Annotated in this window: 58 protein-coding genes and 3 pseudogenes (2 of these 61 cut by a window edge); 30 read left to right on the top strand and 31 right to left on the bottom strand. The window is 68.3% G+C overall.

The features are described 5' to 3' along the window. From WS49_RS09325 to WS49_RS09315, 3 genes are all read left to right on the top strand, one after another. Positions 1–86: the 3' portion of a malate/lactate/ureidoglycolate dehydrogenase gene (locus WS49_RS09325; protein ID WP_059526873.1), read on the top strand. 1,024 nt of this gene lie to the left of the window's left edge; the window shows 86 of its 1,110 coding nt (coding positions 1,025–1,110); its start codon lies off the left edge, out of view; the stop codon is at positions 84–86. Beyond that, complete coding sequence (locus tag WS49_RS09320) at positions 83–490, top strand: TfoX/Sxy family protein (RefSeq protein WP_059527237.1); 408 nt, start codon at positions 83–85, stop codon at positions 488–490. Before WS49_RS09325 ends, WS49_RS09320 begins: the two co-directional genes overlap by 4 nt. Positions 491–750: 260 nt before the next feature. After that, entirely contained in the window at positions 751–1,329 is a 579-nt protein-coding gene (locus tag WS49_RS09315) for an NnrU family protein (protein ID WP_059526870.1), read from the top strand. Positions 1,330–1,486: 157 nt separating this feature from the next. On the opposite strand, the gene WS49_RS09310 is transcribed toward WS49_RS09315, so the two are convergent. Together WS49_RS09310 and WS49_RS33320 are read right to left on the bottom strand one after the other, a co-directional pair. Then, positions 1,487–2,224 (bottom strand): sulfite exporter TauE/SafE family protein, encoded by a 738-nt coding sequence (locus WS49_RS09310; protein ID WP_059526866.1) that lies wholly within the window; start codon positions 2,222–2,224, stop codon positions 1,487–1,489. Positions 2,225–2,414: 190 nt separating this feature from the next. After that, a pseudogene (locus WS49_RS33320) lies at positions 2,415–2,675 on the bottom strand (DUF488 family protein); the annotation flags it as partial. Between the two features lie 183 nt (positions 2,676–2,858). Here WS49_RS33320 and WS49_RS09305 point away from each other — a divergent pair. The 3 genes from WS49_RS09305 (at position 2,859) to WS49_RS09295 (ending at position 6,216) form a co-directional block, all read left to right on the top strand. Beyond that, the gene (locus tag WS49_RS09305; RefSeq protein WP_059526863.1) at positions 2,859–4,148 is read left to right on the top strand and encodes an NAD(P)/FAD-dependent oxidoreductase; all 1,290 of its coding nucleotides are present in this window, start codon (positions 2,859–2,861) and stop codon (positions 4,146–4,148) included. 16 nt (positions 4,149–4,164) lie between these two features. Continuing rightward, positions 4,165–4,722, top strand: coding sequence for a helix-turn-helix domain-containing protein (locus tag WS49_RS09300; protein ID WP_059526860.1), 558 nt, complete (start codon positions 4,165–4,167; stop codon positions 4,720–4,722). 147 nt (positions 4,723–4,869) lie between these two features. Next, positions 4,870–6,216 (top strand): glutamine synthetase family protein, encoded by a 1,347-nt coding sequence (locus WS49_RS09295; protein WP_059526857.1) that lies wholly within the window; start codon positions 4,870–4,872, stop codon positions 6,214–6,216. 66 nt (positions 6,217–6,282) lie between these two features. Here the strand turns inward: WS49_RS09295 and WS49_RS09290 are convergent, their stop codons facing one another. The 4 genes and pseudogenes from WS49_RS09290 to WS49_RS33315 all read right to left on the bottom strand — a co-directional run. Next, the gene (locus WS49_RS09290; protein ID WP_082725492.1) at positions 6,283–6,798 is read right to left on the bottom strand and encodes a GNAT family N-acetyltransferase; all 516 of its coding nucleotides are present in this window, start codon (positions 6,796–6,798) and stop codon (positions 6,283–6,285) included. 103 nt (positions 6,799–6,901) lie between these two features. Continuing rightward, positions 6,902–7,291 (bottom strand): annotated as a pseudogene (locus tag WS49_RS09285) (lysozyme inhibitor LprI family protein). Between the two features lie 51 nt (positions 7,292–7,342). Further along, a complete protein-coding gene (locus tag WS49_RS09280; RefSeq protein ID WP_059526852.1) occupies positions 7,343–8,104 on the bottom strand; it encodes an N-acetylmuramoyl-L-alanine amidase family protein in 762 nt (253 codons plus the stop codon). Between the two features lie 148 nt (positions 8,105–8,252). Continuing rightward, positions 8,253–8,580 (bottom strand): annotated as a pseudogene (locus WS49_RS33315) (hypothetical protein); the annotation flags it as partial. 94 nt (positions 8,581–8,674) lie between these two features. On the opposite strand from WS49_RS33315, the gene WS49_RS09275 reads away from it, so the two are divergent. Further along, the gene (locus WS49_RS09275) at positions 8,675–9,271 is read left to right on the top strand and encodes a DJ-1/PfpI family protein (protein ID WP_059526849.1); all 597 of its coding nucleotides are present in this window, start codon (positions 8,675–8,677) and stop codon (positions 9,269–9,271) included. An 18-nt stretch (positions 9,272–9,289) separates the two neighbouring features. On the opposite strand, the gene WS49_RS09270 is transcribed toward WS49_RS09275, so the two are convergent. After that, positions 9,290–9,742, bottom strand: coding sequence for a type II toxin-antitoxin system RatA family toxin (locus tag WS49_RS09270; RefSeq protein ID WP_059526845.1), 453 nt, complete (start codon positions 9,740–9,742; stop codon positions 9,290–9,292). Positions 9,743–9,927: 185 nt separating this feature from the next. Here WS49_RS09270 and WS49_RS09265 point away from each other — a divergent pair, with 185 nt between their 5' ends. After that, positions 9,928–10,968: a bifunctional nicotinamide-nucleotide adenylyltransferase/Nudix hydroxylase gene (locus tag WS49_RS09265; protein ID WP_059526842.1), complete on the top strand. Its 1,041-nt coding sequence runs from the start codon at positions 9,928–9,930 to the stop codon at positions 10,966–10,968. 74 nt (positions 10,969–11,042) lie between these two features. After that, positions 11,043–12,476, top strand: a complete 1,434-nt coding sequence (locus tag WS49_RS09260) for a nicotinate phosphoribosyltransferase (RefSeq protein ID WP_059526840.1) — start codon at positions 11,043–11,045, stop codon at positions 12,474–12,476. Between the two features lie 42 nt (positions 12,477–12,518). Here WS49_RS09260 and WS49_RS09255 read toward each other — a convergent pair whose 3' ends face one another. Further along, positions 12,519–13,976, bottom strand: a complete 1,458-nt coding sequence (locus WS49_RS09255; protein ID WP_059526837.1) for an aminotransferase-like domain-containing protein — start codon at positions 13,974–13,976, stop codon at positions 12,519–12,521. 126 nt (positions 13,977–14,102) lie between these two features. Between WS49_RS09255 and WS49_RS09250 the strand changes: the two genes are divergently transcribed. Next, a complete protein-coding gene (locus tag WS49_RS09250; RefSeq protein ID WP_059526834.1) occupies positions 14,103–14,990 on the top strand; it encodes a DMT family transporter in 888 nt (295 codons plus the stop codon). A 73-nt stretch (positions 14,991–15,063) separates the two neighbouring features. On the opposite strand, the gene WS49_RS09245 is transcribed toward WS49_RS09250, so the two are convergent. From WS49_RS09245 to WS49_RS09210, 8 genes are all read right to left on the bottom strand, one after another. Continuing rightward, positions 15,064–15,681 (bottom strand): hypothetical protein, encoded by a 618-nt coding sequence (locus tag WS49_RS09245; protein WP_059526832.1) that lies wholly within the window; start codon positions 15,679–15,681, stop codon positions 15,064–15,066. 70 nt (positions 15,682–15,751) lie between these two features. Next, on the bottom strand, positions 15,752–16,369 hold the full coding sequence (locus tag WS49_RS09240; protein ID WP_059526829.1) for a hypothetical protein: 618 nt from the start codon (positions 16,367–16,369) through the stop codon (positions 15,752–15,754). A gap of 111 nt (positions 16,370–16,480) precedes the next feature. Beyond that, positions 16,481–17,101, bottom strand: a complete 621-nt coding sequence (locus WS49_RS09235; RefSeq protein WP_059526826.1) for a hypothetical protein — start codon at positions 17,099–17,101, stop codon at positions 16,481–16,483. Then, entirely contained in the window at positions 17,098–17,640 is a 543-nt protein-coding gene (locus WS49_RS09230; RefSeq protein ID WP_059526824.1) for a hypothetical protein, read from the bottom strand. Before WS49_RS09230 ends, WS49_RS09235 begins: the two co-directional genes overlap by 4 nt. A 55-nt stretch (positions 17,641–17,695) precedes the next feature. After that, positions 17,696–18,811, bottom strand: a complete 1,116-nt coding sequence (locus tag WS49_RS09225) for an extracellular catalytic domain type 2 short-chain-length polyhydroxyalkanoate depolymerase (protein ID WP_059526820.1) — start codon at positions 18,809–18,811, stop codon at positions 17,696–17,698. A gap of 175 nt (positions 18,812–18,986) precedes the next feature. Next, positions 18,987–19,433, bottom strand: a complete 447-nt coding sequence (locus WS49_RS09220; protein ID WP_059449501.1) for a lysozyme — start codon at positions 19,431–19,433, stop codon at positions 18,987–18,989. Beyond that, entirely contained in the window at positions 19,417–20,097 is a 681-nt protein-coding gene (locus WS49_RS09215; RefSeq protein WP_257127675.1) for a DUF2589 domain-containing protein, read from the bottom strand. The genes WS49_RS09220 and WS49_RS09215 overlap by 17 nt, the downstream gene beginning before the upstream one ends. Before the next feature lie 210 nt (positions 20,098–20,307). Beyond that, entirely contained in the window at positions 20,308–21,000 is a 693-nt protein-coding gene (locus tag WS49_RS09210) for a DUF2589 domain-containing protein (protein WP_059526817.1), read from the bottom strand. Between the two features lie 283 nt (positions 21,001–21,283). Between WS49_RS09210 and WS49_RS09205 the strand changes: the two genes are divergently transcribed. Further along, positions 21,284–21,967, top strand: coding sequence for a helix-turn-helix transcriptional regulator (locus tag WS49_RS09205; RefSeq protein WP_059526814.1), 684 nt, complete (start codon positions 21,284–21,286; stop codon positions 21,965–21,967). Positions 21,968–22,044: 77 nt separating this feature from the next. Here WS49_RS09205 and WS49_RS09200 read toward each other — a convergent pair whose 3' ends face one another. The 5 genes from WS49_RS09200 to lysA all read right to left on the bottom strand — a co-directional run bounded on the left by WS49_RS09200 (position 22,045) and on the right by lysA (position 27,197). Then, entirely contained in the window at positions 22,045–23,097 is a 1,053-nt protein-coding gene (locus WS49_RS09200; RefSeq protein ID WP_156441368.1) for a hypothetical protein, read from the bottom strand. A 1-nt stretch (position 23,098) separates the two neighbouring features. Next, complete coding sequence (locus tag WS49_RS09195; RefSeq protein ID WP_059526811.1) at positions 23,099–24,211, bottom strand: hypothetical protein; 1,113 nt, start codon at positions 24,209–24,211, stop codon at positions 23,099–23,101. A gap of 59 nt (positions 24,212–24,270) precedes the next feature. Beyond that, positions 24,271–24,912: a hypothetical protein gene (locus tag WS49_RS09190; protein ID WP_059527227.1), complete on the bottom strand. Its 642-nt coding sequence runs from the start codon at positions 24,910–24,912 to the stop codon at positions 24,271–24,273. Between the two features lie 20 nt (positions 24,913–24,932). Next, entirely contained in the window at positions 24,933–25,544 is a 612-nt protein-coding gene (locus WS49_RS09185; protein WP_059526808.1) for a ribosome-inactivating family protein, read from the bottom strand. Positions 25,545–25,901: 357 nt separating this feature from the next. Then, positions 25,902–27,197, bottom strand: a complete 1,296-nt coding sequence (lysA, locus tag WS49_RS09180; RefSeq protein WP_257127680.1) for a diaminopimelate decarboxylase — start codon at positions 27,195–27,197, stop codon at positions 25,902–25,904. A gap of 52 nt (positions 27,198–27,249) precedes the next feature. Between lysA and WS49_RS09175 the strand changes: the two genes are divergently transcribed. Then, on the top strand, positions 27,250–28,164 hold the full coding sequence (locus tag WS49_RS09175; RefSeq protein WP_059526802.1) for a LysR family transcriptional regulator: 915 nt from the start codon (positions 27,250–27,252) through the stop codon (positions 28,162–28,164). Between the two features lie 61 nt (positions 28,165–28,225). Next, a complete protein-coding gene (locus tag WS49_RS09170; RefSeq protein WP_059527224.1) occupies positions 28,226–28,831 on the top strand; it encodes a GNAT family N-acetyltransferase in 606 nt (201 codons plus the stop codon). Positions 28,832–28,929: 98 nt separating this feature from the next. On the opposite strand, the gene WS49_RS09165 is transcribed toward WS49_RS09170, so the two are convergent. Both WS49_RS09165 and WS49_RS09160 read right to left on the bottom strand, forming a co-directional pair. Beyond that, positions 28,930–29,502, bottom strand: a complete 573-nt coding sequence (locus WS49_RS09165; RefSeq protein WP_059526798.1) for a DUF4142 domain-containing protein — start codon at positions 29,500–29,502, stop codon at positions 28,930–28,932. A 370-nt stretch (positions 29,503–29,872) separates the two neighbouring features. Next, positions 29,873–30,496, bottom strand: a complete 624-nt coding sequence (locus tag WS49_RS09160; RefSeq protein ID WP_059527221.1) for an HAD hydrolase-like protein — start codon at positions 30,494–30,496, stop codon at positions 29,873–29,875. 75 nt (positions 30,497–30,571) lie between these two features. On the opposite strand from WS49_RS09160, the gene WS49_RS09155 reads away from it, so the two are divergent. Continuing rightward, complete coding sequence (locus WS49_RS09155) at positions 30,572–30,757, top strand: DUF4087 domain-containing protein (RefSeq protein WP_059526795.1); 186 nt, start codon at positions 30,572–30,574, stop codon at positions 30,755–30,757. Positions 30,758–30,787: 30 nt separating this feature from the next. Here the strand turns inward: WS49_RS09155 and WS49_RS09150 are convergent, their stop codons facing one another. After that, positions 30,788–31,054, bottom strand: coding sequence for a Txe/YoeB family addiction module toxin (locus WS49_RS09150; protein ID WP_012366508.1), 267 nt, complete (start codon positions 31,052–31,054; stop codon positions 30,788–30,790). After that, positions 31,051–31,311 carry a type II toxin-antitoxin system Phd/YefM family antitoxin gene (locus WS49_RS09145; RefSeq protein ID WP_059526792.1) on the bottom strand — a complete coding sequence of 87 codons (261 nt, stop codon included), beginning with the start codon at positions 31,309–31,311 and terminating at the stop codon, positions 31,051–31,053. The genes WS49_RS09150 and WS49_RS09145 overlap by 4 nt, the downstream gene beginning before the upstream one ends. A gap of 152 nt (positions 31,312–31,463) precedes the next feature. Between WS49_RS09145 and WS49_RS09140 the strand changes: the two genes are divergently transcribed. After that, positions 31,464–31,907, top strand: coding sequence for a GNAT family N-acetyltransferase (locus WS49_RS09140; RefSeq protein ID WP_059526789.1), 444 nt, complete (start codon positions 31,464–31,466; stop codon positions 31,905–31,907). 55 nt (positions 31,908–31,962) lie between these two features. Then, entirely contained in the window at positions 31,963–32,181 is a 219-nt protein-coding gene (locus WS49_RS09135; protein ID WP_006751720.1) for a DUF1653 domain-containing protein, read from the top strand. Between the two features lie 75 nt (positions 32,182–32,256). Here the strand turns inward: WS49_RS09135 and WS49_RS09130 are convergent, their stop codons facing one another. Both WS49_RS09130 and WS49_RS09125 read right to left on the bottom strand, forming a co-directional pair. Beyond that, positions 32,257–33,468, bottom strand: a complete 1,212-nt coding sequence (locus tag WS49_RS09130) for a winged helix-turn-helix domain-containing protein (protein ID WP_059526786.1) — start codon at positions 33,466–33,468, stop codon at positions 32,257–32,259. A 348-nt stretch (positions 33,469–33,816) separates the two neighbouring features. Beyond that, positions 33,817–35,205: an MFS transporter gene (locus WS49_RS09125; RefSeq protein WP_059526783.1), complete on the bottom strand. Its 1,389-nt coding sequence runs from the start codon at positions 35,203–35,205 to the stop codon at positions 33,817–33,819. 331 nt (positions 35,206–35,536) lie between these two features. Between WS49_RS09125 and treA the strand changes: the two genes are divergently transcribed. Then, positions 35,537–37,252, top strand: a complete 1,716-nt coding sequence (treA, locus tag WS49_RS09120; protein WP_059526780.1) for an alpha,alpha-trehalase TreA — start codon at positions 35,537–35,539, stop codon at positions 37,250–37,252. Positions 37,253–37,343: 91 nt separating this feature from the next. Here treA and WS49_RS09115 read toward each other — a convergent pair whose 3' ends face one another. Next, the gene (locus WS49_RS09115; protein WP_059526777.1) at positions 37,344–38,828 is read right to left on the bottom strand and encodes a carbohydrate porin; all 1,485 of its coding nucleotides are present in this window, start codon (positions 38,826–38,828) and stop codon (positions 37,344–37,346) included. Between the two features lie 92 nt (positions 38,829–38,920). After that, on the bottom strand, positions 38,921–39,190 hold the full coding sequence (locus WS49_RS09110; protein ID WP_059527217.1) for a hypothetical protein: 270 nt from the start codon (positions 39,188–39,190) through the stop codon (positions 38,921–38,923). A gap of 1,066 nt (positions 39,191–40,256) precedes the next feature. Here WS49_RS09110 and WS49_RS35570 point away from each other — a divergent pair. Together WS49_RS35570 and WS49_RS09105 are read left to right on the top strand one after the other, a co-directional pair. Beyond that, positions 40,257–40,394 carry a hypothetical protein gene (locus tag WS49_RS35570; RefSeq protein ID WP_179949257.1) on the top strand — a complete coding sequence of 46 codons (138 nt, stop codon included), beginning with the start codon at positions 40,257–40,259 and terminating at the stop codon, positions 40,392–40,394. Between the two features lie 104 nt (positions 40,395–40,498). Further along, the gene (locus WS49_RS09105) at positions 40,499–42,145 is read left to right on the top strand and encodes an Nramp family divalent metal transporter (RefSeq protein ID WP_059526774.1); all 1,647 of its coding nucleotides are present in this window, start codon (positions 40,499–40,501) and stop codon (positions 42,143–42,145) included. Between the two features lie 85 nt (positions 42,146–42,230). Here the strand turns inward: WS49_RS09105 and WS49_RS09100 are convergent, their stop codons facing one another. Both WS49_RS09100 and WS49_RS36010 read right to left on the bottom strand, forming a co-directional pair. Then, positions 42,231–43,136, bottom strand: a complete 906-nt coding sequence (locus WS49_RS09100) for a helix-turn-helix transcriptional regulator (protein WP_059527214.1) — start codon at positions 43,134–43,136, stop codon at positions 42,231–42,233. 82 nt (positions 43,137–43,218) lie between these two features. Further along, positions 43,219–43,587 (bottom strand): hypothetical protein, encoded by a 369-nt coding sequence (locus WS49_RS36010; protein ID WP_257127681.1) that lies wholly within the window; start codon positions 43,585–43,587, stop codon positions 43,219–43,221. Here WS49_RS36010 and WS49_RS09095 point away from each other — a divergent pair. From WS49_RS09095 to sctN, 11 genes are all read left to right on the top strand, one after another. Next, entirely contained in the window at positions 43,468–44,250 is a 783-nt protein-coding gene (locus WS49_RS09095; RefSeq protein ID WP_257127679.1) for a helix-turn-helix transcriptional regulator, read from the top strand. The two genes, WS49_RS36010 and WS49_RS09095, sit on opposite strands and share 120 nt — an antisense overlap. A 238-nt stretch (positions 44,251–44,488) precedes the next feature. Further along, positions 44,489–46,702 carry a type III secretion system export apparatus subunit SctV gene (sctV, locus tag WS49_RS09090; protein ID WP_059527211.1) on the top strand — a complete coding sequence of 738 codons (2,214 nt, stop codon included), beginning with the start codon at positions 44,489–44,491 and terminating at the stop codon, positions 46,700–46,702. Further along, positions 46,699–46,977, top strand: coding sequence for a type III secretion system export apparatus subunit SctS (gene sctS, locus WS49_RS09085; RefSeq protein WP_011659215.1), 279 nt, complete (start codon positions 46,699–46,701; stop codon positions 46,975–46,977). The genes sctV and sctS overlap by 4 nt, the downstream gene beginning before the upstream one ends. After that, positions 46,977–49,016 carry a type III secretion system outer membrane ring subunit SctC gene (sctC, locus tag WS49_RS09080; RefSeq protein WP_059526768.1) on the top strand — a complete coding sequence of 680 codons (2,040 nt, stop codon included), beginning with the start codon at positions 46,977–46,979 and terminating at the stop codon, positions 49,014–49,016. The genes sctS and sctC overlap by 1 nt, the downstream gene beginning before the upstream one ends. Beyond that, complete coding sequence (sctD, locus tag WS49_RS09075) at positions 48,997–50,346, top strand: type III secretion system inner membrane ring subunit SctD (RefSeq protein WP_059526765.1); 1,350 nt, start codon at positions 48,997–48,999, stop codon at positions 50,344–50,346. The genes sctC and sctD overlap by 20 nt, the downstream gene beginning before the upstream one ends. Positions 50,347–50,491: 145 nt before the next feature. Then, positions 50,492–50,713 (top strand): hypothetical protein, encoded by a 222-nt coding sequence (locus WS49_RS09070; RefSeq protein ID WP_059527208.1) that lies wholly within the window; start codon positions 50,492–50,494, stop codon positions 50,711–50,713. Positions 50,714–50,837: 124 nt separating this feature from the next. Further along, positions 50,838–51,320 (top strand): hypothetical protein, encoded by a 483-nt coding sequence (locus WS49_RS09065; protein ID WP_059527205.1) that lies wholly within the window; start codon positions 50,838–50,840, stop codon positions 51,318–51,320. A 53-nt stretch (positions 51,321–51,373) separates the two neighbouring features. Next, complete coding sequence (gene sctJ, locus WS49_RS09060; RefSeq protein ID WP_059526762.1) at positions 51,374–52,258, top strand: type III secretion system inner membrane ring lipoprotein SctJ; 885 nt, start codon at positions 51,374–51,376, stop codon at positions 52,256–52,258. Next, complete coding sequence (locus tag WS49_RS09055; protein ID WP_059526760.1) at positions 52,255–52,995, top strand: SctK family type III secretion system sorting platform protein; 741 nt, start codon at positions 52,255–52,257, stop codon at positions 52,993–52,995. Before sctJ ends, WS49_RS09055 begins: the two co-directional genes overlap by 4 nt. After that, positions 52,977–53,606, top strand: a complete 630-nt coding sequence (gene sctL / locus WS49_RS09050) for a type III secretion system stator protein SctL (RefSeq protein ID WP_059526757.1) — start codon at positions 52,977–52,979, stop codon at positions 53,604–53,606. Before WS49_RS09055 ends, sctL begins: the two co-directional genes overlap by 19 nt. After that, positions 53,603–54,363, top strand: partial view of a type III secretion system ATPase SctN gene (gene sctN, locus WS49_RS09045; RefSeq protein WP_059526754.1) — the 5' portion only. The gene runs 625 nt beyond the window's last position; the window shows 761 of its 1,386 coding nt (coding positions 1–761); the start codon lies at positions 53,603–53,605; its stop codon lies off the right edge, out of view. The genes sctL and sctN overlap by 4 nt, the downstream gene beginning before the upstream one ends.

The raw sequence follows: 54,363 nt of genomic DNA, 5'->3' as shown, positions 1-54,363 counted from the left end.
GGCAGATCCGCGAAAGCGCGGCGGCCGTCGGTTTCGACGACGCGGAACTCGACGTTTGGACGCAGCGCTGCACGGAGCCCGCATGAGCTGGCAATCGGAGAAGGCGCACGGCGAGGAGATCGCGTATCGGCTCGCGCCGCTCGGCAACGTACAGGTCGTGCGGTTCTTCAGCGGCGCCGCGATGCGGCTCGACGGCGTGATGTTCGGCTTCATGTCGCGCGGGTCGCTGTTTTTGCGCGTCGACGACGTGAACCGTCCCGCGTTCGTCGCGGCGGGGATGGGGCCGTTCTCGTATGAGCGTCCCACGCGCACCGTTGCGCTCGAGGGCTATTACGAAACGCCGGCCGACGTGCTCGAGGACGCGGGCGCGCTGTTCGACTGGTGTCGCGGCGCGTATCGCGCGGCGCTGCTGGCGGGGGCGCCGAAGCGCAAGGCGCGGCCGAAGTCGAAGCCGGCGCCGAAACCGGAAGCGACGCGCAAGCGCACGTAGCGCCGGGCACTGGGCGTACGGCGGCGCATTTCCTTTTCCTTGCTTCCTTTCTTTCGATCCACCGCGGGTGCGCGCAAGCGCCGGGTTTGACGCACCGCATGTTCCGGCTGCTTCACAACGGCGGCCCCGGCGTTTATGATCGGCGCGATCGCGTCCGTGCCCGGCGCGACCCCGAGCCGGTCTCGCCGCCGGCCTCGCGAACGGCGCATCGAAAGCCGCGCGAATGATTCCCCACTCATCGTTCCAGACGGAGATAGCCGATGCTCGTCCTGATTCTCGGTTTAGCGATCTTCCTCGGTGTGCATTCGATTCGGATCGTCGCGGACGGCTGGCGATCCGCGACCATCGAGCGGATCGGCGAGAAACGCTGGAAGGGCCCTTACGCGCTCGCGTCGATCGTCGGCTTCGTGCTGATCATCTGGGGTTACGGCGTCGCGCGCCAGGGCGGGACGCTGCTGTGGGTGTCGCCCGTCGGCGTTCGCCATCTCACCGGCATGCTGACCGCAATCGCATTCGTGCTGATCGCCGCGGCCTACGTGCCGCGCAACCGCATCAAGACGCTCGTCGGTCATCCGATGGTGGCCGGCGTGATGGTGTGGGCGGTCGCGCACCTGCTCGCGAACGGCACGCTGCATGCGGTCGTGCTGTTCGGCGCGTTCTTCGTGTGGTCGCTGGTCGATTTCGTCGTGTGGCGCGCGCGCGATCGCCGCGACGGCGTCCGCTATCCGGCCGGCAGGCTGTCGGGCGATGCCGTGACGATCGTCGCCGGGCTCGTCGTATGGGCCGTCTTCGCGCTGTTCCTGCATGGCCCGCTGATCGGCGTGCGGCCGTTCGGTTGAAGTTGAACGCACACGCCTGCGGGCATTGAAGCGCGGGGCGCGCAAGCCGCCCCGAAACGCCCGCGACATCGAAGTGGGCGCGTTACTCCGCCGTTGCTCGCCGCACGGACGCTTGCCCGTCGATTGCGCATGCGTCGCGGCCGACGGCGCGCGTGCGTCAGATCGGCTTGGCGAACAGCCCGACGGTCAGCGCGGCGCCGATGCAGACGATCGCGATCCGCAGCACGCGCTCGTTCACGCGGTGCAGCGCCCACGCACCGAGCAGGCCGCCGACGATCGCGCCGCCGCCGAGCGCGAGGGCCTCGCGCCAGTGCAGATGCGGCGAGGTCAGGAACAGCACGACCGCCGACGCGTTCATCACGCCCGCGAGCGCATTCTTCGTCGACATCGCGTGACGCGGCGACAGGCCCGCCATCGTCAGCGCGGCCATCATCAGGAATCCGATGCCTCCGCCGAAGTAGCCGCCGTAGATCGCGATCAGGAATTGCGAGATCGCGGCGGTGACGGGGCCGATATGCTGCGTGCCGGCGCCGGGCTTGCGGAAGAAACTGCCCCATGCGAACACGACCGTCGCGAACAGCACGAGCCACGGCACGAGGTGCGAGAAGATCGACGACGGGGTTTTCAGCAGCAGCAGGCCGCCGAGCGCGCCGCCGACCACGCTGATCGCGAACAGCGCCCGAAAGGGCAGCTTGCCCGCGCCGCGCACCATGTTCCGGCTCGCCCAGCCCGTCGTGACCTGGCCGGGGAACAGCGCGACCGTCGACGTGATGTTCGCCGCGAGCGGCGACATCCCCGACACGATCAACGCGGGCAGCGTGACGAATGAGCCGCCGCCCGCGAGGGCGTTCTGCAGGCCGGCCCACAGGCCGGCGATGATGATGAGAGCGAGCATCGGTGCGGGAGCACAGAGGTGGCGGGGCGCGCGGGTACGCGCGGTGGACGCACGATGGTAATGCAGGATCGTGGCGGCGCAAAGCGGAGCGAGCGTGGCCGATCGACGTGGGCGTTGCATCGGGCATGACGCGCCATCGCGCTTTCATGCCGTCACGGCATCGCGTGCGCGCGTCGGTGTCGCGTCGCGCGTTCGGCTGCGCGCCGGCTTCGTCTGCTGGCGCCTCGCCTTCGACGTCCGGATAGACGATCGTCCCGTCGTTCCGGATCACCGCGCCGGTCGTGAGGTGCGCGGGCTCCACGCGATTCGGGCCCATGATGTGCAGCACCGTCTCGCCGCGCGCGATCAGGTAGTCGGACACGATGCGCCGATGACAGCGCCACCACACGGCTTCCGAACACATGATCGCGCCGCGCTGCCGGTGCCCTTGCGCGATCAGCCGGTCGTTGCCTACGCAACGTCGGTGCCGGCCGCGCATGGAAAAGTATGGACGACAGGCGCAAGCGCCATGCCGGCACCCGGCGAGGCTTTCATTTATCCGACGACGCGCGCCCTCATTCTCCCGCTTGCTCTCGTGAAATTGTCGTGCTAATTTTTCATGAAATTATCCGGCGAGAATTTCACGGGAGTCCGCATGTTCGTGCAGTCCGACCGTCACGTCGCAAGCTACTACGCCGGCACTTACCCGGCGCCGATTCCGCGGCGGCCCGAACTGGACGAACGCGTCGACGCCGACGTGCTGGTCGTCGGCGCGGGCTTCAGCGGGCTGCACACGGCGTTGCGCCTCGCGCTTGCGGGCAAGCGCGTGGTCGTGCTCGAGGCGAGCCGCGTCGCGTGGGCCGCATCGGGCCGCAACGGCGGGCAGGCGCTGCTCGGCTGGTCGTGCGACATGCAGCCGCTCGAGGATTCGCTCGGCCGCGACGGCGCGCGCGTGCTGTGGGACAGCATGCGCTGGGCCGCGGCCGAAGTGCGCGAACTGCCCGCGCGGCACGGCTTCGACATCGACTACCGGCCCGGCAGCCTGTGGGCCGCGGTGCGGCCGCGTCGCGTCGCGATGCTCGCGCAGGCCCGCGACGAGGCCGCGCAGCGCTGGGGCTACGACCGGCTGCGTGTGATCGGGCCGGACGAGATGCCCGAGTGGATCGGCAGCGCGCGCTATCTTGCCGCGCTCCACGATCCCGAGGCCGGCCATCTGAATCCGCTGAAGCTCGCGCTCGGTCTCGCGCAGACGATCGAACGGGCCGGCGGCCGCATCTTCGAGCAAAGCCGCGTGCTCGACTGTCGCGAGACCGCGGGCGGTCACGTTGCCCGCACCGCGCACGGCGAGGTGCGCGCGGATGTACTGGTGCTCGCGTGCAATGCGTATGTCGACCGGCTCGATCGCGAACTGTCGCGCCGGTTGCTGCCGGTCGGCACCTACCAGGTCGCGACCGCGCCGCTCGCGCCGGACGTCGCACGCTCGCTGCTGCCGCAGAACAGTTGCGTGATCGACAACCAGTTCGTGCCCGACTACTTCCGCCTGAGCCCCGACAACCGCCTGCTGTTCGGCGGCGGCTGCACGTATCTCGGCGGCATTCCGGCCGACATCGCGGCCGCGACGCGCCCGCACCTCGAGCGCGTGTTCCCGCAACTGGCCGGCGTACCGCTCGACTACGCGTGGGGCGGCCACATCGACATCAGCATGCGACGCACGCCGGACATCGGACGTCGCGGCCAGCGTTTCTGGCTGCAAGGCTTCTCGGGGCACGGCGTGTTGCCGACGCTTGCCGGAGCGCGCGCGGTGGCCGATGCCGTGCTCGGCGACGACCGCCTGCTCGCGCAGTACCAGCGCATCCGCAACCCGCGCTTCCCCGGCGGCGATCGCCTCGCCGCGCCGCTGGAAGCGATCGGCAAGGCCTGGTACCGTTTGCGCGATACCGTCTGACGCACCGGAATCCATCATGAACGAACAGGAAGAGATAGAAAGTCTGGCGATCCTGATCCGCGATCTGCGCAAGCATCGCAAGGTCACGCTCAACGATCTCGCGGAACGGATCGGCCGCTCCGTCGGCTTTCTGTCGCAGGTCGAGCGCGGGCTGTCGCGTCCGACGGTCGCGGATCTCACCGCGATCGGCGAGGCGCTCGGCGTGCCGACCACGTATTTCTACAGCCTCAGCAAACCGCGCAGCGTGCCGTGGGTCACGCGGCCCGACGAGCGGCGCACCGTGTATTACGCGGCCGGCATCACGGACATCCTCGTGTCGCCGAACATGCGTTCGCGCTTCTCGATCCTGGAGAGCCATCTCGCGCCCGGCGCGAGCAGCGGCGAGCGCTCCGTCGACGACAGCGACGAGCAGGGCGGCTTCGTGCTCGAAGGCGAGCTGACGATCTGGATCGACGGCGACGACACGCCCGTCACGCTCGGCCCGAACGACGCATTTCAGCTTCCCGCGCACAAGCGGTTTCGTTACGCGAACCTGAGCGATGTGCCGGCACGCGTGATCTGGGTGTTCACCTGAGTTTGTCGGACGGCGGCGCGACGGGGCGTCGCGCCGTGCTGCCGGTTTGCAGTACTGAGCGATAGCGGGCATGTGACGTGCCGCATGCCGATGAGTCCGGTTCGCCGCGCTGCGGCACCGTCATACAAGACATGGAAAGGATGAGACATGGCTGACGTCGTTCCCGTGCTGGTCGATGAAATCCGCGCATTCCGGCAGGCGCATCCCGAGATCCGTTATGTCGACCTGATCTGTCTCGACCTGCCCGGCCATTTCTACGGCAAGCGCTATCCGATCGATGCGCTCGAGAAGGTCGCGTCGGGTTCGCTGCTGAAGCTGCCGCAGAACTGCGTGCTGCTCGGCACGCAGGGCGGTCTCTACAAGATCGGCGACTACTGCTTCAACGACGGCGACCCGGATGCGCCGCGTCGCCTGATTCCCGGCACGCTGAAGCCGGTGCGCTGGGAGCGGCAGCCGCTCGCGCAGATGCTGATCAGCTCCGACGGCACGGATGCGCCGATCGAGTTCGAGCCGCGCGAGGTGCTGGCACGCGTGCTGCGGCGGTTCGCGGCACGCGGCATCCGGCCGGTCGTCGCGTTCGAGCTCGAGTTCTATCTGTTCGCCGCGCAGCTCGCTGACGGGATGCCGCAGTATCCGCGCGATCGCTTGAGCGACGACCGCGACGACCAGCCGAACATGCACATCGAACGCCTGTCGCGGTTTTCCGACGTGCTGCACGAGATGGTCGAGGCCGCGTGCGAGCAGGGCGTCGACGCGACCGTGATCACGGCCGAGCTCGGGCCCGGCCAGTTCGAGATCAACTTCGGACACACCGACGATGCGTTGCGCGCGGCCGACTGGTCGGCGCTGTTCTGCCGCAGCACGCGCGGCGTCGCGTTGCGGCACGGCTATCGCGCGAGCTTCATGGGCAAGCCGTATCTGCATGCGCCGGGCAGCGGGATGCACGTGCACGTGAGCCTGTACGACGACGCGGGCCGCAACCTGCTCGCCGCGGACGGGCAGCGGCCGCTGCGGCATGCAGTGGCCGGCTGCCTCGAGCTGCTGCCGCACTGCATGCCGGTGTTCGCGCCGAATCACAATGCGTTCCGGCGCTATGGGTCGATGGTGAACGCGGCGAGCCGTGCAAGTTGGGGCTTCGAGGATCGCGATGCGTGCATCCGGATTCCGGAATCGGATGCGCGCAATCTGCGGATCGAGCATCGGCTCGCGAGCGCGGACGCGAATCCGTACCTCGTGCTCGCGGCGATCCTCAGCGGGATGGAGCACGGGCTCGACGCACGGATCGAGCCGATCGCGCCGCTCAACGACGATCGCGGCAGCGGGATCGATTTTCCGAAGGAGATGCTGTCGGCCGTCGCGGCGATGCAGGGTCACGCGGCCGTGCGTGAAGGGCTCGGCAGTGAATTCGTGATGGTGTATTGCGAGAACAAGCGGCAGGAGGAGCTGGATTTTCGCAACGAGATCGGGGCGCGGGAGTATCGGTGGTTTCTGTGACGGCGCGACGCGTGACTTCGCCGCGGGGCGGCGGCAAACCCGACGGGAAATGAACCGAGGGCGTGGCTAGGGAAGCGCACGCCAATAGCGGATCTCTTCGATCGGCACACCGTCGATCTCGAACGTCTTGGCGTCGCGCTCGGCGACGAAACCTTCGCGTTCGTAGAATGCCTTCGCCCGATGATTTTCGACGAGCACCCACAGCGACACCCACCGATGCCCCGCGTCATGCAGCGATCGTCGCGCATGGGCGACCAGGGCGGCACCGATTCCCAGCCCGCAATGCGACGGATGCAGATAGATCGCGCCGATTTCGCCCCAGGTGGAATCCTTGTCGGTGTCGCGCGTCGGACCATAGTTGATCCAGCCCCGGAGCTCGCCTTCCGTGAACGCGAGTGCGACGCGTGACTGTTCGGCGTCGAGCACCTCGCGCCAGACGGTGGTGCGCTGTTCGACCGACAGACCGGCGAGGTACGAGGCAGGCACGATGCCAGGGTAGGTGGCGCGCCACGATGCGACGTGGATGTCGGCGATGGCCGGTGCATCGACGGACGTTGCGGTGCGGATGTCGATCGTTGTCATGTTCGATGTGATCGATGTGCCATCGGATTGCCGAATGACGCATGGTGCACGAAAGAAGGTACCGCGCCGCGAATCGACTCACGGCACGGCACCCGGTCAGCCCTTACTCCCCGAGCTTCGCCGTCACGCACCCGGTGCTCGCGCACTCGCGCTCGCGTTCGCGCAGGAACGACAGGCGGGATTGCGTCGCATCGATCGCGCATTGCAGGTTCACGAGGTAGCCGTCGTCGCGTGTCTCGCTGCAGCGATCGTCGCGCTGCTTCATCCACGCGAGCTGGCCCGTCTTCAGCTTCGCCTGCTGGTCGCCGCTCAACTGCTTGCGCACGCGGCCGTACTCGTCGTTCAGCTCGCGGTCGAGCTGCGAGAACTCGTTGCTGCTGCAGTACACCTAGTCGAACGCGCTGCGCGGTTTGCCGCAGCCGGCCGCGTGCGCGGCGAACGGAACGGCGAGCGCAAGCAGCGCGCAGGATACGAGCAGATTCTTCTTTTTCATGGCACTCCTCCTCACTGGGTGAAATCCGTTGAAAACCAACGGGCGTTACCTTTACCTGGCCGCCGTGCACGCGTCGATCCCGCCCGCGATCGCGGTGGCGAGGCGCTGGATCGTCTCGCGCTGCGCGAGACGTTTTTCCTCGTCGGGATTGACGATCACGCCGGCCTCGACCAGCACGGCCGGAATCGGCGCGGTGCGCAGCACGACGAGATCGTCGAAGCGGTGGATGCCGAGTTGCGGATCGATCAGCGGACGATTCTCGCCCTTGATCGGCTGCGCGTGATACAGCGACGGCCGTTCGCCGGTCGCGATCAGCCGCTCGGCGATCGCCTTCGCGCAACGCAGGCTTTCCGCGTAGTGCGGATTGCGCTCCGACACGAACACGGCGAAACCGCGGAATTCGCGTTGCCGACCCGCGTCGATGAATTGCTGCTGCATCGAATCGTGATGGATCGACACGAACAGGTTCGCGTCGGGGGCCTGTGTCGCGCGCTGGTCGAGCGCGATCTCGCGGCCGTCGGCCGACGTGCGCAGTACGCGATCGCCGTGCGCGGCGAGCTTCTCCGCGACGGCGGTGGACAGGTCGAGGTTGTATCGGTATTCGACGCGGCCGCTGGCGCCGGTGGCGCCCGGGTGGGCCGGCGTATGGCCGGTGTCGACGACGACGTAGCGGCCGGAGGCCGGCTGCGCATCCGGGCTTGCGGCATCGGCCGCATGCAGCGCCGGCGGCACGCCCAGCAGCGGCGCGCACGCGAGCAGGCGCGCGGCGGCGCGCACGAACGGGCGAAGGCGTCGAACGGTTCGGTTTGTCATTGTTGTTGTCGAGGAGGACATGCGGCGCGTCGTATGGCGCGCACCGTCGGCCTGCTCAATGCAGTCGGAATGTCGCGCGATTATAGCGGTTGCCGGCGGCGCCGCAATGACGAAATGACCGCTGCCGCACGGCGTCGCGCGCCGGCGATCAGGCGAGCACGCGCCGGGCGGCGAGCATGCCCCAGTACGACGCTTCCTCGAACAGCGACAGCCCGGACAGGTCCGCGTGCGCGAACACCCTGGTAGGCGGAGAGCACCGAACGCGTCGGCGGCGACATCCGGATCTGCTGGTGCGTCGACACGACATAGCCGAGCCCCGCGCCGTCGTAGACGACGTTGTCCCATGCGAGCGGCACGCCAGCTTCCTCGGCCGGCATCCCGTCGAGCAGGAAGTTGGACACGAGCCACGGCGCGCGCTCGGCACGCATGCACAGGTCCGGCAGCAGGTGGCGCACGGCGTCGCGTGAGCGACCGGGCCGACAGCGACGGTCGCGCATTCGACGACGCGCTGCACCGATTTCGCGAACGGCTTATGATCGGGCGGTACTACGTCCCCGCGCAGAGACCCCCATGCACATCGCCATCCTGACCTTCGACGGTTTCAACGAACTCGATTCGCTGATCGCGCTCGGTATTCTCAACCGGGTCAAGCAGCCGGACTGGCGGGTTTCGATCGCGAGCCCGACCGCCCGCGTGCGCTCGATGAACGGCGTGATGATCGACGCGCAAGCGTCGCTGCAGGACGCCCGCGACGCCGACGCCGTGCTGGTGGGCAGCGGCGTGCGGACCCGCGACGTCGTCGCCGATGCCGCGTTGATGGCGCAATTGCAGTTCGACCCCGCGCGGCAGTTGCTCGGCGCGCAGTGCTCGGGCACGCTCGTGCTGGCGAAACTGGGATGGCTCGGCGATGTCCCCGCGTGTACCGACCTGACCACGAAGCCGTGGGTGCAGGAAGCCGGCGTGGCCGTGCTCGACCAGCCGTTCGTGGCCAGCGGGAACGTCGCGACCGCCGGCGGGTGTCTGTCGTCGCAGTATCTCGCCGCGTGGTTCATCGCGCGTCTGGCCGGCATCGAGGCCGCGCGCAGTGCGATTCACTATGTCGCGCCGGTGGGCGAGAAGGACGATTACGTCTCGCGCGCGATCGCGAACATTTCGCCGTTCCTCTGATGCGCGCGGCGTCGCGCGTCAGTGCGGCAACGCTTCGGCTTCGGCCCAGCGCTTGAACGAATCGAGACGCCGGCGCGTGTGCACGAGATAGAACGCGCCGATCAGCGGTTCGAGCAGCCAGCGCAGCCAGGACGGCTGCGCGCGGAACTGGTACGTGAACTTCACTTCGGTCGTGCCCGGCGTGCGCTCCGTGAAATTCCAGCTGCCGCTGAAGCGTTCGAGCACTTTCGGCCCGTCGACCATTTCGATGGCCGCGACCTGCGGCGGACGGTACGAGATGTAGCGCGACACCATCGTCGCGCCGGACTGGCTGCGGCAGAACGCGTCGACGCCGACGTCGGCCGTCATCCCGTCGAGCAGATACGCGTCGGCGAGGAAGTTGTCCCACACGAGCCGCCGCGCGTAGTCCTGCGACCACGTGAAGAGGCGTCTGCGATCGACGCCGACGATCCGGCTGACTGAGATCCTCATGATGGATGGCGGGCGCCACGGCGCGGATTGGGATGAAATCGAGTGTACCGCGCCGGCGCCGCGCGTTTCGTCAGACTTCGTCAAGTCGAGCGCGTGCTCGATTGACCTTCTCCGGGAATTCCCCTACGATCGATTCCATGCCTTCGGGAAAGACCCGAAGCGTTTCAATCTCTTGAGGGAGCCTCATGAGTACGCAACAGAACCGGCGCTTCGACGCGCTCGTTTTCATTGGTCGTTTCCAGCCCCCGCATCGTGGTCACCTGAACGTGCTGAAGTCGGCACTGAGCCGGGCCGAGCGCGTGTGCGTGCTGATCGGGTCGACCGACAAGCCCCGTACCATCAAGGATCCGTTTTCGTTCGATGAGCGCTGCCAGATGCTGGCTTCGCTGCTCGAGCCGTCCGAGCGCGATCGCGTGACGGTCGCGCCCGTGCAGGATTCGACGTACAACGACGGCGACTGGGTGCGCTGGGTGCAGGATGCCGTGGCCGCCGCGCTCGGCGACGTCGCGCAGCGCAAGGTCGGGCTGATCGGCCACGAAAAGGACGCCACGTCGTATTACTTGCGGATGTTCCCGCAATGGGAGCTCGTCGACGTCGATGCGACCGAAGACATTTCCGCCACCGAAATCCGCGACCAGTATTTCGCCGAACGCACCAACAGCTTCGTGCAATGGGCCGTGCCGGAACCCGTGTTCGGCTGGCTCGAACATTTCCGCACGCAGCCGCAATTCGCGCAGTTGAAGGCCGAAGCCGAATTCATCGCCGCGTATCGCAAGGCTTGGTCGGCCGCACCGTATCCGGTCACGTTCGTGACGGTCGATGCGGTGGTCGTGCACTCCGGCCATATCCTGCTCGTGCGCCGGCGCAGCGAACCGGGTCGCGGCCTGTGGGCGTTGCCGGGCGGCTTCGTGAACCAGGACGAACGGCTCGACGCGGCGTGCATCCGCGAATTGCGCGAGGAAACCGGCCTGAAGCTGCCGGAGCCCGTGCTGCGCGGCTCGATCAAGGATCGCCAGGTGTTCGATCATCCGGCCCGCTCGCTGCGCGGCCGCACGATCACGCACGCGTGCCTGTTCAACTTCCCGACCGGCGAGTTGCCGCGCGTGAAGGGCAGCGACGACGCCGACAAGGCGCGCTGGGTGCCGCTCAACGAATTCGCGCAGATGCGCAACGTGATGTTCGAGGATCACTTCGAGATCGCGTATCACTTCCTGGGGAAGCTGTGACGCGCTGATTCCCCGGATTCCGGTCCGCCGCGACAGACGCGGCGGCACTTCAACGGCCTAGAGGAGCTCTAGCCATGCAAAACGATCCCGGCGGCCTTGCCGCGGTTCTCGCCAATCCGATCCTCAACACGGATTCGTACAAGGCTTCCCACTTCCTGCAATATCCGCCCGACGCGCAGGCGATGTTCTCGTACGTCGAGTCGCGCGGCGGCCGCTACGACCGCACGCTGTTCTTCGGCTTGCAGATGCTGCTGAAGGAATATCTGTGCCGGCCCGTCACGCACGCGATGATCGACGACGCCCGCGATTTCTTCGCGGTGCATGGCGAGCCGTTCAACGAGGACGGCTGGCGCCATATCGTCGAGCACTACGACGGTTACCTGCCCGTGAAGATTCGCGCGGTGCCCGAAGGTTCGATCGTGCCGGTGCACAACGTGCTGATGACCGTCGAATGCGACGACCCGAAGGTGTTCTGGCTCGCGTCGTATCTGGAGACGATGCTGCTGCGCGTGTGGTACCCGGTGACGGTCGCGACGCGCAGCTGGCACCTGCGGCAGACGATCCGCCGCTTTCTCGAGAAGACCGACGACGATCTCGCGCAGTTGCCGTTCAAGCTGCACGACTTCGGCGCGCGCGGCGTATCGAGCGCGGAATCGGCCGCGATCGGCGGCGCGGCGCATCTCGTGAGCTTCATGGGTTCGGACACGGTGCTCGGCGTGCTGGCCGCGAACCGCTTCTATCGCGAGCCGATGGCCGCGTATTCGGTGCCGGCGGCCGAGCACAGCACGATCACGTCGTGGGGGCGTGAGCACGAAGCCGATGCGTATCGCAACATGATCGCTCGCTTCGGTCTGCCCGGCGCGATCGTATCGGTCGTGTCGGACTCCTACGATCTGTTCGCCGCGCTCGAGATATGGGGCGGCGCGCTTCGGCAAGCCGTGATCGATTCGGGCGCGACGCTGGTCGTGCGTCCCGATTCGGGCGACCCCGTGGCGATCGTGCTGCAGACCGTGCGCGCGCTCGACGCATCGTTCGGTTCGTCCTTGAACGGCAAGGGACGGCGCGTGCTGAACCACGTGCGCGTGATCCAGGGCGACGGCATCGACGAGCTGTCGATCGACGCGATTCTCGCCGCGCTCGACGACGCGGGCTACGCGGCCGGCAACGTCGTGTTCGGGATGGGCGGTGCGCTGCTGCAGCAAGTCAATCGCGATACGCAGCGCTTCGCGATGAAGTGCTCGGCGATCCGGCGCGACGGCGTGTGGTGCGACGTGAGCAAGGATCCGGTCACCGATCCGGGCAAGCGCTCGAAGAGGGGGCGCCTCACGTTGCTGCGCAATCGGCGCACGGGAGAATACCGGACGGTGACGCTGCCGGTCGCGTGGGACGATCGCGCGCTCGAAGGCGAGTGGGACGATGCGCTCGAAACGGTGTTCGATACGGGGAGAATGCTGGCCGATACGACGTTCGCGGAGGTGCGGGCGAGGGCGCACGCGGCGGAAGTGTGACGGTGGCGGCGGGGCGTTCGTGCGTCCCGCCGCCTTCGATGGTCATCGGTCGCCGGCCAGTGTGCGGTCGCTGCGTTCCGCCGCACGCGTCGCGTCCATCGCCCGCGCCAGCGCATCGAACACCGCCGGCCCCTTGCAGCGCGACACGTTGAAGCGCATGAACGACGTCGCGCCGTGCGACGCGCTGAACACGTTGCCGGGCGCGAGCACCACATCGTGGTCGAGTGCATGACGCGCCACGCGCGCGGCATCGAGCCCGTCGGGCAGTTCCGCCCAGACGAACAGGCCGCCGCGCGGTTCGGTCCAGATCCCGAGCCCGGCGCGCGCGAGCCGCCGGATCGTTTCGCCCATCGCATCGGCCAGCTGCGCACGCAGGCCGTCGAGATGGCGCCGGTAGGTGCCGTCGACCAGCAGCCGGTGCACGACGTTCGCGCCGATCTGCGCGTTGCCGAACGACGTCGCGAGCTTCAGGTCGACGAGCGCGTCGATCCATTCGGGGCGCGCGGCGACATAGCCGCAGCGGATCGCGGCCGACAGCGTCTTCGAGAAGCTGCCGATCGACACGACGCGCGACAGCCCGTCGAACGCCGCAAGGCGCGGCGCGGGCGTGCTCTCGAAATCCGCAAAGATGTCGTCCTCGACGATCAGCAGGCCGTGCTCGGCCGCCAGCGTCAGCAGCCGGTGCGCGACCGGCGGCGCGAGCGTCGCGCCGGTCGGGTTGTGCAGCGCCGCGTTGGTGATGTACAGACGCGGCCGATGCTCGGCGAGCACCTGCTCGAAGCGTGCGAGATCGGGGCCGTTGGGCGTGAACGGCACGCTGACGATCCGCGCGCGATGCGCGCGCAGCAGCGCCTGGAAGTTGAAGTAGCACGGATCGTCGAGCACGACGGTGTCGCCCGGCTCCAGCAGCAGCCGGCACACGAGATCGAGCGCGTGCGTGCCGCCGTCGGTCAGCATGATCTGCGTGGGCTCCGCATGGACGCCGTGCTGCGCGAGCCGCCACGCCAGCTGCTGGCGCAACGCGGGCAGCCCGAGCGGCGTCGCGTAGTCGGTCAGCGCGTCGGGTTCGTCGCGCGACGCCGCGCGTAGCGCCCGTCGCAGGCTCTCGTCCGGCAGCCACGACGACGGCAGCCAGCCGCAGCCCGGCTTCACCGAGTTCGGCGCCGCCTCGAGCGCCTGGCGCGACAGCCACAGCGGATCGAGTTCGCGATCGAGGCGCGGGCCGAGTTCGGCGAGCGCGAGCGGCGGCGCGTGGCCCGACACGTAGAAGCCGGAGCCGCGCCGCGCGACGAGCACGCCTTCGCTCGCGAGCCGCTCGTACGCGTCGACGACGGTCGACTTCGACACGTGCAGGGCGTCGGCCATCATCCGGATCGACGGCACGCGCGCGCCGGGCATCAGCGCGCGGCTCGCGATTCTTGCACGCAGCGTGTCCATCACGGTTTCCACGCGCGTGCGCGACGGCGCGGGCGGGGCAGGGGCTTGCATGGAACGGCTCATGGCGAGGGGGAACTGTACGGTCGGTTGTCCAGTACAGTTTGTCCGGATTGTATTGGGCTGTAGCTTACGCGCTTTTCACGGGCGGCGGATCATCGGTCATCCACCTTGTTCCGATCAGGATTTTCCGTGCAAAAGACGACCGACGGATGGCTCAGCGGCCTGCTGGGCGTGATCATCTTCAGTGGCTCGCTGCCCGCGACGCGCGTCGCGGTGCAGGGGCTCGACCCGCTGTTCCTCACGTTCGCGCGCGCGACGATCGCCGGCGTGCTCGGCCTGATCCTGCTCGCCGCGCTGAGGCAGAAGCGGCCGACGCGTGCCGAGACCGCGTCGCTCGTCGTCGTCGCGCTCGGGGTCGTGGTCGGTTTTCCGTTGCTGACGGCGCTCGCGCTCAAGCACGTGACGTCCGCGCATGCGATCGTGTTCGTCGGGCTGCTGCCGCTCGCGACCGCGCTGTTCGGCGTCTGGCGGGGCGGCGAACGGCCGCGGCTGCCGTTCTGGATCTTCTCGCTGGTCGGCAGCGGTGCGGTGGCCGCGTTCGCGCTGCGCAACGGCGGAAGCGCGTCGGTGGTGGGCGATGCGCTGATGCTGGCCGCGATCGTTGCGTGCGGGCTCGGCTATGCGGAGGGCGCGCGCCTGTCGCGTCAGCTCGGTGGCTGGCAGGTGATCTCGTGGGCGCTCGTGCTGTCGCTGCCGGTGATGCTGCCGCTCGCGTGGTTCACGTGGCCCGCGACGTTCGACGGCGTCGACGCCGCCGCGCTGTGGGGGCTCGCGTACGTGTCGCTGTTCAGCATGCTGATCGGCTTCGTGTTCTGGTATCGCGGCTTGGCGCTCGGCGGGATCGCGGGCGTCGGCCAGCTTCAGTTGCTGCAGCCGTTCTTCGGTTTCCTGCTCGCGGCCGGGCTGCTGCACGAGACGGTGCCGCCGTCGATGCTCGCGGTGACGGTCGTGGTCGTTGGCTGCGTCGCGGGTGCGAAGTACTTCTCGAAGATGGCGCCCGTGCGGCGCGCAAGCTGATTCATGCGACCACAGTCGCGCGACGACGTGACGGGTGCGGCCCGTTCGCCGTCGCGCACGCGTGGCTTGCGGCTTATCCCATCACGACGTTCGCGAGCCGGAACTGATATGCGGTCGCGGTGGTGCCGCCGCCGCCGCCCGTCATCACGATGTCGGCGCTCTTGATCCCCAGCAGCGACAGTTCGGTGTTGATGTCGGACAGCACGGCCGAGTTCATCACCGCGCCCTGTTCGATCTGCGATGCCGTGCCGATCCACAGCGTCGGCTTGAACTCGAACACCGCTTTCTGCCCCGGCACGATGCCCGTCTTGTGCGCGAGCAGCCGGTTGTCCTTGAAGACCGACGCGGTGATCGCCCCCCGGCTCAGGTCGTTGCGCAGCTGGATCTCGCGCGACGTCGGCGCCGGGCCGGCCAGCGCCAGCACGTTGCCCGACGTCGCGCGCGACACGGTGAAAACCTGTCCGTTGTCCGCGCGCTTCTGCGGCATGTAGTTGCCGTCGGCATCGCTTGCGGAGACGGTCGTCAGCATCGGGAACACGAACGGATGGTTGTCGCCGCGCCCGCAGTTGGTGATCACCTTCCACGCGATCGCGAGCTCGTCGAAGTCCGTCGACACGTTCTTCTGGAAGATCACGATCTGGCTGTTGTTGACGTCGTTCGACAGGTTGACGAAGTTGAGATTGATGTCCATGAGTCACCTTGATTCGATTTGGAGAACTGATTGAAGGGGCGCCGGCCGTGCGTCGCCGGCGCACGGACCGTTACGCCATCACCACGTTTTCCAGCCGGAACGTGAACGGCATCGAGCGCGGGCCGGGACCGCCGCCGGTCATCACGATGTCGGCGCTCGCGATGCCGAGCAGCGACAGTTCCGTGTTGATGTCGGAGATCACCGCGGAATTCATCAGCGCGCCCTGTTCGATCTGCGACGCGACGCCGATCCAGATCGTCGGCTTGAACTGGAACACGGCCTTCTGGCCCGGCGCGACGGACGTCTTGCGCGCGAGCGCGCTGCCGTCCTTGTAGATCGTCGCGTTGATCGCGCCGGCCGGCAGGTCGTTGCGCACCTGCACCTCGGAGCTCGCGCCCGGGTCGCCGCCGAGCTGCAGCACGTCGCCCGAGCTGGAGCGCACGACCTGAAACACCTGGCCGTTCGCGGCGACCTGCTGCGGCATGTAGTTGCCCCAGCTGTCGCTCGCGCTCACGCTCATCGTCATCGGGAACTTGAACGGATGGTTGTCGCCCTGGCCGCAATTGCGGATCACCTTCCACGCGATCGCGAGTTCGTCGAAGTCGGTCGCCACGTTCTTCTGGAAGATCACGACGCTCGAGTTGTTCGCGTCGTTCGAGCGGTTGATCAGGTTCAGTTGGATATCCACGTCGTTGCTCCTTGAGTTTGAAAAAACGGCAGTCGGTCTGCCGCACACCTTTCCCGCCGGCCCGGCCGCGAAGCCGTGCCGTCAAGCCGGTTCAAGCCGTGTCGGGCGGCGCTACGCGCGCACGATGTGTTCGAGCGCGAACGCAAACGGCTGCGCGTCGGTGCCGGTGCCGCCGCCCGTCATCACGATGTCGGCCGCGGCGACGCCCGCCAGCGGCAGAAGCGTATTCGCGCTCGACATCACCGCCGCGTGCAGCGCGCGGCTTTCCTGTATCTGCGACGCCACGCCGATCCACAGCGTCGGCGTGAAGCGGAACACGGCCTTCTGCCCGGGCGCGACCGCTTCCTTCACCGCGATCAGCCGGCCCGCGCTGAACGCGTTCACGTTCACGGCGCCGCGCGGCAACCGGTTGACGACCTCGATGTCGCCGCCCGGCGCGTCGGCCGGGTCGGGCACGAGCCGGCCGCGTCCGGTCGGCTGCGCGTCGACCACGAAGCGCACGCCGGCGGGCGCCGCGACGCGCGGCGAGAAGTTGCCGTATTCGTCGCCGAGCGCGACGTCGATGTCGGTCGAGTAGTCGAATGGATGGAAGCAGTCGCGCCCGCAATAGCGGATCACCTTCCACGCGATCGCAAATGCGTCGAGATCGGGGATCACGTCGCGCTGGAACAGCACGACCTCGCTGTTGCCGCAGTCGTTCGAGCGATTGACGAAGCGGAGCTTGATGTTCATGACGTTTGCTCCTGATCGGACGTGCCGCGATCGTCGCGCAGCGTGCGATCGGCCCACTGCGCAAGCGCGGGCGCGACGCCGTTCGCGAGCGACGCGACGTGCAGCGCATGGGCGCGCGCCTGGGCCTGCAGGTCGCCCGCGAAGCGGCCGAGCGCCATCGCGGCATCGGCGGGGCCGCGCGTGCGGGCGAGATCGTCGAGGTATTGCGCGGCCGCGTCGGCCATCGCGCCCGCATGCTGCAGGTGGCTCTGCGTGAAGCGCGTCGCGAGATCGGCGTTCAGCGCCGCCAGCTCCTTGACCGCGGCGGCCGAGCTGCCGGGCGCGAACCGTTCGAGCTGGCTGCGCCACGACGCGTCGATCGCGGCCTGGCAGGCGTCGGAGTAACGGTGGCCGGCGAGCAGCGCGGTGTGCGCGAACGCGCGCCACGCGGGGCCGCCGGACGTGCCGCCGGCACCGGTCGTCTGCGCGGCGACCTTGCCGAACAGCTGGAGCGCGTCGGCGTGCGCGCGTTCCCATTGGGCGATGAACGTGGAGAACATGGCGATTCCTCGTGATGAAGGGGCGGTGACGGCGTGACGACGGCCGGTACGCGGATTACTGACGCGCGGCGCCGAGGCGCTGCACCATCCGCATCACGGCGGCCATCTGCGGCGCGTCGCGGCGGTAGAAGCCGGGGTTGAGCGGATCGGTGCTTGTATAGCCCCAGAAATCCCAGCAGCCGAGCGGATTGACGGCCGATTTCTCGACCTGCGGATAGAGCACGATCAGCCGGTTCGTGTCGGCGATCTCGTTGTAGCCGACGCCGCGAATCATCTTCTCGCCGACGGCCGCGACGTTCTGCACGCAGCCGTGGAACACCACGTGCACCGCGCAGGCCGTGCGCTCGCAGTCGGCCGGCACGTATGCGTAGCCCGTGTCGCCGAGCGACGCGCTGCGCCGCGGATCGAACGCGCGCTGATCGAACTTCAGCAGCTTGCCGCCTGCCTGGGCGGCCGGCGGATTGAGCGGCTTGTCGGGGGTGCCGTAGATCCAGCGCACGATGTCGTGTGCCTGCTCGAAGCCGCAGTTGTCGATATACGGGCTCGCGTTCGCACTGCATGCGTTGTCTTCGGGGCGGTTCGTGATGAACGCATGGCCGGCGTCCGGCGATTCGCGGTACTGAAGGTTCGCGGCCGGGACCTGTGCGAGCGTGTAGAAGCGCGCGGTCTGGTCGACGACGCGCGTCGACACCACCGTATCCTTCGCGCCGCTGAACACGTAGATGCGCTGAGCGCGCAGCGCGGCCGGATCATCGATCTCGCCGCGCTGCGCGAACATGCGCGCGGCGCGCCAGGCATCGGCCGCGGATGGCGCGGGACCGATCGGCTGCATGCACAGCGTGGTCGCGGCCACCGCCGGCGGGATCAGCGCGTTCACGCCCGCGCAGTAGAACGGGCCGCCCGCGACGATGCCCGCGCCGATCAGCCGGCTCGAGAACGCGACGTCGAACTGCGCGGCCATGAAGCCGCCGGACGACAGCCCCGACACCGACGTGTGCGAAAGGTCGGCGCCGTATGCGGGCAGCGGATCGGCGGGGGCGGCGACGGCGTGCGGCGCGACCGTCGCCACGGCGGCGACGGCGACGCATGCGGCGCCGAGCACGCGGCGCAGCGTGCGCGAAACGGTGAAATGCGGCGACGTCGTGCGGCCGGGCGAGCGAGTGATCTTCATGCAGGGCTCCTGTCGTGACGAGTAACGAACGTGAATGACGAATGACGAACGGCTGGAACGGATGCGGCAAGATTTCAGCGACGGTTTCAGCTTACGGGCAGCCGACGACACGCGAAATGGCGCGAACGACATGCGCGGCGACCCGTGACGTTCGGCCGGTGCGGTGTCCCGTCGCTCACGACAGAAACAGCGCGCGCTCGGCCCGGCGGCGCTTCGTGAGCCCGGCGAGCGGCTTGCCGCCGGCCTTGTTCCAGACGAGGAACTGGTCGGCCGCCCGCGCGCTGGCGCCGGCGTTCAGGTAGCGCAGCAGCGTGGACGAGCGCAGCCGTCCCGCGCCGAGATTGAAGACGAACGACATCAGCGCATCGAACTGCTGCTGCGTGACCGGCACGCGCAGCAGCTTGCGCAGGTTCAGCTCGGCGCCGCGCAGGTCGCGCCGCAACAGCGCCTCGGCTTCGGCCGGCGTGAGCGGTCGCGTGAAGCGCTCGTTTGGCAGGATCAGGTGCCCGTAGCCGATCGTCGGCTTGCCGACCGCGTCGAGATAGCGCGCGAGCCGCAGCCCCTCGAACTGCTTGATCAGCGCGATGCCTTGCTCACCGGTGTGTTCAGGCTGGTTCGCCATCGTCGTTCTCCTTGCTGCCCGGCCTTGCGCGCGGCACCAGGCGATGCGTGTATTCGTCGATCACGCGCATGATCGCTTCGGGCGGCGCCAGCGCCGCGAACTGCATTTCGATGTCGATGTGCTCGGTGTCGCGCTGCCGCGCGTTGCCCTGTGCGTCCTTCTTCCCGGAGCGCGGCGCGAACGTCACGTAGAAACGGCTGCGCTGGTCGTCGCCGCCCGCGACGCCGCCGGCCGGCAACGCCTCGGTGAAGTCGCCGCGCACGGTCAGGTGCACGACCATCCGGTCGAGCGCGAGCCCGCGCGGCGTGGCGAGCGCGACGAGCGGCACCGGCATCGTGTGCTCCGCGTCGAGCGCGACCGTGACCTCGCGTGGCGCGAGCAGGCCGTCGTCGCGCAGGTCGAAGAACTGGTCGAGCACGGCCGTGTACTGGTGCGCGAGCAGTTGGTTCGCGGCGGCCGCCGCGTGCTGCATCCCGCGCGCGATTTCGTCGAGCGCGATGCCGCGTGGCGGCGGGCGCTCGTCGTCGGCAGGCGTGCCGGGCGGCGCCGGTGGGGCCGGCGGAGCGGGAGGCACGCCGCCGGCGGACGCGCCGGGCACGGCGCCCGGTGCGTCGTGCGTGCCCGGCGCGGCCCCGGCCGGCGCACCGGAGACGTCGGGCGGCACGTGGCGCGCCGGATCGGCGGTTACCGCGGCCGGCGCGGCGGTGCCCGCGACCGTCCCGGCAGTGCCGGCCGCCGCATCGGCCGGCGGCGGGACCGGCCCGTCCGGTTCCCCTCGGGCGGTGCGGCTGCCCGGACGCGTATCTCCGTCGTCCCGCCCGCCGCCCGCGCGGCGAGACCGTCTGAAGAGCCTGAACATGGCCGGCCCGCGCGCTTACGCGTGCGCCGGCTGCTGGGCATCCGCACCGGCGCCGGCAGGCGCGGCCGCGCTACCGCCCGCGCCGGACGCATCGCCGACCAGCTTGCCGTCGGTCGGCGTCGCCGGCAGCGGCTTCACGGCCTTCGCGTTGCCTTCCGTGACGACCGGCTTGGTCGCGGCTTCGGTCAGGAAGTCGATCACGCGCATCAGCGCTTCGGGCGGCGACTGGCGCTTCACCTGCGTATGGATCGAATATTTCGCGCGCGTGTCGGTGCTGCGCGTCTGCTCCGCCTTGTGCGACACGCGCCCGGACACGCTGACGCTGATCGGCCCCCAGCCGAACTTCGCCTGGAATTCGCCGCCGGCCTCGGTCGACGACGACGACTTCTCCGATTGCGTGATCTCCATCTCGAAGTCGATCGTGCCTTCCTCGATCGCGATGATCGGATGGACGATCGCCGCGAGCAGCGGGATGCGCATCGTCTTCTGCACGACGCCCTTCGACACGCCGCTTTCGTCCACCAGCGTCTCGTCGTAGTCGAACTGGACGGCCACGGCCTTGCCGCCCTGGATGCAGACCTGCATCAGGAAATCCGCGTAGCTCTTCGCGGCCTGCGTCTGCGCGCTGATCATCGCCTTTAACGGGCCGGCGATCATTTGGTCCATGGGTAAAGCGTTAATCACTGAGCCGATGAAATTCGCGTCCATGAATAAACTCCTCTTCGTGTTGAAGACAACGGAAATTCGTTGTCTTTATTCACGTTAGGAAATTGAAGACGTTTACCAAATATGACGTCCGTCATGTCCGGCGGCCCTGGCCGGCCCGCGGCGGGCATCGGTATGCGCGGCGGGGCGGGGCGTGGATGAATTAGGCCATTCGTCACGGAGCGACGGGCCTAGTGCGCGGCGGGTAAAACAGCGGTAAAAAAAACGCCGGGTAGGGAAGCAAAAAAACCTAAACCGAGCATCCCGATTTCGAGGAAACCGCGCAATGAACGTTCTGATGATCGATAGCCCGCCGTTATTCGTCGCGGGTGTGGCGGACGTACTGTGTAAACGCGATGTCGACTGGCACGTATGGTCGGCCCGCCGTCCCGAGGACGTCTTGCGCTTGCGCGACGCGTTGCTGCCCGGGACGGTCGAGGCGATCACAATCGAATGCGGCGAGCAGGCCGCGCGGCCGAGCTGGCCGAGCGTGCTGAACGAGACGTTCGCCGGCGCGCCGTGGCTGTGCGTGGTGGCCGTCGTGTGCCGCCGCACGATTGCCGATGCGCTGCTGGCGGGGGCGGCCGGCATCATCGACCGGCACGCGAGCGCCGACGAGTTCGCGGACGCGCTCGGCCGGGTCGCCGCCGGCGCGATCTACGTGCCGCCGAACGACGGCGGCGCGACGCAGGCGCGCCCGGGCGGCGCGCCGGCCGGGGACGATCGCGCATTCGAGCGTCTGACGCCGCGCCAGCGCGAGGTGCTGCGGCTGCTGGCCGAAGGCAAGTCGAACAAGCAGATCTGCCGTGTACTGAATGTCGCGGAGGGCACGATCAAGAACCATCTGTATGCGCTGTTCCGCCAGATCGGCGTGAGCAACCGGACCGAGGCCGCATTGTGGCTCGCGCGCCACGTGCCGTCCGAGCCGGCGGCGTTCGCGTTCGCGCCCGTCTGCAGTTCGCCGGGGTGATGCGTGCGACGGACGCATCGGCCGGGCCGGCGTGCGAGCGCGCGGCGCCGCGAACGGCGCGCCAGCGCCGCGTCGCGCTACTGCCGGGGCGCGTCGGGCGGAAGCGGATCGTCCGCGGTCGATGGCGCGGGGTGGGCCGCGAGCATCGCGCGCGTGAATTCGGCGAGGCGCGCGCGCACGACCTCGGCGGACGCCGCGCCGTCGAGCGATTGCTGCAGATCGAGCAGGTTGGCCGCCAGTTCGCCCTGCCACTGCGCGCGTTCGCTGGCGGCGCGCGCGCGATTCGCGGCGAGCGCCGCGCCGACGTCGGTCGAGCGGTCGCCCTGCACCAGCGTCTCGAGCGTTTCGACGAGCCTTTGCAGCACGCGATGCACGGCCGTCGCCGAGAAGCCGCCGAGCATCGCGAGCGCCGGCCGTCCGAAGTTGTGCATGCTGCCCTGTGCGAACAGCTGCGCCGGCAGCATCTGGACGATGATCAGGCCGGCGATCACGCCGAGAATCAGCCGCGCGCCGTACGATGCGTCATATTTCGGATCGTAGGTCGACGCGGCGACGTAGTGGTGTGCCTGGAACAGCGTGGCGAACGACGCGCCGAGCCCCGCGCAGCACAGCAGGAACGTCGTGTTCCACAGCAGCTGCATGCCGTTGGATTGCAGGAAGCCACGCTCGATGTTCTCGCCCGACACGTGCGGCGACAGGCTCGTCAGCACGACCGCGAGCAGGAAGCCGAGCGCGGAGCCGGTCAGCAGCCGGATCAGCGGCACCGGGCCCAGCCACGCGAACGGATGCGCCTGGCGCCGGTGCATGTCGAGCAACGTGACGGCCTGCGGCGTCGCGGGCGCGACGAGCGTCGCGAGCTTGCGGTGGATCGCCGTGAGCGCCTGCTGCTGCGCGGGCGTCAGCGGCGTGGCGGGCGATGCGCCGGCCGACGGGGCGGCCGAGCCGGCGGCCGCGATCAGCGCCGCCAGCCGCGCGACGAGTTCGGGCTCGATCGGCAGCCCGTGATGGAGCGCATAGCGCGCCATCGCCTCGCATTCGTCGCACAGCTGCGCGGCAAGATCGTCCGGTGCGCGTGTCGGCTCCGGCATCGCCGGCCGCGCGCGCCAGCGTCCGAAGCGCGGGGCGCCCATGTCACGGTGCGCCGTCCGCGTCCGGCACGTCCACGTCGAACGCGTGGATCGCGACGCGTTCGCGGTCCGCGCTCGACAGGTGGCGCACGCACGGCGCTTCGGCGACGCGCTGCCAGTGTGTCCGCGCGCGGTCGACCGCGAACACGACGACCTCCTTGCGGAGGCGCCCGTCGTTGTGAGCGATGTATTGCAGCGAGTCGGGCACGTCGAACGCGCGATCGGTCGGATTCACGCCGTACGACAGCACGAAGTCGAGCACGAGCGCGCCGTCGTCGAGATGCGGCGGCTTGACGTCGTTGCCCGGATGCTGGCGCCATTTCAGGAAGTCGAGGCAGATGTCGATGCCGAACGGCGGCGCGTCGCCGAGCCGGTTGTCGAAGCTGTCCGACAGGCGCGGCCCCTGGTATGGCGACGACGGCGGCGCCTCGGCCGTTGCGCTTTGCGGCGATACGTCGCTCGTCTTCAGCACCTCCACCAGCGTGCCGTCGCCGAGCCGAAACGTATGGGTGAACGGCGTGTCGAGCGCGTCGACCGATTCGCCGTAGTCGATCCACGACGTGTGCCGCTTCGGCCAGATCGCCGCGCGGCGCGATGCGTCGTCATCGCCGTCGCCGTCTTCGTCGCGCGCGAGCGGCGGCAGGAAATTGGTCGTCGCGAACGTGAAATTCAGCGACACGTACGGCCCGACGAGCGGGCCGTCATCGGGCACGTTGGCCGCCGTCTCGTGTTTGACGAGCATCGCGACGGTGCCGGGCAGGAACACGATCGGCCCGTACCGATGCACCGGAAAGCGTTCGGCGACGGCGCCGATCGCGCGCCGTACGGGGTCGAGCTGCAGGTCGACCAGCGCATGGAGTTCGTCGACGTCGTGCAGCGCGTCCCACGGCACGTTCCAGTAGAACTCGGGCGCGGTGACGAACGTGACGCAGCGCGCATCGTCATCTTTCGCGTCGCGGCGGACGGCTTCGAACGCGCTCGACAGCGCACCGCTCAGGTGATTGAGCGCGACCCGCTGCACGCGTGCAGCATACGCGTCGAGTGCTTCGTCGGGCGCGCGCAAGGGCTTGCAGTCGCACGCGTGGCGCACGGAAACGATTCGGACTGCTTGTTTCATGATGGCTTCCTCTTCCTCGATGACGGCGGTGCAGCGCTTCGGGTCGCGTCGCCTTGGCTTCACACGGACGTGATGTCGGTGATCCAGAACCACGGGTTCGCGTACGGCCCGTCGACGACCTTGGCGACGGTTTGTCCGGGGCCCGGGTCGAGCGTGCCGGGCACCCAGGTTTCGTAATGGATCGGCGAGAAGTACAGGCGGCCGAACACGTAGTCGAACGCGATGCGCGCGCGATTGCCGCCGCGAAACAGTGCGTTCGTGCCCGCCGTGTATTCGACGTAGCCGGTCGTTTGCGTGCCGCCGCCGCGACCGTTCGAATTCGCCTTGAACGTGCGTGCATAGCGTTCGTACAGCTTCGCGCGCTCGGTGAGCCCGTCGAACGGGTCCGTCTGCGTGCCGTACGTGAAGGTCGGCAGATAGCGGGGCACGTTCTGGTGGATCTGCCGCATCGCGCCGAGCACGTCGCCGCCGATATGGCGCCCGGGCGGACCGCGATCGACGACGCGCGCGGACGTCGCGATCTCGGACATCAGCGCCCGCAGCTCGGGCGGCGCGTCGAGCCGCGCGAACGGAATCACGTACATCGGCAGTGCGCAGCCGGTCTGCTGCTTGCCCGCGCGTGGCGTATCGCCGGCATTCGCGATCAGGCCCAGTACGAACGTTTCCCAGCGCAGCGACGTGTTGAAGTCGAGTCCAGACATGAATGGCTCCTTCGTCTGCATCAGGACGGGTCGCCGAGCGGGAAACCCTTCGCCGCCCAATTGTTGAAGCAGGCCGTGCGATCGTCGTTCGGCGCATAGGTCGCGAGCGTGCCGTCGAGCAGGCCGGCGATCGCATGCTCGGTGCGCGCGAAGCGCAGCGCCTCGGACAACGCGATCACGAGCCGCGTGAGGTCGGGCTTGAACGGTGCGGGTTTCGACGCGTCCGCAGGCTTGAGCTTCGACAGCGTCCACACGGCCTGATGGAGGTTGCTCGGATTGATCGTCGGCAACGGGTCGGTCGCGTAGCCGAGCCAGCCGTACGAACCGTCGCCGCCGAGCGTTGCCGCACCGGCCGGCGTGCCGCCCGGAAACGGCCGGATGTCGAACACGAAGGCGGTGCCGCCTTGGCTGACGAAGCCGAGCGTGTACAGCGACGCGTCGACGGCGGGCCCGTTCTTCGCGGCTTGCCACGCGAGGTTCAGCAGCAGCGACACGCGCGGCGCGCCGGTGTCGTCGCCGATCACGACGTCGACGGCTTGCCGCGTCGCGCGCGTGCCGTTCTGGCGGATCGCGTCGCGCAGCGCCGTGAGGTCGTCCTGATAGTCACTGCCGGTGGTGAGTCGAAGTCGCACGATGTTCGCTCCTGTCGATGATCCGGCGTCGCTCGGCCGTCGAGACGGCGCGCGGGTTGAAGCGAATGCGCTGCCGTGCGGCCACTGTGCGCGGCGCGCGGCGGGCGAACAATGCGGCGGAAGTCATGGTCCGGCGCGTGACCGAACACCCGGGAAGCGGGTGTCGGATGCGGTCGACGCAGGCGACGAAGGGGCGAGGCGACTGCGTGTGGAGGATCGGCAACGTCGGCGGCGCGCTTCGTGCGTTGCCGGACAGCATGAGCGCAGCGCGCCGAAAAACAAAACGGCCAGGCATGCCGGTCGCGGCAAGCCTGGCCGTTGGCGTCCGGTTCGTCGAACGCGGCGCGAATGCGCGTGTTACTCGAACGTTTCGAGCGCAAGCAGTTCGTCGATCGTCTGCCGGCGGCGGATCAGCCGCGGCGTGCCGCGATCGACGAGCACTTCCGGCGCGAGCGGCCGGCTGTTGTAGTTCGAGGACATCGATGCGCCGTATGCGCCCGCGTCGTGCAGGAACAGCAGGTCGCCGATCTGCGGCTGCGGGAGCTTGCGGTGCGTGACCACACCGCCCGCGTCCTGCGTGAACACGTCGCCGGACTCGCACAGCGGCCCTGCGATCGCGATGTCGACGAGCGGCCGGCCGGCGGGCAGCGCGCCGTCGTGCGCGTGCACGGACACCGCGTGGTAGCTGCCGTACATCGACGGACGCATCAGGTCGTTGAAGCCCGCGTCGATCAGCACGAAGTCGTGCTTCGGCCGGCGGTTCACGGCCTGCACTTCGGTGACGAGCGTGCCGGCTTCCGCGACGAGGAAGCGGCCCGGTTCGATCTCGATGCGCACCGCGTGGCCGAGATGCCGTTCGATCCGCTTGCGCGCGGCGTCCCACTGGCTGAAGTAGTGGCCGACGTCGACGCGCGGCTCGCCGTCGCGATACGGAATCGACAGCCCGCCGCCGGCGGAGATCGCTTCGATGTCGTGGCCGAGCGACGTGACGAGGTCGACCATTGCGTCGCACACCTGCGACAGATGGCCGTAGTCGACGCCCGAGCCGATATGCATGTGGATGCCGACCAGCTTCAGCCCGTACTGGCGCACGATCTCGATCGCGCGCGGCACGTCGTCGATCCAGATGCCGTGCTTGCTTTGCGGGCCGCCGGTGTTGGTCTTGTTGCTGTGGCCGTGGCCGAAGCCGGGATTCACGCGCAGCCATACGCGATGGCCGGGCGCATGCTCGCCGACGCGCGCGAGCATGTCGAGCGAGCCGGCGTTCACGGTCACGCCGTGCTTGAGCACGGCCGCGAGCGTCGGGCGGTCGATCAGGTCGGCCGTGAACACGACGCCTTCCGGTTCGCCTGCCGGACTGAATCCGGCCGCGAGGCTGCGCTCGATCTCGCCGAGCGACACGGCGTCGACGCACGCGCCTTCGTCGCGCATCAGCTTCAGGATATGCAGGTTCGAGTTCGCCTTCTGCGCATAGCGGATCACGTCGAACTGGCGCAGTTGGGCGATGCGATCGCGGATGACGTCGGCGTCGTACACCCACAGCGGGGTGCCGTATTGCTGCGCGAGCGCCGCGAGCTGGCGGGAATCGAGGGACATGGCGGAAGAATCGGATCGATTGAACGGATAGCGTGAATGATGCGCCTGAACGGCTATACAGTAAAATGCCTGTTTATCAAGATTCGATTCATTTCTGATATAGACGATCATGCTCACACACCGGCACATCGAGGTCTTCCGCGCGCTGATGGTCACCGGCAGCACGACGCGCGCGGCCGAGATGCTCTATACGTCGCAGCCGACGATCAGCCGCGAGCTCGCGCGCATGGAGCAGGTGATCGGTTTCGCGCTGTTCGAGCGCTCGCACGGGCGGCTGCGGCCGACGATGGCCGCGCTCACGCTGTTCGACGACGTGCGGCTCGCGTATGTGGGGCTCGAGCGCGTCGCGGCGACGGCCGCGCGGCTGCGCGAGTTTCGCGACGGGCAGTTGTCGGTGATCGCGCTGCCGGCGTTTTCGCACGCGATCCTGCCCGGCGCCTGCCGGCGTTTCCATGACGCGCATGCGGGCGTCAGCGTGTCGGTCGCGACGCAGGAGTCGCCGGTGCTCGAGGAGTGGCTGACCGCGCAGCGCTACGATCTCGGGCTGACCGAACACGACATCGCGCCGGCCGGCACGGTCCTCACGCCGTTGCTCGAAGTCGACGAGGTATGCGTGCTGCCGGACGGCCATCCGCTGCTTGCGCAACCGGCGATCGATCTCGCGGATCTCGCCGATCGCCCGTTCGTGAGCCTGTCGCTGAACGACCCGTACCGGATCCTGATCGACGAGGCGTTCGCGCAGCTCGGCGTCGCGCCGCGTTCCGTCATCGAGACGCCGTCGGCCGTGTCGGTGTGCGCGTTCGTGCGGCAGGGGCTCGGCGCCGCGATCGTCAACCCGCTGACCGCGCTCGATTTCGTCGGGCGCGACCTGCACGTGCGGCCGCTCACGCGCTCGTTTCCGTATCGCGTCAGCGTGATCGTGCCGGAGCACCGGCCGAAGAGCCTGCTCGTCGACGCATTCGCCGAAGCGCTGCGCGGCGAAGCGCACGCGATTCGCCAACGGCTCGCCGCGCTGCCCGTATGATGGGCGTTTCGCTGCGCGCTGGGTCGGCCTCCTCGTCATCTTCATGGAAACGCAACCCGTCATGACCGACGCTTCCTCTTCCCTCGAACTCGAACAACCGACGCTCGCCGGCGAGCGCATCGTACTGCGGCCGCTCGAGGCTTCCGACCGGCAGGCGTTGCTCGATGCGGCGGCGGACGGCCGGTTGTGGAATCTGAAGGTCACGGTCGTGCCGGGCGAGGATACTGTCGACGCCTACATCGACACGGCGCTGCAAGGTCGCGCGGCCGGCACCGTGATGCCGTTCGTGATCGTCGATCGGGCGTCGGGCCGCGCGATCGGCAGCACGCGTTTCTGGAAGATCGACCGCAAGAATCGCAAGCTCGAGATCGGTCACACGTGGCTGAGCGAATCGGCGCAGCGCACGCGCGCGAATACCGAGTCGAAATGGCTGCTGCTCTCGTACGCGTTCGACATGCTGCACTGCGTGCGCGTGCAGTTCACGACCGACGAACTGAACGAGAAGTCACGCGCGGCGATTCTGCGGCTCGGCGCGAAGCAGGAAGGGATCGTGCGACACGAGCGGATCATGCCCGACGGCCGCAAGCGCAATTCGGTGCGCTTCAGCATCATCGACGACGAATGGCCGGACGTGCGCGAGCGGTTGCGGGCGAAGCTCGCGACTTGACGCGAACCGGGTGCCGCTGGCGTCGCGCCGCCGGAGGGGGCGGCGACGCGACGAGGGGGAAGCGGGGCGCCGCGCGCGATGCGCGGCGGGGCATCGCGTTACTGCGCCGATGCGAGGTGGTGACGCTGCGCAAGCTTCTGCGCGTCCGCGTAGTGCGCCTGCAGGATCGGCAGCGCCTGACGTGCGACTTCCTTCAGCTTCGTGTCGCGGCCCGAAGCGATTTCAGCCTGGAATGCCGAGATCGTCTTTTGCTGGCCGGCGAGCGCGACCTGCTCGATGTATGCCTTGTCGAATTCCGCGCCGCGCAGGTTCTTGATGCTGTCCAGCACGGCCGTGTCGGGATCGTTGGCCGGCACGTCGACGCCGCGCGGGCTGGCCGCGCGCATCGCCTGGATGATCTTCTCGTCGTCGGTCGACACGCGCTGCGCGAACGCCTTCACCTGGCTGTCCGACGTGCGCGAATTGGCGATGCGCGCGGCGTCGTGCTGCGTCGACACGGTCTTCGTGCCGTCGGTGATGAAAGCCTGGTCGGCTTCGTGGATGCGCGTTTGCGTGGCGGCGGCCGGTGCGGACGGCGCCGGCTGCGCGGTTTGCGCGGTCGCCGTCACGGCGACGAGAAGCAGGCCAGCGGCAGACAGTGCAAGGCGCGAGATGTGGGGAAAGCGGTTCATGGGACCTCCTTTCTATCGGGGCTCTGATTAACGGGCGGATCGGATGATCCGCAGCTGTGCGAGAGACCGGGCGCGCCCGGGCCGGATTCGATGGCCGCTCTGCCGCGGCGGCGTTCGAAGTGTTTCCCGGCCCGACTGATTCTAGGAGAGCGCTCGGGTAGCAGGTGCAACCGCGCTGTGGTTTGTGTAACGGATGGTAAGACGAATCGATGTGGGCGCGAGCGGGCAGGTAGGGCGTACCTGTCGCGCGCATCGTGGCGGCAATTTTTGCGTGCGCGTGTCATCGGCGTTTCATCGTCTTGCGCAGGAAACGCGTCGATTATTTCGCGACGAGATACGTCGAATCGAATGCGCGATGCGCGCTGCGTCCTCACACGCGATCGAGCAATGCGTCGAGACGCGGCAGCAACGGCGTCGCGCAATGCGCCTGCAACGCATCGGCGGCCGTGTAACCCCATGCGACGCCCTGGAAGGCGATCCGCGCGCGGCGCGCCGCGTCGGCGTCGCGGATTTCGTCGCCGACATACAGCACGTCGTCGGGCTGCATGCCGGCTTCGCGCACGAGCGCGCGCAGCCGGCGCGCCTTGCCGAACAGCGGAATGCCGCACGCGAACGTATCGACGCATCGGCTCGCGTGCGGGCCGAGCCGGTCGCGCACGATGTCCTCGCTGTTCGACGTCGCGATCGCGATGCGGATGCCGCGCGCGGCGAGCGCGTCGAAGGTCGCGTCGACGCCGGGGAACAGCTTCACGTGCGCGATGCGCGGCCGCATCAGCCGGCGCATGTCGAGCGTCACGCGCGGCACTTTCCACATCGGCACCTCGAGCGCGCGGATGATCTCGCGCGCCGACATGCCGCGCAGCGCCGGACGCAGTTCGGGTGTCGCGTCGCGAAAGCCGTGCATGCGCGACGCTTCCGTCAGCGCCGCGAGAAAGCAGTCGAGCGAATCGGCGAGCGTGCCGTCGAAGTCGAACGCGATGAGTCGATAGGGCATGAAGCGATGCGGCGAGTTCATTGAGCCGGTGACGATATCACCGAATCGAGCCGGATGTGCCCGGGGCGACGCGGGATGGTCGAGCAGACGCCGGGGGTGTCGCGCGGCTGGGTCGTCACCAACGAGGGGATGCACGGTTACGGCTGCGCATGCCTTGACCTGGAAATCGACCCGCGCACCCGCGAGGTGACGCGGATCGTGGTGGCCCGGCCGCTCCCGTTGAAGCGCTGCAAGACCGATCGGGCGTTGCCGGCTTCATAAGCGGCGGCGGGGACGGAGGCGGGATTGGCACTACGCGTAATGGTAGCGGCAGGACACGATGCTGATCTGAAGATCGTCCGCTTCATAGACCAGACGGTTCGTATCGTCGATGCGGCGCGACCAGAACCCGGACAGATTGGCCTTCAGCGGCTCAGGTTTGCCGATGCCTTCGAACGGCGTCCGTTGGGCTTCGCGAATGAGCTGGTTGATGCGCTTGAGTGTCTTGCGGTCCTGCCCTTGCCAATAAACGTAGTCGTCCCATGCGTCGGAAGTAAAGAGCACGCGGCGTACGCTCATTCATCGTCCCCCGCCAGCTTGTGCTCTTTCGTCTTGCCCTTGCGCAGTTGCGCGATCGAGCGTTCGAGATGAGCGACGTTGGCCGGGGAGCGGAGCAGATGAACTGTCTCCATCAGGCTGTCGTAGTATTCCTGCGACATGATGACTGCGTTCGGCGCGTCGCGACGAGTGATGAGCGTCACGTCAGCGTCGTCGACAACCTGATCGATGACCGTCTTCAGATTGCCGCGGGCATCCGAAAAGTGAATGGTGCGCATGATTTTCTCAACTTGTACTTGAAATTGTACAAGTATAACATGGGCGCATTTTTTGTACGGATTGTTGTACATGTCGGCTCGGCGTCGCTTGTCGCCCACCCCGCACCGCGCTATCGTTGCTGCTCCGCCCCCGCCCTGACCGGAGAGCCGACGTGCCCGCAGCCACTCCCGCCACGCTGAGATTTTCCACCGACAAGCGCGAACTCGACATCGACGCGATCTTCGATTTCCTGCATCGCGATGCGTACTGGTCGCAGGGGATTCCGCGCGATGTCGTCGAGCGCGCGATCGACGGCTCGCTGTGCTTCGGCGCGTATGTGGACGACCGGCTCGTCGGGTTCGCGCGGCTCGTGACCGACCACGCGACGTTCGCGTACCTGTGCGACGTGTTCGTCTTGCCGGCCGACCGCGGCAACGGCTATGGCCGCGCGCTGATCGACCACGTATTCGCGCAGCCGATGGTGCGGAGCCTGCGCCGCATCATGCTCGTGACGACCGACGCGCACGAACTGTACCGGCCGGTCGGCTTCGGGCCGTCCGCGAATCCCGAGCGGCTGATGGAGATTCGCCGTCCCGACATCTACGCGAAACGCTGACGCGCGGCGAGCGCATACAATACGCGCTTTCGTTTTTGCCGAAGGGAAGCAGATCATGACCGAACAGGAAGCTGAACAGCTCGCCACGCATCGTCACTACAAGGGCGGGCTGTATCGCTACATCGGCGTCGCCCGTCATTCCGAAACCGAGGAATCGGTGGTGGTGTACGAGCATCTGTGGCCGCATGCGCGCGGCCTGTGGGTGCGGCCGGAAGCGATGTTCAACGAGAACCTGCCGGACGGCACCCCGCGCTTTCGCAAGCTGCGCGACTGAATCGTGACAGGGGGCGGGAGACGGGCGCGCCGCCGTGCAATCGCAAGCGGCACGCGCGTCGCCGTTCCGCCGGCGTTACGCGCCGGCCAGCGCCTTCGACAATTCGGGCGGCGCGTGCGCGACCGTCACCTCCGGCGTGCCATGCCACACCGCCAGCCGTTTCACGGCCTTCGCGACGTCGGCCGCGAGCCCCGTGCCGAACCGCACGCCCGGCTCGACATGCACCGCCTTCAATTCGAACGTGCCGAGCGCGCGATGCGCTTTCGCGTCGACGCGCCCGATCAGCCGGCCGCGATGCAGCACCGGCAGGCAGAAATAGCCGTAGCGCCGCTTGTGCGCGGGCGTATAGCACTCGATCGTGTAGTCGAACCCGAATAGCGTCGACGCGCGCCGCCGGTCCCATACCACCGGATCGAACGGCGACAGCAGCGTCGTGACGGTCGAGCGCAGCGTATCGTCCGCGGCGGCCGGCAGCAGCGCCTCGAGCGAGCGATGCACGTAGGCGGGCTCCTTCCAGTCCGCGATCTCCACCGGAATCAGCTCGCCCGCCTCCGCGAGCCGCTCGAGCTCCGCGCGGTACGAACGGCGCGGCAGCCGGTAGTAATCGGCCACCCAGTCCGCGCGCACGATGCCGAGCGCGCGGCACGTGTAGTCGAGCAGCGCGGGCAGCACCGCGTCGCGCGGCGGCAGGTCGCGCGCATCGTCCCAGTCGGGCAGCACGCGCTCGCGCACGTCGTAGATCCGCTGAAAGTTGCGGCGTTCCGACACCATCAGGTCGCCGGTCGTGAACAGCACTTCCAGGTGTTTTTTCTCGGGCTTGCGGTCCCACCATCCGTTGCCCTTCGCGCCGTCTTCGCGAATGAAATCCGCCGACCGCACCGGCCCTTCGTCGCGAATCCGCGCGAGCATGCGGTCGATGTCCGCGCGATTCTGCTCGTGCCATTCGGCCGCGTATTTCCAGCCCATTCCCGACGGATCGAGCATCTTGTAGCGCATCAGCCCGAATTGCTCGATCGGCAGGAAGCACGCCTCGTGCGACCAGTATTCGAACAGGCGCGCCTCGGCGAGATGTTCGTCGAGCCATTGCGGGGCGAAGTCGCCGAGGCGGCTGAACAGCACGAGATACGGGCTGCGCGCGACGACGTGAATGGTATCGATCTGCAACTGCGCCATTCGGCGGATCGTGTCGAGCACGTCGGCCTTGGTGGCCTTGCGGCGGGGCGGGGTCAGCAGGCCCTGCGCGGCGAGATGCAGCGCGCGGGCGGCGGCGGGCGAGAGCGTAAGCATCGGAACGGCGGCTGAGGGTGGCGGTCGGGCACCACTTTAGCGCGAAAGCGGCGCACGTGTGCGATGCATGCATGCAACGCGTCTGACAATGGTTGACAGATGCGCGGCGCGACTTTCCCTATAGTGCAGTCATGGCGCGACGAAATGTGCGCGCAACGATTCGGCTTCCGACGCACATATGTCAATGGCACGCAGGAAGCAGATCCGGGATTCTCAACCCCCAACGAGAGACCCGGAGCCCTGAGCGGACATCCATGCGGCTGTGCACCGGCCCCGTGTGGATGTCCGCTGATTTTTTTTGTTTTCCGGCTCTTCCGCCGCCTGCCTTTCCCTCTCCAGCCAGCAAGTTCATTGCCGCTTGCCGCGCGCGACTTCATCGCCGGCGCCAGGCGGCAGCCGTCGCGTGATCGGAATCGACGCGAACGAACACAGCCCGACCACGACGAACGCGGGCCAGAAATCCGACCACACCATCGTCTGATGCCCCTGCAGCCAGTGCGACACGTGCAGCACCAGGCCGGCGACCGTCACGCCGAGCCCGAGCGACATCTGCTGCACGACACTGCCGAGGCTCGTCGCGCGGCCTGCATCGGCCTGCGAAATATCCGCGTAGATCATCGAATTCAGGCTCGTGAACTGCAGCGCGGGGAAGATGCCGCCGACCAGCACGATCGTCCAGATCGCCCAGGTCGCCATGCCCGGATGGAACACGCCGTAGGCGGCGATCGCGAGCCCGGCGAACGCGGCGTTGTAGATCAGCACCGTGCGAAAGCCGAAGCGGCGCAGCGTATGGGTGGCCGTCGAGCGGCTCACCGCGCCGCCGAGCGCGGATGCGCAGGTGATCAGCCCGGAGTGGAACGCGCTCATCCCGAGGCCTTCCTGGAGCGCGAGCGGCAGCAGGAACGGCACCGCGCCGAGGCCGATGCGGAACAGCGACCCGCCGACCACGCTCGCGTGGTAGGTCGGGATCTTCAGGAAGCTGAGGTCGAGCACCGGACGCGTCTTGCGGCGCGCGTACGGCACGTAGAGCGCGAGCATTGCCGCGCCGGCCGCGCACATCAGGAGCGCGTTGCCGCGCGACGTGAGCGAGCCGTCGATCAGCGTGAGGCCCATCAGCAGCAGCGCGGCGCCGCTCGCCGACAGCAGGAATCCGAACCAGTCGAGCGGGCCGGGATCGGCCTCGTGCGTGTTCGCGATGTGCTTGCTCGCGAGGTAGATCCCGTAGATGCCGATCGGCACGTTGATGAAGAAGATCATCCGCCAGTGCAGGTAGGTCGTGATGAAGCCGCCGACGAGCGGCCCGAGCGTCGGCCCGAACAGCGCGGGAATCGCGAGGTAGTTCATCGCGCGCACGAGATCGGAGCGCGGCACCGCGCGGAAGATGATGATCCGGCCGACCGGCACCATCATCGCGCCGCCGACGCCCTGCACGAAGCGCGCGAACGTCAGCACGCCGAGCGAGTTGGAGGCTGCGCACATCAGCGAGCCGGCGACGAAGATGCCGATCGCGGTGCGGAAGACGGAGCGCGCGCTGAAGCGGTCGGCAAGCCATCCGCAGATCGGGATGAATACGCCGAGGCCGACCACGTAGGACGTGATCGCAATGTTCAGTGTGACGGGATTGTGCCCGAAGTCCCTCGCCATCGCGGGCAGTGCGGTGACGATGATGTTCGCGTCGACGCTTTCCATGAACAACGCACAGGCAACGATGAGCGGTGCTAGAAAGACGGGCGACATGGGCAGGGCGCGCGGTAAAGGCGCCATTATGCCCACAATGTGGTCGTTGCGTCACGCCTGACAACGGTTGTTCCGCATGTTGCAACAGTCGTTCCTGTTACCGCGTGTGAAAGAAGGGACGACTGCGATGCCGGATGCGATTCGTGACATGACACATGACGCGCGCCCGCGGTGGCCGCCGCGAAACTTGCGTGCGATGCGCGTTTCGTGCGACAGTCGGAACTCATCTGCGTAATACAACGACGCGCATCGATCGACGGCCATCGAGACGAGCGCACGCGCGAACGAGACCCCTGCCGAACCATTCGTCATCGAAAGGAGGGGACACGTCATGACGCCACGTCGTGCCGCATCGAACGCATCGCATCCTGCCTCGCATCCGCCCGTTCCCGCGCCGCGTCTGCGCTGGGCCGCCGTCCTCGCCGTCGCTTACCTCGCCGTCGCCGGTTGCGCGGCGCAGGCCGACAGCGCAAATCAGGCCGCGTTGCAGGCGGGCAGCCAGTCCGCCGCGCCCGCCACGGCGACGCTCGCGAGCCCGGCTTCGGGCACGCTGCTGCCGCCACCGAGCCAGCTCTACGGCGACCTGTTCGTCGCGGTGCAGACGGCGCAAATCTATCCCGACCAGAAGACCTTCGTCGACGCGACGCCCAACACCGATCCGGCGACGATCGTACAGTTGTATCAGCAACAGAAGTCGCAGCCGGGCTTCTCGCTGAAGGCGTTCGTCGACCAGCACTTCACGCCGCCGCCGGAAGGCGGGGTCACGCCGCCCGCGAACCAGACGCTGCGCCAGCACATCGACTGGCTGTGGCCGCAGCTCACGCGCACCAGCACGACGGTGCCGCCGTACAGCTCGCTGATCGCGATGCCGAAGCCGTACGTGGTGCCGGGCGGCCGATTCCGCGAAGGCTACTACTGGGATACCTATTTCACGATGCTCGGGCTGCAGGTGTCGGGGCGCGAGGATCTCGTCGACGACATGCTCGACAACTTCGCGTATCTGATCGACACGATCGGCCACATCCCGAACGGCAACCGCACGTATTACGCGAGCCGCTCGCAGCCGCCGTTCTTCGCCTACATGGTCACGCTCGCCGCGCAGGCCGAAGGCGACAAGGTCTACCAGAAATACCTGCCGGCGCTGCGCAAGGAGCATGCGTACTGGATGCAGGGCGAAACCACGACGCCGCGCGGGCAGGCGGCGCGCAACGTGGTCGCGATGCCGGACGGCGCGGTGCTGAACCGCTACTGGGACGCGAGCGACACGCCGCGCGACGAGTCGTATCTCGAGGACGTGACGACCGCGAAGGCGGTGCCGAATCGTCCCGCGAACGAGGTGTACCGCGACCTGCGCGCGGGCGCCGAAAGCGGCTGGGACTACAGCTCGCGCTGGTTCGGCGACGGCAAGACGCTCGCGACGATCCGCACGACGTCGATCGTGCCGGTCGACCTGAACAGCCTGATGTTCCATCTCGAGACGACGATCGTGAAGGGCTGCGCGGTCACGCGCGACATCGCGTGCGTGGCGGATTTTTCCGGACGGGCGGCGCGGCGCGCGGCGGCGATCAACCACTATCTGTGGAATCGCCGCGGCTATTACGGCGACTACGACTGGCAGTTGCGCAAGCCGCGCGACGGCGTGACGGCCGCTGCGCTGTATCCGCTGTTCGCGGGCGTCGCATGGCCGGAGCGTGCGAAGGCGACCGCGCGCGAGGTGCGCAAGACGCTGCTGCAACCGGGCGGCCTCGCGACGACGACCGAGAACACCGGCCAGCAATGGGACGCGCCGAACGGCTGGGCGCCGCTGCAGTGGATCGCGATCGACGGGCTGCGCCGCTACGGCGAACCGGCGCTCGCGAAGGACATCGGCACGCGCTTCCTGGCCGACGTGAAGCATGTGTATGCGACCGAAGGCAAGCTCGTCGAGAAGTACGTGGTCGAAGGGGCCGGCGCGGGCGGTGGCGGTGGCGGCGAATATCCGCTGCAGGACGGCTTCGGCTGGACCAACGGCGTCACGCTGAAACTGCTCGGGCTGTATGGCGAGTGACGGGCCGCATGCGTTGCAGGCAGGCACGTAAACGGACACGGGCCGGATCGCCGCGCGCGCGGCAGTCCGGCCCGTGTCGCATGCGCGGGTGTCAGAACGTGATCGTCGTGCGCACGCCGACCACCGTTTCGTCGCCGATGCGCGCGCCGGCCGCGTTCGGGTTCGGGATGCCGCCGCCCGGCCGGAAGAAGTGCTGCACGTCGGCCTGCAGTTGCCACCACGGCGCGACCTGGTACTGATAAGTCGCCTCGATCACCGTTTCCGCGCGACGCACCGGATAGCCGGGCGTCGTATACGTGCCGGTGTCGCCGTCGAGCGCACGGGCATGCGAGCCGATCTTCGCGTAGCCGATCGCGATGCCGGCCGTATCGTCGTCGCGGCCCTTGAACGGCGCCTTGAGCGTCACCCCCGCATTCGCCGCGAAATCGACGACGTTGCGATCGCCCGGCGCGCCCATTACGCGCGCGAACACGCCGACCGAACGCGGGCTGTCCGCCGACGGCCGCCACACCATCTGATCCGCGACCGCATAGAAACCGTAGTTGCCGCGATGCGTGGCGGGGATGCCGTTGCTGGCCGGATTCGCGAGCGACAACCCGTCGGTGCCGAGGCGCGGATCGTTCGTGTGCTGCGACTGATACCAGAAGCCGAGCTTGTACGTGCCCGGCAGGCCGGCCGGTTGCGGCGCCTTCGGGTCGGCCGGCGGCGCGTTCAGCGCGTACTGGAGTTCGCCGATCACGAATGCGCCGCTGCGCAGGTTGAAGTTGGTGCCGTGCGCGTTCAGCACCTGCGCGTCGCCGTCGCTGCGGCCGGCCGGGTTGCCGTCGAACACGCCGACCATCGCGGTCCACGCGTCGGCCGGCTTCACGCGCAGCCGCACGCCGAGCGACGACAGCGGATACGCGGGGCCGCCGGACGGCAGGTCGGTCGACGGCAGCACGGGCCAGCCGAACGTCGCGTTCATGAACGTCGCCGCGTACTGGCTCACCATGAATTCCTGGTCGACGCTCTGCTGGCCGACCCGTACGTCGGCCTTGCCGGCGAGGAACGCCTGCTGGTACCAGAGCTCCCACAGCCGCGTGGTCGAATTCGCCTCGATGCCGGTCGCGGTCTGCAGCGTCTGCAAATAGCGCTGCGTGAGGTTGGTGCCGTGGATCTGCAACGCCGACACGTTGAACGTGCCGCCCGGCAGCCCGACCGCCTTTTCCGTATCGACGTTGAAGCCGAATTGCGTGAGGCCCTGATAGGCGCCGCCGCGCTGCGTGCCGCCCGCCGCGTTGTACAGGTATTCGCTGGTTTCCTGCAGGTTCAGCGTGACGCCGTGATCGCCGAGCACGTCGCGCAGGCCGCCCATGTTGCCGAACAGGTTCGAGCGCTCCCAGAAACCGGTGGGCGCGGGCGCGGCAGCATCGGCGGCCGGTGCGGGGGGGGCGTCGCTGACGCCGGGCGTCGGCTCGGCCGCGGCGGCCGGCGACGACGATTGCGCGAACGCGGGCGCGGCGGCGAGCGACAACAGCAACGCGGCGAGCGCATCGAGGCGCGGTGTACGCGGTGCGGATTCGAAGCGATTCTTCATGCGGGCTCCGTTGTTTGATTGATTAGCTTGACTGAAGAAATGGAAACGTGAAGCGATGGCGCGGGTACAGGCGGCGCGTTCCGCATCGCCGTTCATGGCAGCCAGCCCCCGATCCGCCATACGTGCGCGAAGCCGAGGCGCGACGCGGCCGTGCAGAGCAGCGCGACGAGCGCGATGGCGGCCGCCATCGCACCGACCAGCACGCAGTCGAGCGGGCGCGGCGCTTCCGGCAGGTGGGCGAGGGCGCTGCCGCGCCAGTTGCCGAACGCGTGGACGAGCGGCGAAACAGCCGAAACCAACGAGCGGTCGGACGCGACGTGGATGAGTCGCTTGAGTCTGGCCGCGAACGATTGAAAGAACATGACGAACCTCCGTCCGGTCCGGCGCATGCCGGACGACGTGATCGAGCGCGGGTGCATGACGCGGCCTGCGATCGGCGGTTGGAACGTAACGGAGCGTGCGACGGACGGGCCGACTGTGCCGGCACCGGGGGAAGCGCGCTAACCCGACGAATGCGAGCTAGCGGCGAATGACATGCGTCTGGCTGCTATCTCGCGATGGCTTGGCCGGCCTGGACCGGCATCGAACTGCAACTGGAGCATGTGTCCACGAAGGGACTCCCTTGATGAATTGGGGCGGATTGTAGTCGCGAGCTTTGCTGCGGTGCAAGTAAAAAAAGCAGCGGCGTTGCGCGTATTGCGCCGGCAGCAGCACCGCGCGCGAGCCGGCCGACGCCCGGCGCGACCGCCCGCCGGCGGCACGCGGCGACTGTTGCTCGCACGCATCGGCGGCGCGCGCCGTGCGACGCATTGAAAGGTTGCGGCGCGTCATTCCGGGCGCGAATCTTTCAGCGTGTAGGGGACGGAAAAAATATTCCCCGGAGGGCGTGCCAGAGGGTTGACTTCCGTTTCGGCCGGTCCATAGAATCCGGCATCTTCACTCTTGGGGCCGCCGCCTTGGACGCCTGCAGTAGTCGATCTTCGAACGAAATTTCCGCCTGAGCGACCGACGTCCGCGCCTCATCGAAGCCGCCGTTTGTCATCCAGGCAAACGGTGCGCGCAGCAGTATTCCGCAGCAACTCCCTACGTGCACCCTGATTCGCGCCGGTTAGCGTGATGCGTTTGCGCATGCGCCATCCGGTTTCGCCGCCGCCCGGCGCGCGGCCGCGTTCGCGCATGCGTTTCGCATGCACCCGAACGGCGGCCCGCGCCGCGCGGCGGTCAATCGTGTTCTCCGGAACACCGCACAGGAGCCGCCGTGAACGACAGTGACAGTTGTCCCATATGCCCGTTGCACCAACAGACCCTTTTGAACCCGGGTCGCAGGGACAATCCGGCCGACTAGCCTGACACGTCGTTCAGGCCACGGACTGGCCCCGCGCCCACCAAGCGGCCGGCATGCATGCCGTTGCCGCCAGGAGCCAGACCATGAACTTCGGCCTTCTGCTGTCGAACCTCCCGCACGTCGCGGAATCGCGTCCGCATTACGACGCGATGCTGACGCTCGACGCCCGTCCGCGGGTGTTCTCCCGTTTGCTGAACCACCTGAAATCGTTGATCCGCTGAAGCAGCGCCGAGCGCGTCTCGGCATGCGCGCGCGGCCTCGTTCCGCGCGCGTATTCCAAGGCCACACGCTTGCCGGATAAAAAACCAGCCGTACGGAATTCATCATGTCCACGCCATCGAACGTCTCTCCACCGATCGCCGTCGAACGCAGCGCCGTGCTCGACGAAGCCCACCTGGGCGACATCCGCGGCGCGCTCGGCACCATCGCGCATCACGACACCGCCGCGCGCGGCACGTGGTGGGCGCGCCTGCGCACGCTGCTCGCGATCATCGGCCCCGGCCTGATCGTGATGGTCGGCGACAACGACGCCGGCGCATTCGGCACCTATACGCAGGCCGGCCAGAACTACGGCACGACGCTGCTGTGGACGCTGCTGCTGCTCGTCCCGGTGCTGTACGTGAACCAGGAGATGGTGCTGCGCCTCGGCGCGGTCACCGGCGTCGGCCACGCGCGCCTGATCTTCGAGCGCTTCGGTAAATTCTGGGGTGCGTTCAGCGTGATCGACCTGTTCCTGCTCAACGCGCTGACGATCGTCACCGAGTTCATCGGCATCACGTTCGTGCTGGCTTTCTTCGGGCTCCCGAAGGTTGCGGGCGTCTGCGTGGCGGCCGCGTTGACGATGGCGGCGGTGAGTACCGGCGACTTCCGGCGCTTCGAGCGGTTCGCGATCGTGCTGTGCGTGATGAGCCTGCTGCTCGTGCCGGTGCTCGTGTCGATCCACCCGCCGGTGGCGCAGATGTCGCGCGACTTCTTCGTGCCGAACTGGCCCGCGCACGCGAAGCTGTCCGACGTGATGCTGCTCGTGATCGGCATCGTCGGCACGACGGTCGCGCCATGGCAACTGTTCTTCCAGCAGAGCTACGTGATCGACAAGCGCATCACGCCGCGCTTCATGAAGTACGAAAAGGTCGACCTGTGGATCGGCATCGCGTTCGTGCTGATCGGCGCGGTCGCGATGATCGGCTTCAGCGCCGCGCTGTTCGGCGGCCATCCGGAAGCGGGCAGCTTCACCGACGCGGGCGGCGTGATCGCGGGCCTCGAGAAATATGCGGGCCGCACGAGCGCGACGCTGTTCGCGGTCGCGCTGCTCGACGCGTGCATCATCGGCGCGGCGGCGGTGTCGCTGTCGACCGCGTACGCGATCGGCGACGTGTTCAAGATCCGCCATTCGCTGCATCGCGGCGTGTCCGATGCGAAGGGCTTCTATCTCGTCTATTTCGGCATCGTCGCGGCGGCTGCCGCGCTCGTGCTGATTCCGGGCAGTCCGCTCGGCCTGCTGACCGAAGCGGTGCAGACGCTCGCCGGCGTGCTGCTCCCGAGCGCGACCGTGTTCCTGCTCGTGCTCTGCAACGATCGCCAGGTGCTTGGGCCCTGGGTCAACTCGACGAAGCTCAACGTGTTCACGGGCGCGGTGATCTGGGTGCTCGTGCTGCTGTCGATCATCCTGACCGCATCGGTGATGTATCCGGACATCAGCGGCGAAGCGATCGTCGACGTGCTGGTCGGCGGCACCGTGCTCGCGATCGCCGGTTATCTCGCGACGGTGCTGATTCGCCGCAACAAGCGCGTCGTCGAGCCGGGCATCGACCGCGCGCTGCGCCCCACGTGGCGCATGCCGCCGCTCGAGACGCTCGAGCCGCAGAACATGACGGTCGCGACGCGCGTCTGGATGGCCGTGCTGCGCGGCTATCTGGTGATCGCCGTCGGTCTCGTGATCGTCAAGGTCGTGCAGATGACGCTGCTGAAGTAACGCCGCACGGCGCGATCGTCAGGTGTACGGACATGCCGGCCCGCGAGGCCGGCATGTCCGTTTACGCGGGTTCGTCGCGCGCGCGTCAGATCAGCTCGAGCTTCGACGTCAGGTACGTGAGCTGGATCCGGTTCGCGACGCCGAAGCGTTTGCGCAGCTTGCGCAGGTGATAGTCGACGTTGTGCGCGCTGGTGTCGAGGCGCCGGCCGATCTCCTTGTCCGACGCGCCTTCCGCGATGCCCAGCAGCAGTTCCTGTTCGAACGGCGTGAGCCCGTTCACGGCGCGTTCGCGCGACGTCGCGATCAGTTGCGGCGACGCGAACTTGTGCACCGACAGCCCGATCGACAGCGCCTGCTCGATCGTCGCCGGCGTGATCCACTCGCGCGTGCGGCGCGGCGCGGTGAAGCTCATGAACGCATGCAGCCGCGTGCCGGGCACGGCCATCGAATACATGATGCCGCTGCACATGCCGTCGTCCTGCATCGTCTGCAGGAAACCGTCGAGCGCCGCCGGCGTCACGCACGGGCCGTCGTCGCGTTCGCGATGTTCGCGGCGCAGTTGCTGCAGGTCCCACACGATCGGCATGTTGCATACGCGCGCGCCGAGCGTGCGCGGATCGATGTCGTGATGGTTGTGCCGCACGTAGTCGCCGCGATAGGTGGTCGGCGTGAACGCCTCGTGCAGGTAGAGGCTTTCGACGCGCTCCCGCGAGAATTCGAGCGCGAAATAGGCGAACGTCGAGAAGCCCGTCAGGTGCAGCAGGCTTGCGACGATCCGGTTGCGTTCGGCGGTGCTCTGCGCGTGCGCGAGCGTATCGGCGACGCCGAGCTTCGGCGCGTGCGGCTGCGCGATGTCGCCGCGCTTGACGTCGTCGCACCAGACGACCTGCACCGGGCGCGCTCTCGACGCGTCGGTGCAGGGGGCCGTCCGCCGCGACGGACGGGACAACGTTGGGGCGACCGCTTCTTCTTGCAATGCAATATCGGACATGTGCCATCCCTCGGAATCGACGCGCATCGCGTGGCGGCAGCCGTGTCGTGCACGGTGTTCGCGACGATGCGATCGAGCATCTTTATGATATGCGCAGATCATCATCCAGACGAAACGCGGGGGCATTGTACAAAAATGCCTGTGTACGCGTAATATGCCGTAATACTAATTCGGGCGAAAGGTTCATATTCGCACCGGTATAGAGACAACCAGAAAAACATAAAGAAAAGACCAGATCGTGACGGGGCAGGTTCACATATTGGGAAAGGGTGGGCTCCTCATGACATATGCTGACGACGCGCCACGCGTCGAGTGGTTTTCGCAGGCCGATATCGCGGTCGCCGCCGCTTATTCGAAAGAAATTCATGCAATCGAGCGTGACGTTTTTACCGGCATTCAAATCGCGCCAGGTAAATCCGACCTTGCGCCTGTCGATTTCGCCCAATGCCATTCCCGATTGCGGCAAATCGGTTTCAGCACGCTCGGTTACGGCGCGTATGAAATGATCGGGCGGCGCATTCTGTGCGCGCATCTGCTGCGCGATCTCGCGCCCGCGACGTTCATGCAGCCGTATATCGAGGGCATGCTCTACGAGAGCGATCCGCGTTTCGCGCAGGTGCGGCAGAGCGGCTTTCCGGTCGCGTGGCGGCTCGACGAGATCGAGTCGGCCGCGCAGGGCAGCGGCGACCGCAAGGTGCTCGCGCTGGCAGGCCATCTGCGTGCGCATGCAATGAACAGCGGCGTGATTTTCAGCCTGTCGGCGCCGCGGCTCGACTTGCGCGTCGCGGTGAACGTGACGTCGGAAGCGCACGGCACCGAGTGGATCGACGATCGCGTGATCGGCGGCGCGCTGTCGGTGAGCCTCGCCGTGCATCGCGTCGCGCTGCCGTTTCTCGAGGCGCGCATCGCGCGCATGCGCGGCTTCGCGCTCGGCGACGAGCAGCAGGAGGTGCTCGAGCGCCTCGTGCGCGGGCTGTCCGACCAGGAGATCGCGAGCGCGCTGCGCACGTCGCTGCACAAGGTCGGTCACCATATCCGTTCGCTCGAAAAACTCTTCAACGTCCAGAATCGCGCGCAGCTCGCGTATCTCGCCGCACGCCGTCTGGAGTCCTGACCCTGTCTGCGCGCGCGGCGCACGCCGCGCGATGGAAGCGGTTCCGGCGACGCGCGCGAGCAGGCGCCGCCGGGTTTCGTAGTCGGATCGGATCGTCATCGGAAAACCGCCGCGCCGCTACGAGGCGCATCCCTTTTTGCGCGGTGTCGCGTCGCTACACTCGTCCCATTCAACGGTCCGCGCGACACGGGGCATGACGGCCCGTGCCCGGCGGCGACAACGACAGGACGACGGCACGATGGCAGAACCGAAGGCGCTCCCTCGCGACTGGCAGCGGATCTTTTCCGCCGGCCGCAGCGTGTCCGGGCGACGTCTCGGGGCATCGCCGCGCGCCGACCTGTTTCTCGCCGCGTTCATCGTGTCGGTGGTCGCGCTGTTCATCCTGCCGCTGCCGCAAGCCGCGCTCGACGGGATGATTTCGCTGAACCTTGCCGCGAGCGTCGTGTTACTGACGGTGTCGACCTACGTGCCTTCGGCGGTCAGCTTCTCGTCGTTTCCCGCGCTGCTGCTGTTTACGACCCTGTTCCGGCTCGCGCTGAACATCGCGTCGTGCAAGCTGATCCTGTTGCACGCGAACGCGGGCCACGTGATCGACGCGTTCGGCCGGCTCGTGGTCGGCAACAACGTCGTGGTGGGCGGCGTGGTGTTCCTCGTGATCGCCGTCGTGCAGTTCATCGTGATCGCGAAGGGCTCCGAGCGGGTCGCCGAAGTCGGCGCGCGCTTCTCGCTCGACGCGATGCCGGGCAAGCAGATGAGCATCGACGCGGACCTGCGCGCGGGGATCATCAGCGCCGACGAAGCGCGCGAGCGTCGCGAGAAGCTCGAACAGGAATCGCAGATGCACGGCGCGATGGACGGCGCGATGAAGTTCGTGAAGGGCGACGCGATCGCGGGCCTCGTGATCGCGTTCATCAACATCGTCGCGGGCATCGCGGTCGGCACGCTGATGCACGGCATGGACATCGGCGAGGCGCTGCAACGTTACGCGATCCTGACGGTCGGCGACGGGATGGCGTCGCAGATCCCGTCGCTGCTGGTGTCGATCGCGGCCGGCATCGTGACGACGCGCGTCGCGACGCGCGACACGCGGCAGCGCCAGCTCGGCGAACAACTGGGCGAGCAGCTCGGCGCGCATCCGCGCGCGCTGCTGATCGCGGCGCTGGTGCTGGCCGGCTTCCTCGTCGTGCCCGGTTTTCCGAAGTGGTCGTTCGCGCTGATCGCGTTCGGCCTCGGCGCGTTCGCATTCACGCAGCTGAAGCGCAAGACGACCGCGCCGAGCTTCAACCTGATTCATATCGCGGGCCGCATCGGCGCGACCGACGACGGCCAGCCCGCGAAGGTGTCGCATGCGGCGGGCGTGACGTCGCTGATCGCGGTCTCGCTGTCGGACGACCTGCGCACGACGCTGAACCTCGCGCAGCTGCAGACCGCGCTGTCGAGCGCGAAGGCGCGCGTCGACGCGGATATCGGCACGGTGTTTCCGCGCATCACGCTGAACGACGACGAGGGCGCGGCGGCCGGCACGTACCGGATCTATCTCCAGGACGTGCTCGCCGCGCATGGCGCGCTGAAGCCGGGCTGGCTGCTGTGGGACGGCGTCGCGCCGCTGCCCGAGCGCGCGGAGCGCCAGCCGGCCGAGGCGTTCGGCCCGTTCGCGACCGCGCTGTGGATCAAGCCCGACGGCGCGGCGCCGGACGGCAAGTGGCTGACGAGCGAAGGCGCGCTCGCCGCGCACGTCGAACAGATCGTGCGCCAGCATGCGGACGAACTGCTCGGCATCCAGGAAACGCAGGCGCTCGTGCACCTGGTGCGCCGCGAGCATCCCGAACTCGTCGGCGAACTGACGCGGCTCGTGCCGCTGCAGCGCGTGACCGAGGTGCTGCGCCGGCTGCTTGCCGAACAGGTTCCGATCCGCAACCTGCGCGTGATTTTCGAAAGCCTGATCACGTGGGCGCCGAACGAACCCGACGACGTGATCGCGCTGGTCGAGCTGGTGCGCGTCGACCTGCGCCGGATGATCACCGATCGGCATGCGGGCGCGACGCGGCAGCTGCGCGTCGTGCTGTTCGAGCAGAACCTGCAGGAGCGGATCGAGAACGCGGTAATGCGCACGAAGCAGGGCAATTTCCTCGCGCTGTCGAGCGCGATCAAGCAGGACATCGGCGAACAGGTGCGCGCGATCGTGCAGGCCGCGACGTCGGCGCAGGCGGCCGGCGCGGGCGGCCACGGCAGCCCGCAGGGCGCCGCGCGGCTCGCGGTGATGGTCGCGCTCGGCGCGCGCCGCTACGTGAAGACGATCCTGCAGCCGGTGCTGCCCGAACTCGCGGTGCTGTCGTACCAGGAGGTCGAGGAGGACGTGCAGCTGCATACGGTCGGCTGGGTGAAGAACCCGCCCGACGACGGCACGCTCGGCGCGGGCGCCGGCGTGCGCGCGCCGGGAGTCGCGCAATGACGAGCTCGACGATCCTCGACCTGACCCGGCAGGCGCTGATGCTCGTGCTGCTGCTGTCGCTGCCGATCGTGCTGATCGCCACCGTCACCGGCCTCGTGGTCGCGATCCTGCAAGCGGTCACGCAGGTGCAGGACGCCAACATCGGCATCGCGGTGCGGCTGATCGCCGTGATGGTCGCGCTCGTGCTGCTGTCGGGCTGGCTCGGCAGCGAGGTGCTGCGATTCGCGCAACAGGCGCTTGAACGCATGTTCGTTTCTTCCTCAGGAGTGCTTTGATGCGTCGACGCGTCACCCCGATCCGGTTTCAACCGCGCCGCCTGCAACGGGCCGCGCTCGCCATGTGCGCGACCGCGCTGCTCACGGCATCGCTGTGCATGACGGTCGCGCATCCGGCGCGCGCGGCGGACCTGCGCTGGCGCAACAAGCCGTTCACGATCGTCGCGAACGGCAAGAAGATCGGCGACTTCATTCGCGAGCTCGCATCGTCGCAGGGCGTGACGGCCGTGGTCGATCCGAAGGTCGACGGCGTGATCAGCGGCCGCTTCTCGGGCACGCCGCAGCAGACGCTCGACACGATCTGCTCGACCTACGGGCTCACGTGGTACTACGACGGCTCGTTCCTGTACGTCGATCCGGCCGACCAGTCGCAGACGCAGATGATCCCGATTCCGCCGAACGCGGCTGGCGAGATCGGCCGCTCGCTGCAGGCGATGCAGATTCCCGACAAGCGCTACACGCTCGTGATCAACGACCGCGCGAACAGCGTGTACGTGGCCGGCCCGCGCCGCTACGTGGAGCTCGTGCGGCAGGCGGTCGGCTCGGTCGGCGACCCGTCGGCGAACGGCGCGCATGCGGACATCCGCGCGTTCCGGCTCAGGTACGGCTGGGCGTCCGATTTCACGATCAACCGCTCGGGCAAGGAAGTGACGGTGCCGGGCGTCGCGACGATCCTGCGCCGGCTGTTCGGCAAGGGCGGCGGCACGAGCGAACTGCCGTCGAGCACGCCGCTCGGGCAGGCCGCGCGTCAGGTGAAGCTCGGCTCGGGGCTGACGATCGCGGTGCCGCGGCTCGACTTCCCGGACATGTCCGGCGGCCCGCGCCAGGGCGGCTACGGCGGTGCGGACGGCAGCGCGGGCGGCTTCTCGCCGTTCTCGAGCGGCGGCGGTGGCGACACGCTGCCGCAGATCGTCGCCGATCCGGCGATCAACGCGGTGATCGTGCGCGACCTGCCGGAGAACATGTACCGCTACCAGTCGCTGATCAACCAGCTCGACGAGCGGCCGCGCATCGTCGAGATCAACGTGACGATCATCGACATCAACGAGGATTCGCTCGACAGCCTCGGGATCGACTGGCGTCTGCACACGACGCACGGCGACGTGCAGATCGGCAACGGCCAGAACCCGCTGAACGGCAACACGCAGTTCAACGGCGCCGGCAATCCGCCGCTGACGTTCGGCATCGGCACGTCGGAAACCGGGCAGACCGGCGCCTTCATGCCGACCGGCATCGCGCTGACCGCGTCGATCGGCGGCTCGTTGCGCAACTATCTGCTCACCCGCGTGAACGCGCTCGCGCAGAAGGGGCAGGCGCAGCTGCGCTCGAAGCCGAAGGTGCTCGCGCTCGACAACACCGAGGCCATTCTCGAGAATCTTACGCAGTTCTACGTACAGGTGCAGGGCTACCAGGATTCGTCGCTGTACAGCGTGACGACCGGCACCAGCATCAAGGTGACGCCGATGATCGTCGACGAGGCGATCCGCAATGCGGCCGCCGTGTCGGGTAACCCGCAGAGCGTGATGATGTCGATCGACATCCAGGACGGCAACATCGTGCCGGGCCAGGCCGTGTCGAACGTGCCGGTGATCCAGCAGCGCAACATCGTCACCAAGACGATGATCGACGAAGGCAAGAGCCTGCTGATCGCGGGCTTCAACGACGACGAGGTGCGGCTCAACAAGAGCGGCGTGCCGTGGCTGTCCGACATCCCGCTGATCGGCAACCTGTTCAAGTACACCGACAAGTCGGGCAACCACATGGAGCGGTTCTATTTGCTGACGCCGCGCGTGGTGACGACCGCGTCGATGTACGCGCCGGACGGCTCGCCGGTGAATCCGGGCGCCGACGAGCCGGCCGGTTCGAACGGCACGTCGATGTATCGCCCGCCGGACAACGACATCGCGGTGCCGCTCACGCCCGCGCCGCTGCCCGGCACGAAGTTCGGCCCGCCCGCGCTGCCGCCGCCGAAGGATTCGGCCGCGCAGCCCGTGGCGACGACCGCAGGAGCGCCCACTCATGTCGACGACCATCATTGACCCGCATGGCGACGGCGCATTGCCCGGCGGCGGCGCGGCCGGATCGGCCGCGCTCGCGTCGCCGTGGAACCTGTGCTTCCTCAGCGGGCCGATGTACGGCCGCACGATGTCGCTCGCGCGCGGCGCGAACTGGGTCGGCACCGCGGCCGACTGCGAAGTGATCCTGCCCGATCGCGAGATCGGCGCGAAACAGGTGTGCCTGCAGGTCGGCGCGCTCGCGGTGACGGTGCAGAACCACGGCGGCGACGGCGGGGCGCCCGTGCTGTTCAACGACGAGCCGCTCGGCGCGGGTCGCCGCTCGATGACGCCGCAGGACGTCGTGACGGTCGGCTCGATCAAGCTCGGCATCGCGCGTCATGCGCAGGCGAGCGTCGCGGTGCCCGACGAGGCCGACACGCAGGACGCCGCGCGCGAGGCCGCGTGGCTCGGCTGGCTCACCGGCGGGCTGCGACGTCTCGGCAGCCGGCGGCTCGTGATCGCGGTCGTCGCGCTGTGGATCGGCGTGCTGCTCGGCGCGCTCGGTTACGGCTTCGTCGCGTGGTCGGGGCGCCTGCCGTGGCAGCACGAGTCGGTGCTCGCACGCACGCACCGGCTGCAGCAACTGCTGCACGCGTATCCGGAGCTCGCCGTCGCGCCGCGCGACGACGGCGTGATCGTGTCGGGCTACGTGAGCGACCCGGCCGCGCGGGAACGCGTCGCGCAGATCGTCGCGGGCGTCGACAACGCGGCGCTCGGCAACATCTACGTGGTCAGCGATCTCGTCGCGACCGCGCAGACGTATTTCAGCGACACGGCACTGACGGTCACCTATCTCGGCCGCGGCCGGATCGAATTGACGGGCGCGGCCGAGCGCGCGCAGATCGAGCCGCGAATCCGCAACTACATGAAGGATGCGCGTCCGGCGCTCGAGGTGGTCGACCACGTGCGCGACGCCGATGCCGCCGCGCCGCGCACCGCGACGACGCTCGGCGGCGTCGCGGGGATTCCGGAGATCACGACGGTATTCGCGGGCGACGGCGACCAGCGCTACATCGAGACGGCCGACGGCAGCCGCTATTTCGAAGGCGCGCGGCTGAAGGAAGGGCCGACCGTCGTGTCGATCGGTCCGGACGAAGTCGTGTTCGAGCGCAACGGCCAGCGCATCACGATGCCGCTTGGCGGCGCGTCCGCGAGCGCGCCCGAGCGGGCGCCGGCGCCGCCCGTGCCGCCGCTCGCGAGCGGCGCGGCGGCCGGCGTCGCGCAGCCGGTGCCGGGCCCGACGCTGCCGCAGGATGCGCCGGCGACGCCGGCTGTCGCGGCCGCCGGTGCATCGAAGGAGGCGGCGCACTAGCGTCGCGACAGGATTTGCGCATCGCGCGTCGCGCGGTGCGCGCATTACGCGACACGCCGCATGCATGCGGCGCGTCACGTCGCCGGCGGGGCATGGGGCCGCCGCCGGAAAGTGGATGACGTTCTTCACGCAAAAGGAGCGAAATATGGGTGCCTCGGCAGCAGGTAGCGCGGGTGGTCCGAACGACACGACCCAGGTTCAGCAGCAGGCGGACGACCTGACCAAGACGCAGCTCGAACTGACGAAGATCAACTTCCAGGTTCAGCAGTCGACCGCGACGTTCGAAACCAGCAACGCAGTAACCGCGCAGGAAGGGACGGCGAACGCCCAGGTTGCGCAACACCTGAGTTCCGCCGGCCGCGCATGAAGCCGGTCGCCGGCCGCGCCGCGCGACGCCACATGCCCGGGCCGCCCATGACGGGCGCCCGGCGGGGCGTGTACGCGTGCCGGCCGGCTCGTTCCCGGCTCTGCCGGTCAAGGAGGACACGATCATGTCGGTAACAGGCGTAGGCGCGGCGCCGCCGGGCGCGGCCGCGCTCGCGGGCGCCGTGCAGCAGGCGGGCACGGCGTCCGATCCGGCGCAGGTGCGCCAGTTCGATGCGTTGATGCAGCCGGGTGCGGCCGCGGCGTCGCCGTCGGCGTCGGGCGTCGCGATGTCGCGCGCGCCGGCCGATGCGGCGCCGGCGGTGCAGATGACGCCCGCGACACCCGCGCAGGCGAACCATTCGTCGCTGGTCGAGCGGTTGCGCACATACGGCAACGATCTCGACACGCGGTACGCGAACATCGACAAGCATCGCACCGAGATGCTGACGTCGATGGCGGACAACCGCAGCGATCCGCTGATGACGATGGTGAAGGCGATGGATTTCCAGTGGACGGCGACCACCACGATTTCCGAATACCAGTTGAGCCTGTCGGTCGCGCAGGCGGCGAACGGCTTCACGCACACGGTGCTGAAGACGCAGGAGTGACGAAGGCCGGTGCGTGTGCCCGAAGCGGCCGCGCGCCCTGAAGCGGACAAACGATGACGACGATCGATTCGACGCCGCGCATGCATGCGTGGCGCAGCCGGGCAGCGCGAGCGCTGCTCGCGGGACTGCTCGCGCTGCTGGCCGGCTGCCAGAAGGAGCTGTACTCCGGCCTGTCGGAGCGCGACGCGAACCAGATGGTCGCCGTGCTCGGCGATGCGGGCATCAGCGCGTCGAAGGACAACGACGCGCGCGACACGTCGGATCGCAACGCCTGGCAGGTGAGCGTCGCGGACGGCGACATGCAGTCGGCGCTCACCGTGCTGCAGGCGAACGGGCTGCCGAAGCCGAGCTATGCGAGCCTCGGCGAGCTGTTCCAGAAGCAGGGGCTCGTGTCGACGCCGGCCGAGGAGCGCGTGCGCTACCTGTACGGCGTGTCGCAGGACCTGTCGCGCACGCTCCAGGACATCGAGGGCGTGGTGGTCGCGCGCGTGCAGGTCGTGATTCCGGAAAACGATCCGCTCGCGGACAAGATCAAGCCGTCGTCGGCGGCCGTGTACATCCGCTACCGGCCCGGCGTGGACCTGCGCGCGATGGCGCCGATGGTCAAGGATCTCGTCGCGCACAGCATCGAAGGGCTGCAGTACGACAACGTGTCGCTGTTCCTGCAGCCGGCCGCCGCGCGCGCGACGCGCGTGGACGGCATCGGCAGCGCGGTGTCGGACGTGCTGCGGCTGCGCTCGCCGCTCGGCTGGCTGGTGTTCGCGCTGATCCTGCTGACCTGCGCGGTGATCGCGCTGTCGGCCGCGCGGCGCGGGATGTTCGGCGCCCGGCTGGCCGGGCTGGTCGGCACGCCGCGCGGCGCGAACGGGGCCGGCGGTGCGTCCGCGTCGTCGGGCGGCGGCCTGCGCGCGCCGGACGGCGCGCGCGACGGCGCATGATCGAACACGCCGCGCTGCCGCCGGGTGCCAGGCCCGATGCCGCGCCGCTGCCGTGGCTGCACCCGCTCGCGCCGCCGCCGCCCGCGCGGCTCGCGGCGTTTCACGCGCTCGTTTGCGAATTCAACCTGCGGCCCGACCGCTATCTGCACGTGACGCGCGTGCCGGCCGAGTGGCCCGCGCGCTATCGCTCGCCCGACGCGTTCGGCCCGGCCGGCCGCAAGCTGCTTGCGCGCCATCTGCTCGACGCGAACGACGTGGCCGCGCATCACGACTTCGACGTCGCCAACCCGTGTGCGCGGCTCGCGCTGCTGCCCGGCGCGGCGCTCGAGCAGCTTGCGTCGTATGCGGGGCTGCTGCTGCATCGCGGCTGGCTGCGCGACGCGCTGACCGCGCGCCGCATTCGCGCGGAAATCGCGGCGAAGCTCGGCGGCGACGCGCTGGAACTCGCGCTCGAGCGCGCGCCGGAATTCGGCGCGCTCACGGACACGCTCGAACCGTGGCGTGCCGATCCGGCCGCACTGCCGGTGGTGATCCGCGCGCGCGGCGGGCGGCTGCTCGCGGATTTCATCGGCGTGGCCGGCGACGCGGTCGCGCGGCGCGCGCGCCTGAAATTCAACCGCGCGATCGACGACGAAGCGCCGTACTGGCTGAACCGCGCGCAGCGCGACCAGTTCGGCGAATTGCTGTTCCTGTTTCTGATTCCCGAGAGGCTTGCGTCATGGGACTGGCTTTTCTGATCACGAGCGACAACCTGCAGCTGCTGTCGGAGCGCAAGGTGCTCAAGGAGCGCGAATACGCGGCGCTGCTCGACGCGTCCGCGGTGATCGCGACCGCGCGCGACGAGGCCGCGCGCATCGTCGCCGATGCGCAGCGCGAATTCGACAAGCGCCAGGCGGCGGGCTACGACGAAGGCATGCGCCGCGCGCAGCGCGAGCATGCGGCGCAGGCGTACACGCAGGCGCTGGCCGCCGCGCGCACGATGGAGTCGATGAAGGATTCGATGGCCGACATCGTCGTGAAGGCCGTGCGCGCGATCGTCGGCGAGATGGGCACGCAGAAGCTCTACGAGGCCGCGCTCGCGCGGATCGCGCCGCTCGTGCGCGACGAGGCATTCCTGATCGTGCGGGTCGCGCCGGGCCGCGAGGACGAGATGCGCGACGCGCTCGACCGCGCATTCGCCGGCCAGTCGAATCGGCAACGGATCCGCATCGTCGAGGACGCCCAGCTCGAACGCCACGCGTGCACGGTCGAGACGCCATCCGGGCGCATCGACGCGAGCCTCGACCTGCAGATCGACGCGCTGCGCCAGGCGATCCGCCGCGATGCGCTGAAGGGCACGTCGCGATGAACACGCCGCTCGACGATCCGCAGTCGTTCGGCGGCGACAGCGACGACGATGCCGCGCCGTTCGATCGCGGCCGCCTCGTCGGCGACCTCGACGCGGGGCTCGCATTTTTCTCGCCGGTGTCGGTGCAGGGCCGCGTCAATCACGCGGTCGGGCAGATCCTCAACGCGACCGGCATCCGCGCGCGGCTCGGCGAGATCTGCGAACTGCGCACGCCGAACCAGCCGACGCTGCTCGCCGAAGTGGTCGGCTTCTCGCGGCAGACCACGCTGCTCACGCCGCTCGGCGACGTGGCCGGGCTGTCGCCGGAGACGACCGTCGTGCCGTCCGGGCGCGAGCACGTGTTCCCGGTCGGCGAAGCGCTGTTCGGCCGCGTGCTCGACGGGCTCGGCCGGCCGCTCGACGATCGCGGGCCCGTGACGGGCGCCGCGTGGGTGTCGACGCAGCAGGACCCGCCGAACCCGCTCGCGCGCAAGATGATCGACACGCCGTTTCCGACCGGCGTGCGCGTGATCGACGGCCTGATGACGCTCGGCATCGGCCAGCGCGTCGGCATCTTCGCACCGTCCGGCGTCGGCAAGAGCACGCTGCTCGGGATGATCGCGCGCGGCGCGCAGGCCGACGTGAACGTGATCGCGCTGGTCGGCGAACGCGGCCGCGAAGTGCGCGAATTCATCGAGCACAGCCTGTCGCCCGAAGTGCGCGCGCGCTCGATCGTCGTCGTGTCGACGTCCGATCGTCCCGCGATGGAGCGCGTGAA

The organism is Burkholderia sp. RF7-non_BP4 (genome assembly GCF_001521935.1).
Lineage (GTDB): Bacteria > Pseudomonadota > Gammaproteobacteria > Burkholderiales > Burkholderiaceae > Burkholderia > Burkholderia diffusa.
The sequence above is the reverse complement of the archived record's forward strand: the minus strand, read 5'-3'. Positions and strand labels throughout refer to the sequence as shown.

What these genes read in the sequence shown, in the direction of transcription:
- WS49_RS36010 (WP_257127681.1), bottom strand. Translation starts at nt 43,587, where the DNA reads ATGGCATTGGGCGAAATCGACAGGCGCAAGGTCGGATTTACCTGGCGC.
- WS49_RS09230 (WP_059526824.1), bottom strand. Translation starts at nt 17,640, where the DNA reads ATGTTCTCCACGTTCATCGCCCAATGGGAACGCGCGCACGCCGACGCG.
- WS49_RS09110 (WP_059527217.1), bottom strand. Translation starts at nt 39,190, where the DNA reads ATGTTCTTTCAATCGTTCGCGGCCAGACTCAAGCGACTCATCCACGTC.
- WS49_RS09265 (WP_059526842.1), top strand. Translation starts at nt 9,928, where the DNA reads ATGAGTACGCAACAGAACCGGCGCTTCGACGCGCTCGTTTTCATTGGT.
- WS49_RS09115 (WP_059526777.1), bottom strand. Translation starts at nt 38,828, where the DNA reads ATGAAGAATCGCTTCGAATCCGCACCGCGTACACCGCGCCTCGATGCG.
- WS49_RS09190 (WP_059527227.1), bottom strand. Translation starts at nt 24,912, where the DNA reads ATGTCTGGACTCGACTTCAACACGTCGCTGCGCTGGGAAACGTTCGTA.
- WS49_RS09320 (WP_059527237.1), top strand. Translation starts at nt 83, where the DNA reads ATGAGCTGGCAATCGGAGAAGGCGCACGGCGAGGAGATCGCGTATCGG.
- WS49_RS09225 (WP_059526820.1), bottom strand. Translation starts at nt 18,811, where the DNA reads ATGAAGATCACTCGCTCGCCCGGCCGCACGACGTCGCCGCATTTCACC.
- WS49_RS09070 (WP_059527208.1), top strand. Translation starts at nt 50,492, where the DNA reads ATGGGTGCCTCGGCAGCAGGTAGCGCGGGTGGTCCGAACGACACGACC.
- WS49_RS09100 (WP_059527214.1), bottom strand. Translation starts at nt 43,136, where the DNA reads ATGTCCGATATTGCATTGCAAGAAGAAGCGGTCGCCCCAACGTTGTCC.
- treA (WP_059526780.1), top strand. Translation starts at nt 35,537, where the DNA reads ATGACGCCACGTCGTGCCGCATCGAACGCATCGCATCCTGCCTCGCAT.
- WS49_RS09270 (WP_059526845.1), bottom strand. Translation starts at nt 9,742, where the DNA reads ATGAGGATCTCAGTCAGCCGGATCGTCGGCGTCGATCGCAGACGCCTC.
- sctD (WP_059526765.1), top strand. Translation starts at nt 48,997, where the DNA reads ATGTCGACGACCATCATTGACCCGCATGGCGACGGCGCATTGCCCGGC.
- WS49_RS09160 (WP_059527221.1), bottom strand. Translation starts at nt 30,496, where the DNA reads ATGCCCTATCGACTCATCGCGTTCGACTTCGACGGCACGCTCGCCGAT.
- sctJ (WP_059526762.1), top strand. Translation starts at nt 51,374, where the DNA reads ATGACGACGATCGATTCGACGCCGCGCATGCATGCGTGGCGCAGCCGG.
- WS49_RS09150 (WP_012366508.1), bottom strand. Translation starts at nt 31,054, where the DNA reads ATGAGCGTACGCCGCGTGCTCTTTACTTCCGACGCATGGGACGACTAC.
- WS49_RS09245 (WP_059526832.1), bottom strand. Translation starts at nt 15,681, where the DNA reads ATGGACATCAATCTCAACTTCGTCAACCTGTCGAACGACGTCAACAAC.
- WS49_RS09310 (WP_059526866.1), bottom strand. Translation starts at nt 2,224, where the DNA reads ATGCTCGCTCTCATCATCATCGCCGGCCTGTGGGCCGGCCTGCAGAAC.
- sctV (WP_059527211.1), top strand. Translation starts at nt 44,489, where the DNA reads ATGGCAGAACCGAAGGCGCTCCCTCGCGACTGGCAGCGGATCTTTTCC.
- sctC (WP_059526768.1), top strand. Translation starts at nt 46,977, where the DNA reads ATGCGTCGACGCGTCACCCCGATCCGGTTTCAACCGCGCCGCCTGCAA.
- WS49_RS09165 (WP_059526798.1), bottom strand. Translation starts at nt 29,502, where the DNA reads ATGAACCGCTTTCCCCACATCTCGCGCCTTGCACTGTCTGCCGCTGGC.
- WS49_RS09275 (WP_059526849.1), top strand. Translation starts at nt 8,675, where the DNA reads ATGCACATCGCCATCCTGACCTTCGACGGTTTCAACGAACTCGATTCG.
- WS49_RS09175 (WP_059526802.1), top strand. Translation starts at nt 27,250, where the DNA reads ATGCTCACACACCGGCACATCGAGGTCTTCCGCGCGCTGATGGTCACC.
- WS49_RS09195 (WP_059526811.1), bottom strand. Translation starts at nt 24,211, where the DNA reads ATGAAACAAGCAGTCCGAATCGTTTCCGTGCGCCACGCGTGCGACTGC.
- WS49_RS09155 (WP_059526795.1), top strand. Translation starts at nt 30,572, where the DNA reads ATGGTCGAGCAGACGCCGGGGGTGTCGCGCGGCTGGGTCGTCACCAAC.
- WS49_RS09280 (WP_059526852.1), bottom strand. Translation starts at nt 8,104, where the DNA reads ATGACAAACCGAACCGTTCGACGCCTTCGCCCGTTCGTGCGCGCCGCC.
- WS49_RS09200 (WP_156441368.1), bottom strand. Translation starts at nt 23,097, where the DNA reads ATGGGCGCCCCGCGCTTCGGACGCTGGCGCGCGCGGCCGGCGATGCCG.
- WS49_RS09135 (WP_006751720.1), top strand. Translation starts at nt 31,963, where the DNA reads ATGACCGAACAGGAAGCTGAACAGCTCGCCACGCATCGTCACTACAAG.
- WS49_RS09300 (WP_059526860.1), top strand. Translation starts at nt 4,165, where the DNA reads ATGAACGAACAGGAAGAGATAGAAAGTCTGGCGATCCTGATCCGCGAT.
- WS49_RS09205 (WP_059526814.1), top strand. Translation starts at nt 21,284, where the DNA reads ATGAACGTTCTGATGATCGATAGCCCGCCGTTATTCGTCGCGGGTGTG.
- WS49_RS09210 (WP_059526817.1), bottom strand. Translation starts at nt 21,000, where the DNA reads ATGGACGCGAATTTCATCGGCTCAGTGATTAACGCTTTACCCATGGAC.
- WS49_RS09315 (WP_059526870.1), top strand. Translation starts at nt 751, where the DNA reads ATGCTCGTCCTGATTCTCGGTTTAGCGATCTTCCTCGGTGTGCATTCG.
- WS49_RS09105 (WP_059526774.1), top strand. Translation starts at nt 40,499, where the DNA reads ATGTCCACGCCATCGAACGTCTCTCCACCGATCGCCGTCGAACGCAGC.
- WS49_RS09065 (WP_059527205.1), top strand. Translation starts at nt 50,838, where the DNA reads ATGTCGGTAACAGGCGTAGGCGCGGCGCCGCCGGGCGCGGCCGCGCTC.
- sctL (WP_059526757.1), top strand. Translation starts at nt 52,977, where the DNA reads ATGGGACTGGCTTTTCTGATCACGAGCGACAACCTGCAGCTGCTGTCG.
- WS49_RS09305 (WP_059526863.1), top strand. Translation starts at nt 2,859, where the DNA reads ATGTTCGTGCAGTCCGACCGTCACGTCGCAAGCTACTACGCCGGCACT.
- WS49_RS09255 (WP_059526837.1), bottom strand. Translation starts at nt 13,976, where the DNA reads ATGAGCCGTTCCATGCAAGCCCCTGCCCCGCCCGCGCCGTCGCGCACG.
- WS49_RS09125 (WP_059526783.1), bottom strand. Translation starts at nt 35,205, where the DNA reads ATGTCGCCCGTCTTTCTAGCACCGCTCATCGTTGCCTGTGCGTTGTTC.
- WS49_RS09220 (WP_059449501.1), bottom strand. Translation starts at nt 19,433, where the DNA reads ATGGCGAACCAGCCTGAACACACCGGTGAGCAAGGCATCGCGCTGATC.
- WS49_RS09130 (WP_059526786.1), bottom strand. Translation starts at nt 33,468, where the DNA reads ATGCTTACGCTCTCGCCCGCCGCCGCCCGCGCGCTGCATCTCGCCGCG.
- WS49_RS35570 (WP_179949257.1), top strand. Translation starts at nt 40,257, where the DNA reads ATGAACTTCGGCCTTCTGCTGTCGAACCTCCCGCACGTCGCGGAATCG.
- WS49_RS09145 (WP_059526792.1), bottom strand. Translation starts at nt 31,311, where the DNA reads ATGCGCACCATTCACTTTTCGGATGCCCGCGGCAATCTGAAGACGGTC.
- WS49_RS09290 (WP_082725492.1), bottom strand. Translation starts at nt 6,798, where the DNA reads ATGACAACGATCGACATCCGCACCGCAACGTCCGTCGATGCACCGGCC.
- WS49_RS09235 (WP_059526826.1), bottom strand. Translation starts at nt 17,101, where the DNA reads ATGAACATCAAGCTCCGCTTCGTCAATCGCTCGAACGACTGCGGCAAC.
- WS49_RS09170 (WP_059527224.1), top strand. Translation starts at nt 28,226, where the DNA reads ATGACCGACGCTTCCTCTTCCCTCGAACTCGAACAACCGACGCTCGCC.
- WS49_RS09055 (WP_059526760.1), top strand. Translation starts at nt 52,255, where the DNA reads ATGATCGAACACGCCGCGCTGCCGCCGGGTGCCAGGCCCGATGCCGCG.
- sctS (WP_011659215.1), top strand. Translation starts at nt 46,699, where the DNA reads ATGACGAGCTCGACGATCCTCGACCTGACCCGGCAGGCGCTGATGCTC.
- WS49_RS09295 (WP_059526857.1), top strand. Translation starts at nt 4,870, where the DNA reads ATGGCTGACGTCGTTCCCGTGCTGGTCGATGAAATCCGCGCATTCCGG.
- WS49_RS09260 (WP_059526840.1), top strand. Translation starts at nt 11,043, where the DNA reads ATGCAAAACGATCCCGGCGGCCTTGCCGCGGTTCTCGCCAATCCGATC.